General features: G+C 34.5%; 52 protein-coding genes and 1 tRNA gene (1 of these 53 running past the window's edge). 27 read left to right on the forward strand and 26 right to left on the reverse strand.

All coding sequences use genetic code 11. The features are described 5' to 3' along the window. The first annotated feature begins 428 nt into the window (after nt 1-428). Nucleotides 429-668 carry a hypothetical protein gene (locus AAC084_RS18645; protein ID WP_339841788.1) on the forward strand — a complete coding sequence of 80 codons (240 nt, stop codon included), beginning with the start codon at nt 429-431 and terminating at the stop codon, nt 666-668. Here the strand turns inward: AAC084_RS18645 and AAC084_RS18650 are convergent. Further along, a complete protein-coding gene (locus AAC084_RS18650; protein ID WP_339841789.1) occupies nt 665-1,405 on the reverse strand; it encodes an arylesterase in 741 nt (246 codons plus the stop codon). The genes AAC084_RS18645 and AAC084_RS18650 overlap by 4 nt on opposite strands. Nucleotides 1,406-1,467: 62 nt before the next feature. Between AAC084_RS18650 and AAC084_RS18655 the strand changes: the two genes are divergently transcribed. The 7 genes from AAC084_RS18655 (at nt 1,468) to AAC084_RS18685 (ending at nt 11,883) form a co-directional block, all read left to right on the forward strand. Beyond that, nucleotides 1,468-2,157: an ABC transporter ATP-binding protein gene (locus AAC084_RS18655; protein ID WP_339841790.1), complete on the forward strand. Its 690-nt coding sequence runs from the start codon at nt 1,468-1,470 to the stop codon at nt 2,155-2,157. 47 nt (nt 2,158-2,204) lie between these two features. Further along, nucleotides 2,205-4,706, forward strand: a complete 2,502-nt coding sequence (locus tag AAC084_RS18660; protein ID WP_339841863.1) for an FtsX-like permease family protein — start codon at nt 2,205-2,207, stop codon at nt 4,704-4,706. 33 nt (nt 4,707-4,739) lie between these two features. Beyond that, nucleotides 4,740-6,413 carry an amidohydrolase gene (locus AAC084_RS18665; RefSeq protein ID WP_339841791.1) on the forward strand — a complete coding sequence of 558 codons (1,674 nt, stop codon included), beginning with the start codon at nt 4,740-4,742 and terminating at the stop codon, nt 6,411-6,413. Between the two features lie 48 nt (nt 6,414-6,461). Then, nucleotides 6,462-7,922: an amidohydrolase family protein gene (locus tag AAC084_RS18670; protein ID WP_339841792.1), complete on the forward strand. Its 1,461-nt coding sequence runs from the start codon at nt 6,462-6,464 to the stop codon at nt 7,920-7,922. Between the two features lie 174 nt (nt 7,923-8,096). Continuing rightward, nucleotides 8,097-9,716, forward strand: coding sequence for a M28 family metallopeptidase (locus tag AAC084_RS18675; protein ID WP_339841793.1), 1,620 nt, complete (start codon nt 8,097-8,099; stop codon nt 9,714-9,716). A 247-nt stretch (nt 9,717-9,963) separates the two neighbouring features. Continuing rightward, nucleotides 9,964-11,316: a DEAD/DEAH box helicase gene (locus AAC084_RS18680; RefSeq protein ID WP_339841794.1), complete on the forward strand. Its 1,353-nt coding sequence runs from the start codon at nt 9,964-9,966 to the stop codon at nt 11,314-11,316. A gap of 309 nt (nt 11,317-11,625) precedes the next feature. Further along, nucleotides 11,626-11,883 carry a hypothetical protein gene (locus AAC084_RS18685; RefSeq protein WP_339841796.1) on the forward strand — a complete coding sequence of 86 codons (258 nt, stop codon included), beginning with the start codon at nt 11,626-11,628 and terminating at the stop codon, nt 11,881-11,883. A gap of 167 nt (nt 11,884-12,050) precedes the next feature. Here the strand turns inward: AAC084_RS18685 and AAC084_RS18690 are convergent, their stop codons facing one another. From AAC084_RS18690 to AAC084_RS18740, 11 genes are all read right to left on the reverse strand, one after another. Then, the gene (locus tag AAC084_RS18690; protein ID WP_339841797.1) at nt 12,051-13,640 is read right to left on the reverse strand and encodes an amidohydrolase family protein; all 1,590 of its coding nucleotides are present in this window, start codon (nt 13,638-13,640) and stop codon (nt 12,051-12,053) included. Nucleotides 13,641-13,753: 113 nt separating this feature from the next. Further along, nucleotides 13,754-14,671 (reverse strand): sensor histidine kinase, encoded by a 918-nt coding sequence (locus tag AAC084_RS18695; protein ID WP_339841798.1) that lies wholly within the window; start codon nt 14,669-14,671, stop codon nt 13,754-13,756. Between the two features lie 604 nt (nt 14,672-15,275). Next, nucleotides 15,276-18,638, reverse strand: a complete 3,363-nt coding sequence (gene secA, locus AAC084_RS18700; RefSeq protein ID WP_339841799.1) for a preprotein translocase subunit SecA — start codon at nt 18,636-18,638, stop codon at nt 15,276-15,278. Nucleotides 18,639-18,855: 217 nt separating this feature from the next. Further along, the gene (locus AAC084_RS18705) at nt 18,856-19,080 is read right to left on the reverse strand and encodes a DUF2795 domain-containing protein (protein WP_027064442.1); all 225 of its coding nucleotides are present in this window, start codon (nt 19,078-19,080) and stop codon (nt 18,856-18,858) included. A 135-nt stretch (nt 19,081-19,215) separates the two neighbouring features. After that, nucleotides 19,216-19,791 carry a cob(I)yrinic acid a,c-diamide adenosyltransferase gene (locus AAC084_RS18710; RefSeq protein WP_339841800.1) on the reverse strand — a complete coding sequence of 192 codons (576 nt, stop codon included), beginning with the start codon at nt 19,789-19,791 and terminating at the stop codon, nt 19,216-19,218. Between the two features lie 69 nt (nt 19,792-19,860). Further along, nucleotides 19,861-20,007, reverse strand: a complete 147-nt coding sequence (locus tag AAC084_RS18715; protein WP_339841801.1) for a hypothetical protein — start codon at nt 20,005-20,007, stop codon at nt 19,861-19,863. Nucleotides 20,008-20,037: 30 nt separating this feature from the next. Beyond that, nucleotides 20,038-20,418: a hypothetical protein gene (locus AAC084_RS18720; protein WP_339841802.1), complete on the reverse strand. Its 381-nt coding sequence runs from the start codon at nt 20,416-20,418 to the stop codon at nt 20,038-20,040. Between the two features lie 257 nt (nt 20,419-20,675). Continuing rightward, nucleotides 20,676-20,936 carry a hypothetical protein gene (locus AAC084_RS18725; RefSeq protein WP_339841803.1) on the reverse strand — a complete coding sequence of 87 codons (261 nt, stop codon included), beginning with the start codon at nt 20,934-20,936 and terminating at the stop codon, nt 20,676-20,678. A 326-nt stretch (nt 20,937-21,262) separates the two neighbouring features. After that, nucleotides 21,263-21,523, reverse strand: coding sequence for a hypothetical protein (locus AAC084_RS18730; RefSeq protein WP_339841804.1), 261 nt, complete (start codon nt 21,521-21,523; stop codon nt 21,263-21,265). Between the two features lie 163 nt (nt 21,524-21,686). Further along, nucleotides 21,687-23,552: an ABC-F family ATP-binding cassette domain-containing protein gene (locus AAC084_RS18735; protein WP_339841805.1), complete on the reverse strand. Its 1,866-nt coding sequence runs from the start codon at nt 23,550-23,552 to the stop codon at nt 21,687-21,689. A gap of 18 nt (nt 23,553-23,570) precedes the next feature. Then, the gene (locus AAC084_RS18740; protein WP_339841806.1) at nt 23,571-24,755 is read right to left on the reverse strand and encodes a DUF4105 domain-containing protein; all 1,185 of its coding nucleotides are present in this window, start codon (nt 24,753-24,755) and stop codon (nt 23,571-23,573) included. A 246-nt stretch (nt 24,756-25,001) separates the two neighbouring features. On the opposite strand from AAC084_RS18740, the gene AAC084_RS18745 reads away from it, so the two are divergent. From AAC084_RS18745 to AAC084_RS18790, 10 genes are all read left to right on the forward strand, one after another. Next, nucleotides 25,002-25,739, forward strand: coding sequence for a CDP-alcohol phosphatidyltransferase family protein (locus tag AAC084_RS18745; RefSeq protein WP_339841807.1), 738 nt, complete (start codon nt 25,002-25,004; stop codon nt 25,737-25,739). A 31-nt stretch (nt 25,740-25,770) separates the two neighbouring features. Further along, nucleotides 25,771-26,292: a DinB family protein gene (locus AAC084_RS18750; RefSeq protein ID WP_339841808.1), complete on the forward strand. Its 522-nt coding sequence runs from the start codon at nt 25,771-25,773 to the stop codon at nt 26,290-26,292. A gap of 21 nt (nt 26,293-26,313) precedes the next feature. Next, complete coding sequence (locus AAC084_RS18755) at nt 26,314-27,387, forward strand: FAD-dependent oxidoreductase (protein ID WP_339841809.1); 1,074 nt, start codon at nt 26,314-26,316, stop codon at nt 27,385-27,387. Nucleotides 27,388-27,394: 7 nt separating this feature from the next. Then, a complete protein-coding gene (locus tag AAC084_RS18760) occupies nt 27,395-28,339 on the forward strand; it encodes a tRNA-dihydrouridine synthase family protein (RefSeq protein ID WP_339841811.1) in 945 nt (314 codons plus the stop codon). Between the two features lie 45 nt (nt 28,340-28,384). Further along, the gene (locus tag AAC084_RS18765) at nt 28,385-29,461 is read left to right on the forward strand and encodes a serine hydrolase domain-containing protein (RefSeq protein ID WP_339841812.1); all 1,077 of its coding nucleotides are present in this window, start codon (nt 28,385-28,387) and stop codon (nt 29,459-29,461) included. 115 nt (nt 29,462-29,576) lie between these two features. Beyond that, a complete protein-coding gene (locus AAC084_RS18770; protein WP_339841813.1) occupies nt 29,577-31,757 on the forward strand; it encodes a B12-binding domain-containing radical SAM protein in 2,181 nt (726 codons plus the stop codon). A gap of 18 nt (nt 31,758-31,775) precedes the next feature. Beyond that, nucleotides 31,776-32,300 (forward strand): GNAT family N-acetyltransferase, encoded by a 525-nt coding sequence (locus AAC084_RS18775; RefSeq protein ID WP_339841814.1) that lies wholly within the window; start codon nt 31,776-31,778, stop codon nt 32,298-32,300. Then, nucleotides 32,297-32,779, forward strand: a complete 483-nt coding sequence (locus AAC084_RS18780) for a GyrI-like domain-containing protein (RefSeq protein ID WP_339841816.1) — start codon at nt 32,297-32,299, stop codon at nt 32,777-32,779. The genes AAC084_RS18775 and AAC084_RS18780 overlap by 4 nt, the downstream gene beginning before the upstream one ends. Continuing rightward, entirely contained in the window at nt 32,776-34,059 is a 1,284-nt protein-coding gene (locus AAC084_RS18785) for an MFS transporter (RefSeq protein WP_339841818.1), read from the forward strand. The genes AAC084_RS18780 and AAC084_RS18785 overlap by 4 nt, the downstream gene beginning before the upstream one ends. After that, nucleotides 34,022-34,414, forward strand: coding sequence for a DUF4345 domain-containing protein (locus tag AAC084_RS18790; protein WP_339841820.1), 393 nt, complete (start codon nt 34,022-34,024; stop codon nt 34,412-34,414). The genes AAC084_RS18785 and AAC084_RS18790 overlap by 38 nt, the downstream gene beginning before the upstream one ends. 29 nt (nt 34,415-34,443) lie before the next feature. Here the strand turns inward: AAC084_RS18790 and lptB are convergent, their stop codons facing one another. From lptB to AAC084_RS18810, 4 genes are read right to left on the reverse strand one after another with little or no spacing between them, the layout of a single operon-like run. Further along, the gene (gene lptB / locus AAC084_RS18795; RefSeq protein WP_339841822.1) at nt 34,444-35,184 is read right to left on the reverse strand and encodes an LPS export ABC transporter ATP-binding protein; all 741 of its coding nucleotides are present in this window, start codon (nt 35,182-35,184) and stop codon (nt 34,444-34,446) included. A gap of 51 nt (nt 35,185-35,235) precedes the next feature. Beyond that, nucleotides 35,236-35,586 (reverse strand): carboxymuconolactone decarboxylase family protein, encoded by a 351-nt coding sequence (locus AAC084_RS18800; protein ID WP_339841823.1) that lies wholly within the window; start codon nt 35,584-35,586, stop codon nt 35,236-35,238. Beyond that, nucleotides 35,570-36,421 carry a twin-arginine translocase subunit TatC gene (gene tatC / locus AAC084_RS18805; RefSeq protein ID WP_339841824.1) on the reverse strand — a complete coding sequence of 284 codons (852 nt, stop codon included), beginning with the start codon at nt 36,419-36,421 and terminating at the stop codon, nt 35,570-35,572. Before tatC ends, AAC084_RS18800 begins: the two co-directional genes overlap by 17 nt. Then, a complete protein-coding gene (locus tag AAC084_RS18810; RefSeq protein ID WP_339841826.1) occupies nt 36,421-37,398 on the reverse strand; it encodes a KpsF/GutQ family sugar-phosphate isomerase in 978 nt (325 codons plus the stop codon). The genes tatC and AAC084_RS18810 overlap by 1 nt, the downstream gene beginning before the upstream one ends. Before the next feature lie 173 nt (nt 37,399-37,571). Between AAC084_RS18810 and AAC084_RS18815 the strand changes: the two genes are divergently transcribed. Then, nucleotides 37,572-39,782 (forward strand): ATP-dependent DNA helicase RecQ, encoded by a 2,211-nt coding sequence (locus AAC084_RS18815; protein ID WP_339841827.1) that lies wholly within the window; start codon nt 37,572-37,574, stop codon nt 39,780-39,782. A 143-nt stretch (nt 39,783-39,925) separates the two neighbouring features. Here the strand turns inward: AAC084_RS18815 and AAC084_RS18820 are convergent, their stop codons facing one another. The 4 genes from AAC084_RS18820 to AAC084_RS18835 form a co-directional block, all read right to left on the reverse strand. After that, the gene (locus AAC084_RS18820) at nt 39,926-41,239 is read right to left on the reverse strand and encodes a carboxypeptidase-like regulatory domain-containing protein (protein WP_339841829.1); all 1,314 of its coding nucleotides are present in this window, start codon (nt 41,237-41,239) and stop codon (nt 39,926-39,928) included. Nucleotides 41,240-41,351: 112 nt separating this feature from the next. Continuing rightward, nucleotides 41,352-42,095 (reverse strand): 23S rRNA pseudouridine(2604) synthase RluF, encoded by a 744-nt coding sequence (gene rluF, locus AAC084_RS18825; protein ID WP_339841830.1) that lies wholly within the window; start codon nt 42,093-42,095, stop codon nt 41,352-41,354. 23 nt (nt 42,096-42,118) lie between these two features. Further along, a complete protein-coding gene (locus AAC084_RS18830) occupies nt 42,119-43,246 on the reverse strand; it encodes a serine hydrolase (protein ID WP_339841831.1) in 1,128 nt (375 codons plus the stop codon). A 15-nt stretch (nt 43,247-43,261) separates the two neighbouring features. Continuing rightward, nucleotides 43,262-43,501: a hypothetical protein gene (locus AAC084_RS18835; RefSeq protein ID WP_339841832.1), complete on the reverse strand. Its 240-nt coding sequence runs from the start codon at nt 43,499-43,501 to the stop codon at nt 43,262-43,264. A gap of 236 nt (nt 43,502-43,737) precedes the next feature. Between AAC084_RS18835 and AAC084_RS18840 the strand changes: the two genes are divergently transcribed. The 5 genes from AAC084_RS18840 to AAC084_RS18860 all read left to right on the forward strand — a co-directional run bounded on the left by AAC084_RS18840 (nt 43,738) and on the right by AAC084_RS18860 (nt 50,093). Then, nucleotides 43,738-44,610: a peptidyl-prolyl cis-trans isomerase gene (locus tag AAC084_RS18840; RefSeq protein ID WP_339841833.1), complete on the forward strand. Its 873-nt coding sequence runs from the start codon at nt 43,738-43,740 to the stop codon at nt 44,608-44,610. Between the two features lie 88 nt (nt 44,611-44,698). Further along, the gene (locus tag AAC084_RS18845) at nt 44,699-46,042 is read left to right on the forward strand and encodes a peptidylprolyl isomerase (protein ID WP_339841865.1); all 1,344 of its coding nucleotides are present in this window, start codon (nt 44,699-44,701) and stop codon (nt 46,040-46,042) included. 4 nt (nt 46,043-46,046) lie between these two features. Continuing rightward, a complete protein-coding gene (locus AAC084_RS18850; protein WP_339841834.1) occupies nt 46,047-47,000 on the forward strand; it encodes a MoxR family ATPase in 954 nt (317 codons plus the stop codon). Between the two features lie 186 nt (nt 47,001-47,186). Next, on the forward strand, nt 47,187-49,460 hold the full coding sequence (locus AAC084_RS18855) for an aconitate hydratase (protein WP_339841835.1): 2,274 nt from the start codon (nt 47,187-47,189) through the stop codon (nt 49,458-49,460). Nucleotides 49,461-49,538: 78 nt separating this feature from the next. Continuing rightward, nucleotides 49,539-50,093 carry a TlpA disulfide reductase family protein gene (locus tag AAC084_RS18860; RefSeq protein ID WP_339841837.1) on the forward strand — a complete coding sequence of 185 codons (555 nt, stop codon included), beginning with the start codon at nt 49,539-49,541 and terminating at the stop codon, nt 50,091-50,093. An 11-nt stretch (nt 50,094-50,104) separates the two neighbouring features. On the opposite strand, the gene AAC084_RS18865 is transcribed toward AAC084_RS18860, so the two are convergent. The 6 genes from AAC084_RS18865 to AAC084_RS18890 all read right to left on the reverse strand — a co-directional run bounded on the left by AAC084_RS18865 (nt 50,105) and on the right by AAC084_RS18890 (nt 54,895). Continuing rightward, complete coding sequence (locus AAC084_RS18865; protein WP_339841838.1) at nt 50,105-50,551, reverse strand: beta-carotene hydroxylase; 447 nt, start codon at nt 50,549-50,551, stop codon at nt 50,105-50,107. Further along, nucleotides 50,551-51,390, reverse strand: a complete 840-nt coding sequence (locus AAC084_RS18870) for a phytoene/squalene synthase family protein (RefSeq protein WP_339841839.1) — start codon at nt 51,388-51,390, stop codon at nt 50,551-50,553. The genes AAC084_RS18865 and AAC084_RS18870 overlap by 1 nt, the downstream gene beginning before the upstream one ends. Before the next feature lie 8 nt (nt 51,391-51,398). Beyond that, nucleotides 51,399-52,856 (reverse strand): phytoene desaturase family protein, encoded by a 1,458-nt coding sequence (gene crtI, locus AAC084_RS18875; RefSeq protein ID WP_339841840.1) that lies wholly within the window; start codon nt 52,854-52,856, stop codon nt 51,399-51,401. A gap of 14 nt (nt 52,857-52,870) precedes the next feature. Next, the gene (locus tag AAC084_RS18880; RefSeq protein ID WP_339841841.1) at nt 52,871-53,770 is read right to left on the reverse strand and encodes a MerR family transcriptional regulator; all 900 of its coding nucleotides are present in this window, start codon (nt 53,768-53,770) and stop codon (nt 52,871-52,873) included. Between the two features lie 109 nt (nt 53,771-53,879). Then, nucleotides 53,880-53,963, reverse strand: a tRNA-Leu gene (locus AAC084_RS18885). Between the two features lie 86 nt (nt 53,964-54,049). Next, entirely contained in the window at nt 54,050-54,895 is an 846-nt protein-coding gene (locus tag AAC084_RS18890; protein ID WP_339841842.1) for an AraC family transcriptional regulator, read from the reverse strand. A gap of 131 nt (nt 54,896-55,026) precedes the next feature. Between AAC084_RS18890 and AAC084_RS18895 the strand changes: the two genes are divergently transcribed. From AAC084_RS18895 to AAC084_RS18905, 3 genes are all read left to right on the forward strand, one after another. Next, nucleotides 55,027-55,944, forward strand: a complete 918-nt coding sequence (locus AAC084_RS18895) for a dihydrodipicolinate synthase family protein (protein WP_339841844.1) — start codon at nt 55,027-55,029, stop codon at nt 55,942-55,944. Between the two features lie 120 nt (nt 55,945-56,064). Then, entirely contained in the window at nt 56,065-57,639 is a 1,575-nt protein-coding gene (locus AAC084_RS18900) for an aldehyde dehydrogenase (NADP(+)) (protein WP_339841846.1), read from the forward strand. An 11-nt stretch (nt 57,640-57,650) separates the two neighbouring features. After that, nucleotides 57,651-57,671: the start of a DUF885 domain-containing protein gene (locus AAC084_RS18905; protein WP_339841847.1), read on the forward strand. Its footprint extends 1,716 nt past the window's final position; the window shows 21 of its 1,737 coding nt (coding positions 1-21); its start codon is at nt 57,651-57,653; its stop codon lies beyond the right edge, outside the window.

Consider the following 57,671-nt stretch of genomic DNA (forward strand, 5'->3'; position numbering starts at 1 on the left):
AGTTTTCAGTTTTCAGTTTTCAGTTTTCAGTTTTCAGTTTTCAGTTTTCAGTTTTTGACAATTCATTTCGAGTAGTATTTCGCTATAAACCACTTGCTAATTTTGTGTTACAGAAAGAATCTCGACAGCACTCGAACAGGCATCAGACTAATTTAATTTAGTAATTACTATTCTTTCTCATAAGTCAACAGTGTTGATGTAGTCAAGTTGAGAATCAAAAAATATTTGTAGGAAAAAGATTATTAACCCGATGAAATACATTGTTTGGGCTAAAAAAGGGTAAAAATCTTGTAGGAAAATGGACTACAAAAAAAGGTGATACATCGAATAGCTGTCATTTCATCGTAAAAACTGAACATCTTGTCGATTTCAAAATACGTTTACTTACACTGAGGCGGTTATCTACAAACCAAATTTACCTACTTATTATGCGTACAATCATTTTCTTATTCCTTGTTGTCTGTTTGGGAACCCAGTCCCAAGCTAAAGATAGGTTACCCGTTACCAAAGTGCAGACTATTGTTATGCCCATGGCAGATATAATAGACCAATCTGAAATTAATACTCAGGGTTACCAAACAGCGGCAAGGTTTTTTAAAGTGAAGAATGCTAGAATAAAACAAGCACTAAAATTTAGGCCAGGAACAAAAAAAACACTTTTCGCTTAATTCACTTCTTCAACTTTGGTATCCAGAACAACTTCTGAATCCAGTTCAGGTAGAACTACTAATTGTAAAATTTCCCAAACATTATTGGTTACTATTTTTTGTCCCTCAGCAGTAGGGTGAATACCATCTTCTAAATTCAATGTTGGTATTCCTGCTACACCTTCCAATAGAAAAGGTATTAATAGAATTTCATTCGACTCAGCTAATGCGGGGTACATTGCTTTAAATTGAGAAGTATAATCTGTACCCATATTCGGAGGTATTTGCATACCTGCTAAAATAATTTTGGTTTCGGGGTTTTTACCCTTGACCATATCTATCATGGACTGAAGATTATTCATCGATTCTGAAATAGGAATACCTCTAAGTCCATCATTGGCACCTAATTCCAATACAAAAATATCTACGGGTTGGTTTAAGACCCAATCAAGTCTGTTCAATCCACCAGATGTAGTTTCACCACTCAATCCGGAATTAATGACCTTATATTCTAATCCCAAAGAGTCTAAACGTTGTTGTATTCGATTCGGAAATCCTTCCTTTGTATCTAAACCATAAGCAGCCGTAAGACTATTGCCATAGAACAAGATGATTTTCTGGTCAGTATCAATCACCTCGTTTTGGGGTATACTAATTTCTTCTGTAGTGGCATCCTTCTGTTTTTTTTCAGGGAGTTCTCCACATCCAATAAGTAGGAATGCCAATAAAAAATAACGAAACTTTAATACTTTCAACATAGTCTTTGCTTATTAGAATCAAAATCATTTGCTTATTTTGTTAGCTTGTAGCAAAATGATTTATGGCAAAGATATTAAACGTACGTAACCTAAGGAAAACGTATACGAGTGGATCCAAAAATTTGACGATACTAGATGATATTTCATTTTCGATAGAAGAGGGGGATACTTTTGCAATCGTAGGCCCTTCCGGTAGTGGGAAAACAACGTTATTAGGATTATGTGCCGGATTGGATGAAATTGATGAAGGTGTAATAGAACTATGCGGTGAAGAATTAAGTACGTTAAATGAAGACCAGCGTGCGCTTTTAAGAAATGAAAAAGTCGGATTTATTTTTCAAGATTTTCAATTACTACCAACTTTGACTGCATTAGAGAATGTAAGTGTTCCTTTAGAATTACAAGGCGCGCCTAATGCAACAAAAGATGCTATGGAACTATTGATAAAAGTTGGTCTAGGAGATCGACACGATCACTATCCTTCTCAACTATCGGGTGGGGAACAACAGCGTGTAGCATTAGCAAGAGCATTTTCAAACAAACCTTCAATTCTTTTTGCTGATGAACCAACGGGAAATTTAGATGAAGAAACTGGAGAAAAGGTGATAAAATTACTATTCGATTTAAATACGGAAATGGGAACTACATTGGTTATTGTCACCCATGATTTAGAACTGGCCAAACTGAACCAACATGTGTTGCGACTTAAAGGTGGTAAAATAGTAATCAATGAAACCTCTGCAATATCTTGAGTAAACCAACACGAACTTCAAAAGCAGACTTTAATTGGTTGTTGAAAATGGCTTGGCGCGATGGCAAGGCAAGTGGTAAGCGCTTACTCTTGTTTATGGCTTCCATTATATTGGGTATAGCCGCAGTCGTTTCTATTCAGTCTTTTAGTGATAACCTTAAAGATAACATCGGTTTACAGTCAAAAGCCCTTATGGGAGCCGATTTTCTTATCGATAGTAATCAGCCAGCAAATGAACGGGTAATTCAGTTGATGGATTCCCTTGGTGGAGCCGATGCAAGAGAAGTGAATTTTGCTTCAATGGCAGCTTTTACAAAAAATGGAGCCACAAAATTAGTTCAGGTGCGTGGTATTGAAGGGGGTTTTCCTTTTTATGGGGAATTAGAAACCGAGCCCGCAAATGCAGCTATTGAATTTCAAGAAAAAGGTGGTGCTTTAGTTGACGCTACCGCCATGTTACAGTTTAATTTAAAACCGGGCGATAGCGTAAAATTAGGTACAAGTACCTTTCCTATTATTGGTTCATTAATAACCGCACCTGGTAGTACAGGTATTGGCGCAACGGCAGCACCACCTATTATTGTGCCATTTCGGTTTATGGAAGAAAGCGGACTTCTTCAAAGGGGAAGCCGTTTAGGGTATAATTATTATTTTAAAAATCCCAATATAGATTTAAAGGCACTTAACAAAAAGGTGGATCCTTTATTAGATGCTGAAAATGCCGATTTAGATACTCATACAGATACCAGTCAGCGACTAGGACGACGGTATGAAAATGTTGGGCGATTTTTAAATCTTGTAGCATTTATAGCACTTTTGTTAGGGTGCGTAGGAATCGCTAGCTCTGTTCATATTTATATTAAAGAGAAATTAAAATCGGTCGCTGTTCTCAAATGTTTAGGAGCGACTCGTAAGCAGACCTTTTTAATCTATTTGCTTCAAATTGCCGGTATGGGATTGTTGGGCGGCTTTATTGGCACTGTAATAGGTCTAGTTTTACAGCAGACTTTCCCGTTAATTCTACAAGAATTTCTGCCGTTTCAAGTAGAAATATCTACTTCGTATCAATCAATTTTTGTGGGTCTGTTATTAGGGGTGAGTATGTCAGTTTTGTTTGCACTTTCTCCTTTAATTAATACGTGGTTTGTTTCACCTTTGCAAGTTTTGCGCGTTCAGGAAGATACCAGCAAAAAATCGCGTCCTTATCAAATATGGGTAATGGTGTCTATAGTCCTTTTCGTATTCCTTTTTGCATATTGGTTATTAGGTAGATGGTCGTTTGCAGCAAGTTTTGTGGCAGGTATCTTAGTTACATTCTCCATATTAGCAGGAGTTTCCATTCTTTTTATGCGATTGATAAAACGATATTTTCCTAAATCGTGGAGTTTTGCAGCACGACAAAGTTTATTGAATTTATATCGGCCTAATAACCAAACCGTAGTGTTGATATTGGCAATAGGAATCGGAACTTTTCTAATAAGTACATTATACTTCACTAAAGATTTTCTACTTGCTAAAACATCTTTCGAATCAAGTGCTGAAAGTCCGAATTTGATACTTTTTGACGTACAGACTGAACAGCGAGAAGCAGTGGCAAATACAATAATACCTAAAGGTTTACCAGTAATAAATAATATTCCAATTGTTACTATGCGAATGGAACGTATAAAAGACCGTAGTGTTAACGATATTCGATTAGACAGTACCACACGGGTCAATAAATGGATCTTAAGCCATGAGTTTAGAACTACTTATAGAGATTCTATGATTGGGTCTGAAAAGTTATTAGAAGGGGAGTGGATACCTAGTGTAACCCCTAATGCTAAGGTTATACCAATTTCTTTAGCAGATAATGTAGCTAATGATGCTCTTGTAACTCTAGGAGATACAATTTTATTTAATGTTCAGGGAAAATTGATGACCACCGTAGTTGGTAATATTCGACAAGTAGATTGGGCACGTATGCAGCTCAATTTTTCAATTGTATTTCCAAAAGGAGTGTTAGAGAATGCACCACAGTTTCATGTTTTGACAACAAACGCACCAGACAAAAAATCCTCAGCCAATTTGCAACGTGAACTGGTAAAAAAGTTTCCTAATGTCTCCATTATTGATTTACGACAGGTGGTGACACTCATTGAAAATATTTTGGATAAGATTTCATGGGTAATAACGTTTATGGCATTTTTTAGTATTCTTACGGGTATTATTGTTTTAATAGGCTCTGTACGTAATAGCAAATACCAGCGTATACGTGAAAGTGTATTGTTACGTACCCTGGGAGCTCAAAGCAAACAGATTCTAAAAATAAATGCTTTGGAATATCTGTTTTTAGGTGCTTTAGGTAGTGGGGTAGGTGTACTTCTTTCCTTAGTAAGTAGCTTTTTACTTGCCTATTTTATTTTTGACACACCATTTATACCATCATGGGTACCATTTTTAGTGGTCTTACCAGGAATTACTCTTTTAGTACTTTCTATAGGATTATTAAATAGTAGAGGGGTATTAAATAGTCCACCATTACAAGTATTAAGAAAAGAAGGAAAATAAAAGGGTAATTGTTTTTTTAATTTTCAACTGAAGATGATATACTCATTATCTTTATGCATGATCTTGATAAAACGACTAATTTTTACTTTTGCTATTACGATTCTTCTAACTTCATGTGAAACTGATAGCGTAAAAGCAGACCTCATTATTACCAATGCGAATATTTGGACAGGAAATTCTGATAGTCAAAAAGCAGAAGCTATGGCAATTAAAGAGGATACCATTCTTGCCATTGGTTCAGCCATAGATATTCAAAAGTTTCAAGGGCAATCTACAGAAGTAATTGATGTTCAAAATAAATTTATCACCCCGGGTTTTATTGATACTCACGTACATTTACTAATGGGTGGAAACAGTCTCTTAAGTGTGCAACTTAGAGATGCCAAAACTAAAGAAGAGTTCATTAATAGAATTGCTGTATTCGCAAAAGATATAAAACCTGACCAATGGATAGTTGAGGGAAATTGGGACCATACACTTTGGGGTGGAGAACTGCCTAGAAAAGAATGGATTGATGAATTTACCGGTGAAAATCCTGTTGCAATTTATAGAATGGATGGGCATATGATTTTAGCCAATTCAGCAGCTTTGAAAATTGCAGGTATAGATAAGAATACTGCCAATGTAGAAAATGGTGAAATTGTTAAAAACTCTGATGGCACTCCTACTGGCATTTTAAAAAGCGAGGCTATGTATTTGGTTTTGAATAAAATACCATCCCTTACTAATGTTCAAAAGGAAGTAGCAATAAATGCTGCTCAAGATTATTTAATTTCTCAAGGAGTTACGTCTATTCATGATGTAGATAGTTTAGGAGGCTATGAAGTTTTAAAAACAATGAACTCTGCTAAGAAATTAAAAATCAGAGTTTATTCTGCCGACCCCTTAAAAAACTGGAAATCTAAACCTAAAACTACCAATGAACCAAAATGGTTGAAAAATGGCTTGATGAAAGGTTTTGTAGACGGCTCATTAGGTTCACATACTGCAGCATTCAATGAGCCTTATTTAGATAAATTGGAAGATAAAGGTCTCTTTATAGTTGATGTAGATAGTTTGTATCAATGGGTTTCAAATGCAGATAACAATGAATTACAAGTTACAGTTCATGCCATTGGTGACAGAGCGAATAATACCATATTGAACACTTTCGAACGGGTTATTGAAGAAAACGGTAATAGAGACAGACGATTTAGAATTGAGCATGCACAGCATTTAGCTATTGATGATATCAATCGATTTTCTAAACTTAATATTATTGCAAGTATGCAGCCTTATCATGCTATCGATGATGGTAGGTGGGCAGAAGAACTTATTGGTAAGGAACGTATTAAAACTACCTATGCTTTTAAATCTTTATTAGATGCAAATACAACGTTAGTTTTTAGTAGTGATTGGCCTGTTGCACCTGCCTCTCCAATTTATGGGATTTATGCAGCTGCTACTCGTCAAACTACAGATGGTAAAAACCCTGATGGCTGGGTTCCGGAGCAAAAAATTACCGTGTCAGAAGCTTTAATGGCATACACAAATAATGTAGCATATAGCTCATTCGATGAAAATATAAAAGGAACTTTAGAACCAGGTAAATTGGCTGATTTTGTTATTCTTAGTGAAGATTTATTCACCATTGAACCGAATGAAATTAAAGATGTACATGTGTTAAAAACGTATATTGGTGGCAATAATGTATTTGGTGAAAACTAGAGTAAAACACAGTATCCTGACCAATTAAACAAAACCAAAACCTCTTCTATGAAAAGAAAATTATTATCCTCAATTTTAATAATCGGGTTACTAGTATTATCCTGCACTTCCGGAAAAAAGGCCTCCAATAAATTATCTGCCGAAGCTATATTGGTGTACAACGGTAATATAATCAATGTCATTAATGGTGAAACTCTAAAGGACAAGGCTATACTTATTGACAGCGGAATGATAAAATCCATCGGAGATTATGAGGTTCTAAAATCAGCGGTCAATACTAATCATCAATTCGATGCAACCAATAAATTCATAATTCCAGGTCTGTGGGATATGCATGTTCATATTGAAGGTGAAGATTTGATAGAGGATAACTTGGTGTTACTTCCAGTGTTTATTGCTTATGGTGTAACTACGGTTCGTGATATGGCGAGTGATTTGGGAGAACAGGTTCTTGCTTGGCGAGATGAGATAGAACAAAACAAGATTCTAGGTCCTCAGATTTTTACAGCGGGGAGAAAACTAGAAGGTATTAATTCTATATGGAAAGGAGATTTAGAAATTGCCAATGAAGAAGAATTAGGCCAAATGCTAGATAAATTAGAGGACTATAAAGTTGATTTGGTGAAAATCACAGAAAATACCTTACCCGGACCTTTATTTTTAAAGAGTGTTCAAGAAGCTAAAAAACGAGGTTTCATGGTTTCTGGTCACATTCCGATAGATCTTACAATACAAGAAGTGGTCGATGAAGGTTTCACTAGTATAGAACATGCCAGTTATGCATTGCGATTAGGTAGTGATGAGAAGAATATTGTTGAGAAATTGAAATCAGGAAAGATTACAAAAGAACTTGCTAATGAAATGTATGCATCTGGTTTTAATCAAGATACAGCAAACCTAGCTTACCAAAAATTGGGTGAAATCAATGTAGCAATTACCCCAACATTAATTGGAGGTAAACAACTCGCTTATTTAGATGAAGATAATCATGAAAATGATGAGTTTTTAACCTTTTTGACGAATCGTTTTACATCAAAATACGAATGGAGAATTGGTAGAATGGCGAACGACACCCCAGAGGAGAAGCAGACGCGAAAAGACCGTTTTCAATTAATAGCAAAGCAATTACCATATATTCAAAAAGCAGGTATTAAAATATTAGCAGGTAGTGATGCTGCTGCTTTAAATACTTATGTGTATCCAGCACAATCGCTACATGAAGAATTGGTATTGTTTCAAGAAGCAGGTTTGACTCCGCTACAGATATTGCAAAGTGCAACTATTAACGGAGCAGAATTAATGGGGAAGACAAACACTATGGCTTCTATAGAATCAGGTAAGCAAGCAGATATAGTGATTTTGAACACTAATCCTTTGGTCAATATTGAATCAACACAAGATATATATGCCGTTATCAATAACGGAAAATATTTCGATAGAGGTGATTTAGATTTGTTACTTCAAAGAGCTGAGGATAAAAAAGAACAACTTGATAAGGAACGTGATTAAGTTAGGTGTCAGTTTAACCTAACCATGTTTTCGAGTAGTGACTAATTGAATCTATTTGATGGGAGAAAATGAAACGATCAAAATCAAAATGTATCAATTAAAATATGTTGCCATTAATCTTTCTTTCATTTGTATTCTATCTACCTTAACGAACACATATTTAAAATTTCAATTATGAATAATTTTTTTAAATTTTTACTAATCATATCTTTTATTGGTTGTGAAACCGACAATAAGCCAACTACAGAAGTAGTTGAAGTTGAGAAAACAACGATTGGTAATCATATTGAACGTCTTGCCTCAGATGAGTTTCTTGGTAGAAAACCATTTACTGAAGGTGAAGTTTTAACGGTTAACTATCTAAAAGATGAATTTGAAAAATTAGGACTTTCACCTGGTAACGGTGATAGCTACTTTCAAGATGTTCCCATGGTAGAAATTACAGGTGCGCCTTCAGAACATATGGTGATTTCCGGAAAAAATGAAAAGTTCAATTTAGACTACTTAAAAGATTTTGTGGCTACTACAAATAAAGCAGTCACAGATGTTGGTCTTGAAAATTCAGAACTTGTATTTGCAGGTTATGGTGTAGTGGCTCCAGAATATGGCTGGAATGATTATGAAGGAATAGATTGGAAAGGTAAAACAGCGGTAGTGCTAATAAATGACCCAGGTTTTAAATCTGGGGATTCAACATTGTTTAAAGGGAACGAAATGACCTATTATGGACGATGGACCTACAAATATGAAGAAGCTGCACGACAAGGTGCTGCGGGAGTTATCATACTACATGATACCGAGCCGGCTTCGTATGGTTGGAATGTTATAGAATCTAGTTGGACAGGTGCTAGATTAACCATTGCGAGCGATCTGCCCAAGTTAGAAGTAGAGTCTTGGATAAGTAGCGAGAGCGCTCAAAAAATGTTTGAGGCTTCGGCTATGAAAGGTCAAGATTACAAAGCTCTTTCTAGAACTAAAGACTTTAAACCAACTCCATTAGGCTTAAATGTTTCCGTTTCTGTTAAAAATGAAATTAAAAAAGACGTCTCTAAAAATGTAGTAGCAATGATACCAGGTACAGACAGGAAAGATGAAGTACTAATTTATTCAGCACATTGGGATCATTTAGGGGTTGGTAAACCCATTGAAGGTGACTCAATATATAATGGAGCTATTGATAATGCTTCTGGCACTGCAGGGTTATTGGCTATTGCAGAAGCATTCAAGAAAAGTGATAATACAAAACGGTCTATTGTTTTTATAGCGCTTACGGGAGAAGAACAAGGGTTGTTAGGGTCGGCCTTTTACGCAGAAAATCCAATTTTTGACCCAAAAAAATCAGTTGCGAATATTAATATGGATGCATTGGCTAGTCCGGGGAAAATGAAAGATTTAACCATTACGGGTTATGGGCATTCAGAAATGGATGAATATGCCGAAGCGGAGGCACTTAAACAAAACAGATATATCATACCAGATCCCGAAGCTGAAAAAGGATATTTCTTTAGATCCGACCATTTTAATTTTGCGAAAATTGGTATTCCTGCTTTATACGCAAGTGGTACTTATGAAGGTTTCGATAAAAGTATAGAAGAAGTAAAAGAACTGAGTACTTATTATAATATCAATAATTATCATCAAGTTTCTGACGAGTACAATGCCGAAACTACTGAATTAAGTGGGGTTCAATTAGACCTTCAATTATTTTATACCATTGGATTAAAATTAGCGAATGAAGATTATTTCCCGAAATGGTATGATGGTAGCGAATTCAAAGCGGCTAGGAAGAAGTAGAAGCTATAAATATTTTGCAAGGCATACAAAACTTTATTATTTCCCTTAAAATCAGTTAATTAAAGAGTTTAATATATAAAAAATAGCATTTGATTTGTTGATTTAGATACAATCAAAATAAGTTCATATCCTATTTATTGGTCTTCTATATTATAATATAGTAGGTTAAAATCGATAATTAGCTTAGATAACGTGATTTGTCAACAAATCCGCATAGCTTTGCATTTGAAATACAAAAGTGATTCTTATGGCGTTGTTTACCGATTTAAAGATTTCTAAAAACTTAGAGAAAGCCTTGGCCGATTTAGGTTTTGAAAATACTACGCCTATTCAAGAGAAAGCTTTTCCAATTGTAATGAGTGGTAGTGATATTGTCGGTATCGCGCAGACGGGTACAGGAAAAACATTTGCGTATTTACTTCCTATTTTAAATACATTATCTTTTTCTAAAGAGATTCATCCTAAGGTGGTGATTCTGGTTCCTACACGAGAGTTGGTTGTACAAGTAGTTGAGGAAGCTGAAAAACTGGCTAAATATTCTGGTATTCGCGTATTGGGAGTTTTCGGTGGTAAAAGTATGTTGCGCCAAAAAGACGCATTGGCTTTAGGTACCGATATTTTGGTTGCTACACCGGCAAGGTTATACGACTTAATTTTAACTAAGGCAGTTCAATTAAAATCAGTTAAAAAACTTGTAATCGATGAGGTCGATGTCATGTTAGACCTTGGGTTTCGGTTTCAATTGGTTAATATTTTTGAATTGTTACCGATTAGAAGACAGAATATCATGTTTTCTGCCACTATGACTGATGATATCGAACTATTTATAACAGACTTCTTTACGGGGGTACAAAAAATATCTATCGCCGTAAGTGGTACTCCTTTAGAGAATATTACCCAATTCGGTTATGCTATTCCTAATTTTTACACAAAGGTAAATTTGTTAGTGAATTTACTTCAGAAAGAAGAGGAATACCATAAGGTCTTGGTATTTGTGTCTAGCAAACGAAGTGCAGACTTATTGTTTAAAGAGCTAGCAGAATTTTTTAGTGAAGAGATTTGTATCATTCATTCTAATAAAACTCAAAATTATAGGTTACGTTCTATTAATCAGTTTGATGAGGGTAAGAACCGTATTTTGGTCACTACAGATGTAATGGCTCGTGGATTAGATCTTCAAGAAATTTCTCATGTCATCAATTTTGACACCCCTATTTATCCCGAAAACTATATGCACCGTATCGGAAGAACTGGTAGGGCAGAGAAAGAGGGGACTTCTATTTTATTATTCACGCCTAATGAAGAGGAAGCAAAATATGCCATCGAAGATTTGATGTTACAGCAAGTTAATTTATTGGACTTACCAAGCGATGTGGAAGTAGCAACAAAATTGACTTTCGACGAGCAACCTAAACATAGAGAACGTGAAAATCCTTTAAATATAGATGAGGATGAGCGTGGAGCTAGTTTTCATGAGAAATCAGAAAAGAATAGGAAAGAAAATCAGGGAGGGTCTTATCAACGCATTATTAAAAAGAAATATTCTAAACCAAAAACTCGTGGTGATAAGAACTACGGAAAAAGAGGTAGGAACAAATAATATATTTTCTTTTCAGAGTTTATTTTCAGCCCTATTGTTTCATAGGCAACTATATTCCAATTTAATCAGACTATATTTTAGAACACCACATATAATGGTTCTTTAATGTCGTACCAGAAGTTTTTTTAAAAAATATCGACAAACTACATATCATATCGGTGTGTTGTTTTTAGACCAGAAACCATTCATCGATACTTTTTATCGGTTCATCATAAAAATCTACACTAGCCGAAAATTATAGTAGTTCAGCGAGGTTGAAAGCCTTAATTACTAGGCTGCGGGTATCTTTATATTGTTCAACATTCAGATATGAAAGCAATATTTACCATACTTATAATAATTTTCGCCGGAGCATTAGCAATGGCACAAACTCCTCAAACAGATGATAAAGTTGACACTATTGAAATGGGTATTGTTATGGTTGATGGCTTTAATAGTACTGAGTATAAGAAAACGTTTACAATCAATACTGAAACTTCAGTAGCTCGTTTGTATAGATATAAAAATTCTAGAGTAAATAGAGAATTAGCTTTCATTACCAAAAAGAGTTATGGTAAGTTGGCATAATCTTTGCAATATTAAAAAAGGTGCACTGAAGCACCTTTTAAATTTAGAATTATGATGTTACTAACACTTTTAATACCTGTTCTAATTGTACTTGTAGCTATTTCTTTTACTTCAAAAGACAAAAAGCAACTTCGTGCAATTAAAGTACCAGTAAACAAAAGGAAGTATTAATTTTTAATTCCAGGCTGCTTAATTGTATAATTTGATTTGGCCTTGGCCTCATCAACTTGACGTTTTACGTCTGCCAATAGGGCTTTGGAGTCATACACGATTCCGTCTTTAATAGTATATTTTACACCACCAATACGAACCACCTCATTATCATCGGTCAGTTTTATAGCTCCCGTACCATACAATACTTTTAAATTTTGAAGCGGATTTTCTTCTACTACAACAAAGTCTGCTAATTTACCAATAGTCACTGTTCCTAGTTTATCATCTAAGCCTAAGGCTTCTGCTCCGTTTAATGTCGCAGATTGAATAATTTCTAATGGATGAAAGCCCGCTTCACGCATTAACTCGAGTTCACGTATATAGGCAAAACCATAGAGTTGAAATATAAATCCGGAATCGGAGCCTGTGGTTACGCGACCACCTCTATTTTTGTATTCATTGATAAAGGTCATCCAAAGGTCGTAGTTCTTTCTCCATTGAACTTCTTGCTCAGTCCCCCAATCATGCCAGTAAGAGCCATGAGATACTTTGCTAGGTTGATAAAACTCCCAAAGAGAAGGTAATGTATAGTCTTCATGCCACTCGGCACGTCTTGCACGTTGTAAATCCCTACTTGCTTCATAAATATTAAATGTAGGATCCATGGTAAAATCCAATGCCAATAATTCATTCATCACATTGTTCCAATGTTCGGAGTATGGTTCTGCCGCCTGAGCCCATAATTTACCAGCATTTTCAAAACGATGTTGTTCGTTTTGGTAATTATAGTCAAGAGGAAAATCTTGTACTGTTCGATCATCAAATAATGCCTCTGGCAATCCATACCAATGCTCCATAGAAGTTAGCCCTGCTCTTGCCGAATGAAGTACATTCCATCTAGCAACGCTCATTTGTGCGTGATGGCAAGCAGACCCAAGTCCTAATTTTTTATTTTCATCAAGTGCTGCAGCCATAATATCTGGTTCTGCACCAAAAAATTTAATTCCGTCTGCTCCTTTTTTTGCATTCGCTCGTACCCATTCACGAGCTTGATCTGTAGTAGAAATTGGAAGATCGTTCAACGGATTAAAAGACTTGCTTGTTTGCCCAAAAGCGGTATAGGAAATTATACGTGGTGCGATAATTTCATTTCTCTCGCTTTTTCGTTTTAAATCTAGCGTTACATCAATACCTCTTCCGGCAACTTCTCTTACGGTGGTTACCCCATGTGCCATCCAAAGTTTAAAAACATAATCTGGATCGGCACCTTGCGCATCACCTCCAATATGAGTATGCATATCAATAAAGCCTGGCATTAAGTACATGCCTGTACAATCTAGCTCTTTGCCGCCTAATTTTAGTTGAGGTCGTTTAGAATCATCGATGGCTACGCCTGGATATCCCACTACTTTAATATCTTTTATAATATTATTTTCAACGACAATATCAATAGGACCTTGTGGTGGAGCCCCATTCCCGTTAATAAGCATTACCCCTCTAATTATTAATTGAGAGTGTGGGCCATCTCCTTCAAATGATTGGGCATTAATAGTTAGTAAGCCTACGAATGTAATTACCGTAACTAATATTATTTGTTTAAACATAAGGTGGTGGTTTTAGTCAGTTCTTTAAATATAGAGAATATGAAAGTAATGGCGCATGTCATGCGTTAACTTTATTAAAAAAATAATGGACTAGATATTATAGGGATTGGTAATTAAGCAATAGGAGATAGTTGTTGCTTAATTTCTTGGAATTTGATAATGTAATTGGTTCCTTTTTTTAAGGTGTCGCGTTCAATAGTGCCTCTTAATTGGCGAGTAAGATTATGTATTAGTTTTAAACCTAATGATTTTGTGTTTTTATAATTGACAGTTTCAGGAAAACCTATACCATTATCACCTATTTCTAGTATATAACAATTATCGTTTTCAGAATCTTTTTGTAATTTGATGTTGATTTCTCCTTCTTCGTCACCCACTATTCCATATTTTAGAGCATTAGTTAATGACTCATTAATTAATAAACCTAATGGAATGGCTGTGTCTATACCTAATTTAATATCTGGGATATCAATTTTTAAATTAACGTTATTATCGATACCTTTTATCGAGCGAATTAAGTATTCGCTCAATTCTTGGACATAGGATTCATATTCAATGTGGCTAATATCTTTTCGCATGTAGAGCATTTCATGAACCATAGCCATGGCGATAACTCTATTCTGTGTGCCTTTCAAGAGGCCCTTCAGAGGCCCACTTTCAATATTGCGTGACTGAAGACTTAATAAACTTGATACTGTTTGTAAATTATTTTTTACCCTATGGTGTACTTCTTTCAATAAATTTTCTTTTTCATGAACTTGGATAGCCATGGCTTTTTTTGAAGTATAGAGTGCGTTGTATGTTTTTAATAAACTTTTTCCTAATGTGTTTCCTAGAATAAAAACCGAAAATAAAATTGATACAAGGCTAAAGACAGCGCGCGAACTTTCTGGAACAACATTTTCGGTAATTTTTAACTCAGAGATGGTTTGTGTGAAAATTATTAAGACGAGTAAAATTATAATATTTAAATATACTTTACCATATCTACTACTATTGATAAACCCACCAAATGCAATAAGTGGAATCATAAAAATAAAAGGGCTTTGAATGCCGCCGCTATATAAAGTTATTGTAAATGAGGAGATTAAGCCTATAATTGATGAAAAATTGTAGGTGGGTAAAATCTTTTTATGAACCTTAAAGTACTGGAGGTTAATTAAATTTAAAATTCCAAAGCCAAAAAGAGCAAAGGGAATAATATTGGTAATATTTAAAAGAAAATAACATGCTACTCCAAAAAGAATGGAGATAATGCTAGTGGTATAATTTACCCTTAGAAAAAGTTTGGTTTTATCCTGAAGACGCTCCTGGTCAATGGTAAATCCGGGCATAGATATTATTTATGTACTAAAAAAACATACTAATTATGTATTGTAAATCTAATTATGTTTTTATCATTATGCTAGTAAATTTTGTTATTGTGTAACATATTACACTAATCTTTTCGTATTGCTTATATTTTATTTGTGTAATTGCTGTTAAAAAATGAATTGTACAACATTTTATTTTCTAAGGAATCAATTTCTTCGCGGATGTATTATTATCAGGAATTGGATTGATAATTCAACTATGAGGTATGAAAAAAGGCACTCCCTTGTAGGAGTGCCTTTTTAAATGCTGAATGTATTTATTTTAATCTTGGGTCATAACCCAAGTTCCACTTTGAATTAGAGGTTCTGCCTGTTTAAATTTCACAGTCTTACTTTCTCCACTCATTACATTTTTTATGGTAACACGTTCGTTACGACCAATTTTGGGTTGTTCTCTAGTGATCGTTTCTGTGATGGCAGGGCGTTGTCCTTGAGTTTGACCCACGGCTCTACTTTGGGCTGCCATTTCATCACTATTAGGAATTTCCTCTTTGCTCATTTGTAAATTTTCTTTCGAACGGCGAATATTCTTTTCCTCTTGAATGGCATTTGTATTTTCAGAAGGCAATTCTCCTTTGAACAAGAATGAAATTACTTCTTTGTTCACTTTCTCTATCATTGATTTAAAAAGTTCAAAAGCTTCGAACTTATAAATTAATAAAGGGTCTTTTTGTTCGTGAACTGCTAATTGTACCGATTGTTTCAACTCATCCATCTTACGAAGATGCGTTTTCCACGAGTCATCAATAATAGCTAGTGAAATGTTTTTTTCAAAATCGGTAATTAATTGTTTACCATTTGTATCATAAGCTTCTTGAAGATTGGTTACAACATTCAAGCTTTTAATTCCGTCGGTAAATGGTACTACAATACGCTCAAAATTGTTCGCATTATCTTCATGTACTTTTTTAATTACAGGAAAGGCAGATGCGGCATTACGTTCCATTTTATTATTATAATGGTCGTAAGCAGCTTTGTAAATTTTACCTGTTATTTCTTGAGCACCCAATTTTCCAAAATCAGCTTCATCAACTGGCGATGTCATAGAGAAATATTTAATCAGCTCAAATTCCAGATTCTTATAATCACTGGCAGCTTTATTACCTTCTACGATAACTTCACAAGTATCATAGATCATATTGGCAATATCAAGTTTTAAACGCTCACCTTGTAATGCATGACGCCTTCTTTTATAGACTACCTCACGCTGTGCGTTCATAACATCATCATATTCTAATAATCGCTTACGTACACCAAAGTTATTTTCCTCAACTTTTTTCTGAGCACGTTCAATAGACTTGGTCATCATACTATGTTGAATAACCTCACCATCTTCTAAGCCCATCTTATCCATCATTTTAGCAACTCTATCAGAACCGAATAAACGCATAAGGTTATCTTCTAAAGAAACATAGAATTGTGAGCTCCCTGGATCTCCTTGTCGCCCTGAACGTCCACGTAGCTGTCTGTCTACACGTCTAGAGTCATGTCGTTCTGTACCGATTATGGCAAGTCCACCCGCTTTTTTAACAGCATCAGACAATTTAATATCCGTACCACGACCTGCCATGTTGGTGGCGATAGTCACAATACCGGCATTACCTGCTTCTGCAACAACATCAGCTTCTTTCTTGTGAAGCTTTGCGTTCAATACATTATGAGGAACTTTACGAACACTCAATAATTTGGATAATAACTCAGATATTTCTACCGAAGTGGTACCGATAAGTACTGGTCTGCCAGATTTACTTATTTTGGTTACCTCTTCAATAATTGCATTGTACTTTTCTCTTTTTGTCTTGTAAATTAAATCGTTACGGTCATCTCTGGCAATAGGTCTATTGGTTGGAATTTCCATTACATCTAATTTATAGATTTCCCAAAATTCACCAGCCTCTGTAACAGCGGTACCTGTCATACCTGACAGTTTGCTGTACATTCTAAAATAGTTTTGTAATGTAACTGTAGCAAAAGTTTGTGTCAACGCTTCAATTTTCACGTTTTCTTTAGCCTCAATTGCTTGATGTAAGCCATCTGAATACCTACGGCCATCCATTATACGACCAGTTTGCTCGTCAACAATCATCACCTTATTATCCATAACCACATATTCAGTGTCTTTTTCAAAAAGGGTATATGCCTTTAATAATTGACTCATTGTATGAATACGCTCACTCTTAATGGTAAAGTCTTTAAAAAGTTCTTCCTTAAGTTCTGCTTCTTTTTCAATTTCAAGATTTTGGTTTTCAATCTTCGCGATTTCACCACCAATATCTGGCATTACAAAGAAGTCTCTGTTTTCTTCGCCAGAAATATAATCAACACCTTTATCTGTCAATTCAATCTGGTTATTCTTTTCATCGATTACGAATAATAGGTCTTCATCTACCTTTGGCATTTCCCTATTATTATCCTGCATATAAAAATTCTCGGTTTTCTGAAGTAGTTGCTTAACTCCTTCTTCACTCAAAAATTTGATTAGTGCTTTATTTTTAGGTAACCCTCTGAAAACACGTAGTAAAAGAAAACCACCCTCTTTAGTATCGCCTTCTGCAATAAGCTTTTTAGCTTCAGCTAAAATTCCTGTTAAGTGTTGACGTTGTTTTTGAACAATTTCACCAACCTTAGGTTTTAGCTCATTAAATTCATGACGATCACCTTCTGGTACAGGGCCAGAAATAATTAAAGGTGTACGGGCATCATCAACCAAAACAGAATCGACCTCATCGACAATCGCATAGTTTTGCGGGCGTTGCACTAAGTCTTTAGGTGTGTGCGCCATATTATCCCTTAGGTAATCGAAACCAAATTCATTATTGGTACCATAAGTAATATCTGCATTGTAAGCAGCACGTCTACCATCAGAATTGGGTCTGTGATGATCAATACAGTCTACAGAAAGGCCATGAAATTGAAATATTGGAGCCATCCAAGCGCTATCTCTTTTTGCTAGGTAATCATTAACGGTAACCAAGTGAGCTCCATTTCCGCTTAATGCATTTAAATACAGGGCTAGTGTAGCAACAAGAGTTTTACCTTCACCAGTATGCATTTCAGCAATTTTGCCTTGGTGCATGGCAATACCACCTATAAGTTGTACATCATAATGTACCATATCCCAAGTAACTTCCTTACCGGCAGCGTTCCAGGAATTTTTCCATATAGCATCGGCGCCTTCTAATGTGACATAATCATTAAAACCTGACAATGTTCTGTCATATTCTGATGCTGTCACCTTTAAAGTTTCATTGTTTGCAAAGCGCTTGGCAGTTTCTTTAACAACGGCAAATGCTTCTGGTAATAGTTCATTTAAGGTTACTTCTGAGATGGTGTAAGCTTCCTCTTTAAGTTTGTCTATTTCCGTATAAATATCTTCGTTCTTATCAATATCGGTAGAGTTTTTAACTTCTTCCTCTAAGGTATTTATTTGGTCAGTTATATCTTTATAAGAATCTTGAATTATTTTCTTAAATTCTATGGTTTTCTGCCTAAGTTCATCATGGCTAAGGCTTTCAAGCTGCGATTCGAATGACTTTATCTGATCTACTAAAGGCTGTAATTCCTTTACATCTTTTTGTGATTTATCACCAACGAATGCCTTTAGGATGGAATTAATGAAACTCATATATTTTAAACTATTAGAATTGAAATCTACTTTGCCTGTAAAATAGGTAAAGGTGATTTTCAAAATATTATAGAGACGACAAATATGGCCGACGCTGTAAAAGAGCAAAAGGTATTCCAGTCTTGCTTTTTGAGCTGTTTAACCTAATAACCTGCCAAAATTACATAAAAAAAAAGCCCCCGAGGAGACTTTTAAGTAGTTATTGTGATATCGAATATTAATATTCGTCCTCGTTCCAGAGGTAGTCTTCTTCCGTTGGGTAGTCAGGCCAAATCTCTTCTATAGATTCATATATCTCGCCACCTTCTTCTTCCATAGATTGTAAATTTTCTACGACTTCTAGAGGGGCTCCAGTTCTGATGGAGTAATCTATTAACTCATCTTTACTTGCCGGCCAAGGTGCATCACTTAAATAAGACGCTAATTCTAATGTCCAATACATAGTAATTGTTTGATTTTAAATTTTTTGCAAAAGTAATTTTTAAATCGAGACAGCCAAGAAATTATTAATAAATTTTAATTTTATCTCTAATTTTTTTTGCATTTGTTAATTGATAACGAATAAATAATGGATTTATTAGTCCTTTTTTTTAGGAACCCATTTTATTTCATTCGCCTTTAAATTATACGACAATTTCCGTGCCAACACAAATAAATAATCAGAAAGCCTATTTAAAAAGGAAAGTACATTACTATCGAAAGGTTCGTTTTCAAATAATAATGTTGATATACGTTCTGCCCTTCTACAAACTGTTCTAGCTATATGACAGTATGACACTGTGGTATGACCGCCAGGTAAAATAAAATTGGTCATTTGTGGTAATTGGCTGTCCATTTCGTCTATGGAAATTTCTAAAAAGTTGATTTCTTCAGTACCTACTTTTGTAATTTTTAAGCGTTGCTTGCCATTTTTAAGAACTTCTTTTTCTGGGTCTGTAGCTAATATGGCGCCAACAGTAAACAAATGTTTTTGTATGGTTATTAGTTGCTGCTTGCTATTTTGGTCAACATTTTGGTCTCGAATAAGGCCTAACCAAGAATTTAACTCATCTACTGTACCATAGCTATCTATGCGAATGTGATGCTTTGGTACCCGAGTTCCACCAAAAAGGCCTGTTGTACCATCATCTCCTGTTTTGGTATATATTTTCATTCTGTGAATTAAAGAAAATTGTGAAGTAGATTAAATTTTATTTATAAAAGATTAGAATTTTCTATTCGATTAATTGTCCTTTTTTTCTTTTCGCTCATAATCACCCATGAACTTTCTTGATTTTCGGTCATTAGATTTACCTCGACTGGTAATACGAATAGCTAAATAAATAGCAAATACGACTCCCAGAATTATATATATGGTATTACTGTTCATTAAAAATTACTTTAGTTTAAAATTACTGGTTTATATCCGTATTTTAAAATGTTCCTTCACTTGTTCTTTCCTGAAAAATAATACACCGCAATAAAACAAATCTATAGTAACTCGAACATGTTCTGATTTCTTTAGTCTTTTCCAATTATCGGCGCAAACTCCATCTCTATATATACCATCTAACAACACCATAGTGTCATTTTGTAGTTGGTTAGTATTGATTTCTTCGGATAAAAAATCAGAGATACTGCCAAATATAATATCAGCATTTAAATTGGTAGCCGAAATTTCTGGACAATTAGAACTAAGAACGCGTTCAAGAGCTTTATACGGTCTTAATAGTCGTATTGATTTATACTTAAAATAGTTGATGCTTTTAACCAGTATTCTTATGGTTATGGGTAGTTTCAAATAATCCTTTTTATAAAGACATTTGGTCACATAATTATAGACAAATGGCGAATGAACCCCATGTTGATTGGTAGCTGATAAATAGAATTTGATTAAGGATATAAAGCGAAACACGAATTACTTTTTCAATTTTTGTCAAAAGTAATGATAGTGTTGCAACTTAGAATTGTAACGGTAAAGATTAATACTTGAAAAGTAGTAGGTAATGGAAAGAAATTGGGTAGGTAAAAGATTAGGGTGAAAAGGATTTTGTATAATTATGAAAGTTTAGCGCTGTTCAATTTGGTGGTGAATTCTAAAGCTTTAATTACTCTGTTGTTTTTGTTCTTGTATAATCTAGCAACCTTTATTGTATTTTTAGTTTCTAAGGTAGGTGTGATAGTATTGGTAGTTTCAACTGTTTGGCTCATTTCAACTGGTGCAGCTTCAATCTCCAAAGAAACGTTCTCATTGTTTGCTTGCGCTTGAGCTAAGAAAGTAGTGAAGAAAAGAACAGTTAAAAGGATAATTGATTTCATAACATTTGTTTTACACTGCTAAAGTACAGGCATAAACAAACATAATTTGGTGTATATAGTTGGGCAGCATTTTACTGTAGACGAATGGTGAAAATCGTACGACTACTACTTTTTGTAATTGCCGTAGATAACTAAGTATTAGGGGATGAAATGATGCTCAGGTCTTATATTTACTTATGATGTTTATCGTTGAGACTTAGTGTTGTAATTATTTAGATGCTATTTAATTTATTGTTGAGTTTTGGTAGCAAAAGAAATTTAAAAGTAAGTTATGGTAAGATATTGGGGGTAGGTTTAATTTGGGGCGAAAGGGAATTAAGTTATTACTAAGAAAGTTTAGCGCTATTCAATTTAGTTGAGAATTTTAAAGCTTTAATTATTCTGTTATTTTTGTTCTTGTATAATCTAGCAACTTCCATTGTGTTTTGAATTTCTAAGGTAGGTGTGATAGTATTGGTAGTTTCAATTGTTTGAACCATTTCAACTGGTGCAGCTTCAATCTCCATAGAAACGTTCTCATTGTTAGCTTGCGCTTGCGCTAAGAAAGTAGTGAAGAAAAGAACAGTTAAAAGGATAATTGATTTCATAACATTTGTTTTACACTGCTAAAGTACAGGCATAAACAAACATAATTTGGTGTATATAGTTGGGCAGCATTTTACTGTAGACGAATGGTAAATTTCACTCGTCTACTATTTTTTGGAAGTAGTAAAATGTGTTGTGAAGTCTAAGTTTTAATGGTGTATAGTCCTACATAATTGCTGAAAGCTCGAACCAGCGTTCAGTTTTACCTTCAATTGAATCGGTTAGTTCTTTTAATTCAATAGACAACGCTTTAATGTCATCGCCACTCAATGAACCATCTGTGAATTTCTCTTGGAGAGTTACTTTTTGTTTTTCCAATTTCTGAATTTCACGTTCTAGTTTTTTATACTCCTGTTGCTCTGCATAGGAGACTTTTGGAGTAGTATCCGGCTCTTTCCAATTAGTCTTCGTAGAACTTTGAATTTCTTTTTGTTCTCTTTTTTCTTGAATTTGGCTGTCTTCGTAAGCTCTGTAATCTGAATAGTTACCCGGGAAATCTTCTACAACTGCATCTCCTCTAAATACAAATAAGTGATCTACGATTTTATCCATAAAGTAACGGTCGTGAGAAACTACCAAAAGACATCCTTGAAAATCCATCAAGAAACTTTCTAATACATTAAGCGTTACAATATCTAAATCATTTGTAGGTTCATCTAAAATTAAGAAGTTAGGATTTTGTATTAATATGGTGCATAAATAAAGACGCTTACGTTCACCACCACTCAATTTATCGACAAAGTCGTATTGTTTCTTTCTGTCGAACAGAAAACGCTCTAGAAGTTGTTGTGCCGATATCTGCTTACCCTTCATTAAAGGAATGTATTCGCCAAACTCACGAATAACGTCAATAACTTTTTGACCAGCTTTTATTTCAATTCCCTTTTGTGTGTAATAACCAAATTTGATGGTGTCGCCAACAATTACTTTTCCACTATCTGGTTGATCACGGCCACTTAGAATATTTAGAAAGGTAGATTTACCAGTTCCGTTCTTGCCAATAATACCTATTCTTTCCCCTTTTTGAAAAACATATTCGAATTTATCTAGAATTGGCTTGCCAGGATATGATTTTGATATTTTATGAAGTTCAAGAATTTTGCTGCCCACACGTTCCATATTAAGTTCTAATTGAACTTGATGGTCTTTTCTTCGTTGACTTGCCTTGTCTTTTATAACTGCAAAGTCATCTATTCTTGACTTAGATTTGGTAGTACGGGCCTTGGGTTGCCTTCTCATCCAATCTAATTCTTTCTTAAATAGTAATTCTGTTTTATGTTGCTCGGTTGCCTCTTGTTCAATACGGGCTTCCTTTTTTTCTAAGTAGTAAGAATAATTTCCTTTATAAGGATATAACTTACCGTTTTCCAATTCTATAATCTCATTACAAACACGCTCTAAAAAGTAACGGTCATGTGTTACCATAAAGAGAGTCATATTTTCTCTAGCAAAAAATTCCTCTAACCATTCAATCATTTCTAAATCTAAATGGTTGGTAGGTTCATCTAAAATTAAAAGATCTGGTTTGTTTATCAAGGCATTTGCCAAAGCCAAACGTTTTTTTTGTCCACCAGAAAGTTTATCTACTTTGGCGTGCAAATCATCAAGTTTTAACTTTGATAGAATCTGCTTGTATTGGGTTTCAAAATCCCAAGCTTCAAAACGGTCCATAGCTTCAAAAGCTTTCTGATATGCGTCTGCATCCTCAGGATTTAGCAATGCTTTTTCGTAATTCGCTAAAACCTGTAAAATCTCATTATCTGAAGCGAAAATAGTTTCTTCAACTGTTAAATTGGGGTCCATAACAGGTTCCTGCGCCAAAAAGGAAACACGTGTAGATTTTCGATAATTTACTTGTCCAGTATCAGGAGTGTCAGCTCCAGAAAGGATATTTAGAATGGAAGTTTTTCCAGTACCGTTTTTAGCGATTAAGGCAATTTTTTGGTCTTTATTGATACCAAAAGATAGGTTTTCAAAAAGCACCAATTCGCCATAGGATTTAGAAATATTTTCAACGGTAAGTAGATTCATGTATGGTTGATTGATTTTTTATTTTTTAGTTAGATATTTACTTTTAAAGTAATATATCAGAAATAAGTAACGAATAGTTAATGCTATAATTACTAAGATTAATAATATGGAAAACACCTGAATTTTAAACATCCAAAGAATAGAAGTGACACCTAATAATATGGTAAGAAATATGATGTAAGTGATAATCCACTCAGGAATCTCTTTTTTCATCACCATATATGCTATAATTAAGTTTGGCGCAAAAGCCCACAGCGAATTAAAATTTGCTTTGGTAGCTAAATGGTCTGTACCAAACCAAAGAAATAAGATTAAAATACCGGACAAACCTGTTAGAAGAAATAATGAAAAATCTAACCATTTATTTCGTCGAAAATTTTTATAATCGGTGTAGGTAATATAAGCCACCAAACATAAAAGAAGTACTAACCAAAAGGCAGGTGTAAGAAAAATGATACTATGGTCTTCCTGTTCAGGAATATCTAATAATAAAGTTTCTTTTTTAACTATTGGTTTACCATTTAAAGTCGTGTGCTTCATTTGCCGATACACATAAATAGGTAAGAATAAATGTTCGTAAGGCGTTGCTTTTCTATCAATTACTGAGCCTAGAGCAAGGTCGATACCAAAATTAGACCATGTATTTGGGTTTAATTTTAGTCGAATTAATTCGCGAAATGTTAATTGGTTTTCTAAATAATTATAATCGAATTCAAAGCCGTTGCCTAAAGTTTTCTCAAAGACCATAGGTATTCTAGTGGCACAATTATCGAACAAAAAATCATATTTATATCTCTTGTTTTCTGGTAATAAGTTGTGTTCTAAAAAAGCAACAATCTGTGTTCGTTGTTGCAGGTTTAAATCTAATTGCTGCTCTCTTATCCAACGTTTTTCTTGTTGGTAAGAGTAATCGAAGTATTTGAATGGAATTCTCGAAATGGTATATGCTAGCTTACCTCTGGTGAAATTCAGATAAAAATTAGGGTCTTCAAAATCATAAGTGCCATACCCATATACTTCATCAATGCCTAATGTGGGATCTTGTAGTCTTATTGCACTATGCCCAAACTTAGCAGCTAAATCTTCTCCCGTGCCAACGGTCAATAAACTGATTTTCGATAATGGAGAGAGTTCTGCATTTTGAGAATGTCCCAAAAATGCAGTAAAAAGTAGAATTAAAAAAAAAATGGTTTTTTTGAACATACCTTTACCAACTCATAGCAGCTGCAAAGATGCGAATAATAAGATATTTAATTCCAAAAGCTTTTATAATTTACTGGTTGAACCAGATGTTGATTAAGTCTTTCACTTAAAACTAGTTTTAGTTTATTGGTTTAAAACCTAGAACCAATAGAATTATCTTATTTTTATAGCAGATTATATATTAGAGATTTCTTTTATTTCTCTAATCAAGAACAAAACAATTGTTTCGTCCAAAGTCAGATTCTTATGAAAAAACATATTCCTAATTTTATTACGCTGTTGAATGTTTTCTGTGGCTGTGTAGCTACTTTATTTGCAGTTTTAAATCGATTAGAAATCGCGGCTATCTTTGTTGCTCTGGGAATTTTCTTTGATTTTTTTGATGGACTTGCAGCTAGGGTGTTAGATGTTAAAAGCGAATTGGGACTACAGTTAGATTCTTTAGCAGATATGATTACAAGTGGTTTGGTTCCAGGGATTGTGATGTTTCAATTATTAGCAATGTCACAGACAGATGGTTGGGGAGATGGCTCACACTTTTTTATGAATTCGGGTGAATTTAAGTTAATGCACCTTTTACCCTTTTTTGGATTTATAATTACCATGGCATCGGGATATCGATTAGCCAAATTTAATATTGATGAAAATCAAACATCATCCTTTATTGGATTGCCAACACCGGCAAATGCCCTTTTAATTCTTTCATTGCCACTCATTTTATTGTATCAAAACAATGATGTATTGAACAGTCTTATTCTTAATCAATGGTTTCTAATTGGTCTTACTATAATCAGTGCTTATCTTTTAAATTGTAGTATACCTTTATTTGCTTTAAAGTTTAAGAATACCAGCTTTAAGGATAATGCCATGCGTTATATCTTTTTAATTATTAGTGTAGTACTGATAGTTACCATGAAATTTATGGCTATACCACTAATTATTCTTTTCTACATAATAAGTTCTTTTGTACAAGAGAGACTTTAATACAGGTTTATAATAAAAAAAACGAAGTACTATGGATAGCGTAGATGACGATTTAGAGTTTTGGTTAAGCGGACCAATACCCAACATACCTGCTGTATTACAGCCAGCCGCCCATGCTTTGCTACAATCTGAGCGGGAGTTGAAAAAGTATACTGCAGATTTTCCAAAAGAACTTTTATGGGCTAAAGTGGCAGGTAGGGCTTCGGTTGGTTTTCATATGAATCATATAACCGGAGTTTTAGATAGAATGTTGACTTATGCCAAGGGTGATTCTTTATCTGTAGAGCAGTTCAATTTTCTTAAACAGGAGGGGACGTTTAATTTAGAAACGGAAGTTGAACAATTATGTAAGCAGTTCTCATTAAAAGTGGCAGAGGCTTTACGCTATTTCGAAACAATATCAGAAAACAGTCTTACTGAAAAAAGAACAGTAGGTAGAAAGCAATTACCTTCAACCGTTATCGGTCTACTGTTTCATGCTGCAGAACATAGTCAACGCCATATTGGTCAGTTGCTAGTTTCAGTGAGTGTTTTGCAATCTAAGATTTCTTAATCGGTAGTTAATTAGAATTATTTGGAGATAATAAATAAAACGATTTTAATTGTGGGTGCTGGTTTAACCGGACTTTTAACTGCATATCGGTTACAACAACTAGGGTATATTGTTACGATTGTTGAAGCTCGAGACCGAATAGGAGGTAGAATTCACACATTACAATCAGGTAATGCAAAAATTGAAATGGGCGCAACTTGGTTCAATGATAGTCATTACTATTTAAAAGAGATTATTGAAGAATTTAGGGTTTCCTTTTTTGAACAATTTTTAACTGGTATTTCTTATTTTCAAACATTTTCTAATGTGCCTCCTCAAGAAATTGCAGTTCCGAACGATAGCCCTAGTTATAGATTTAAGAACGGGACAATAGATTTGTTAGAGGTGATTTATAATAAGTTAGAACCAAATACGGTTAGCTTAAATGAACCTATTTTGAGAATCGATTTTCAAAAAGATAAGGTGCAAGTCACTACGACAATACGAAATTTAGAAGCAGATATTATAATTACTACTTTGCCACCTGCTGCATTAATAGACCAAATAGAATTTTCACCAGCTTTGCCGAATGAGTTAGTTTCATTGGCCGAGCAAACCCACACGTGGATGCAAGATTCTTTAAAAGTTGCGATAACATATGATAGGCCATTTTGGCGAGAACAAGGTAAATCGGGAACCATATTTAGTAATGTTGGTCCGCTTACAGAATTTTACGACCAATCGAATTTGGAAAATGAATCTTATGCACTTGTAGGTTTTGCATCTGGTAGTTGTGCGCGTTTTACAAAAGAACAGCGTATAGAGAAAATAGAAGCACAATTGAAAATGGTTTTTGGGGAAGAGGCGTTGCAGTATGAATCTTACCAAGAAACTGCTTGGCATCAAGAAGAGTTTACCAAATCCAACAGACAGGCTGATAATTTATTTCCGCATCAAAACGGCGGAAATTCACTTTATCAAGAACCTTTGTTTGGTGATAAATTATTTATTTCAGGTTCAGAAACCTCAAAACATCACTCTGGTTACATGGAAGGCGCTATTTTTGCAGCTGAATCTGTTGTTGCAAAACTTAAGAACTTGCAACTAACGCAGTAATACATACATGTCAGTTACCTTATTATCATCCCCATTACAGGGTTTTACCGATTTTAGATTTCGAAATGCATTCCATAAATATTTTGGAGGTATTGATACGTTCTATGCGCCATACATTCGATTGAATGGTAAAATGGTCATCAAGAATTCTTATCAAAAAGATTTACAGCCAGAAAATAATACCACTTTAGAAGTTATACCACAGGTAATGACTGGTGATGCCGATGAATTTTTATTCGTAGTAAAGTATATTCAAAGTTTAGGGTATACTGAACTGAACTGGAATTTAGGTTGCCCTTACCCTATGGTGACTAAACAAGGTATGGGTAGCGGACTAATTTGTAATCCAGAGAAAATTGACCATATTTTAAAACGTGCTCATGAAGAAACTGATGTAACGGTTTCTATGAAAATGAGAATGGGCTATGAAAATGCTGAGGAAATTTTAGATGTATTTCCTATTTTGGATAAATATCCTTTAAAGAATATTGCCATTCATGCCCGTATTGGAAAGCAGTTATATAAAGGGGGCGTAGATTTAGATGCTTTTCAGCGCTGTGTTGAAAATACCAAACATACGTTATACTATAATGGTGACATTACTTCGGTCGGTAAGTATAAAGAAATGAAAGAGCGATTTCCTACTATTGACCATTTTATGATGGGTAGAGGTCTGATTGCAGACCCATTTTTGCCTAGTATGATTAAAAATAATACAACCGAATACCCAAATGACCGTTGGAAGATTTTCTCTGAATTTCATGATACTATTTATCAGCAGTATGACGAAGCATTATCAGGACCAACACCTATTAAAATGAAAATGCAGGGATTTTGGGAATATTTTTCCCAGTCGTTTTCGAATCCACACAAAGCTTTTAAGAAAATTAAGAAAGCTAATAACCCTAGAGCGTATCAGCAAGCGGTACGTGAGATTTTGAATGCTAAATAGTTTAGATTAACCTTATCTTAGGTGAGATCATCTCAATTAAAAATAATGAATTCAAAAATATACTTTGCAATAATTTTTTTATTTATCGGTAGTTTAATTTTCGGTCAATCTAAAGACAGCCAAATAGAAACGTTTCTTGATAGTTTAGATACAACTGGTTTTTCTGGAGCAATTTTGGTTGCACATGATAATAAAATAATTGACAAAAGAGCTTTTGGTCTGGCAAGTATCGAGTATAACATTAAAAACAAGGTTGATACTAAATTCAATCTAGCGTCTATTACAAAAATGTTTACTGCAGTTTCTACATTACAGTTATATGAAAAAGGATTGGTAGACTTGAATATTCCAATTGGGAAATATCTACCAGATTATCCTAATAAACTGGTAAGAGATTCTGTCACAATTCATCAGCTTTTGACACATACTTCAGGACATAATAATAAGGTGAGTTTGTTGGATACAAACAGTTTGAATTTTAAGAGTGTTACCGATTTTGCTAAATTATTTATTAATGATACTTTGCTGTCTAAGCCAGGAACAAAGTATGATTATAGCGGTTCAGGATTTGTTATACTAGGCCTAATCATTGAAAAAGTTAGCAAACAGAATTACTATGATTACGTGAAGGAAAATATATTCAAACCGGCAGATATGACAAACGCTACGGAGTTAGAAATTGATTCGGTAGTTCAAAATAAGGCAAGTGGTTATACAACGTTTTTTGGTGAGAACGTTATTCCTAAAAGGAATGATTATTATCTTTCAAAAGCTTCACCGGCAGGATTTCACTACGCCACAGTTGAAGATTTATTCAAGTTCTCGAAAGCGCTAAGAAATGGAATATTGTTAAAAAGAACAACAACAGAATTAATGTTTGAGCCAAAAGTAATGGGTTACAATACAAATTTGGGATATGGAATCGATATAGACTTGAGATATAATCAAACCATTCAAGGACATAGCGGGGGTTGGTATGGGATACATAATGAACTTATGGATTTTATGGAGGATAAGTATACTGTTGTTATTTTATCTAATATGGATGATAATGGTAAGACGGGAGCTTCAATGGTAGCAGATTTTTTTAGAGTTTTAATTGCTGAAAAGAAGATAGATTAATAAACAGATAAAATTATGGTTTCCCATTAGACTACTATGTGGAAAGTGATATTTTGAATGCTAAATAATCAATAAGGTATCCTTTATCTTTACATCATCCTTATAAAACAGCCTTGTGAAAGACCTCTTATTGATTACGCCTCCTTTTACGCAGTTAAATACACCATATCCGGCTACTGCCTATATTAAAGGTTTTTTAAATACTAAGGATGTTTCATCGTATCAATCAGATTTAGGGATTGAAGTTATTTTAGCCTTATTCAATAAAAATACATTTCAGATAATATTTGAAATGGCTTTTGAAGAAAATTCAATTGTTTCAGAAAATTGCCAACGTATTTATGCACTACGACATGACTACCTAAAAACCTTAGATGCGGTAATTCTTTTTTTGCAAGGGAAAAACGATACACTCGCAAGACAATTATGTACTGATAATTTTTTACCTAGAGCATCGCGTTTTCAACAATTAGATGATTTGGAATGGGCCTTTGGTAATATGGGTATGCAAGATAAAGCCAAGCATTTGGCTACGTTGTATTTAGAAGATTTATCTGATTTTATAGTAGAATGTATCGACCCCAATTTTGGTTTTAGCAGATATGCAGAACGGTTGGGGCGTAGTGCAAATTCATTTGATGAATTATATGATCATATTAACAGCGAACCTACTTTTATCGATGAATTGACGTTAGGTTTATTAACGGAACAATTGAAAGATACTAATCCTAAATTAGTCTGTTTTTCAGTTCCATTTCCTGGTAATCTGTACAGTGCTTTTCGTTGTGCTCAATTTATAAAATCGAAATATCCATCAATTAAAATTGCCATGGGTGGTGGCTTCCCGAATACCGAGTTACGTAGTTTAACCGATGTGCGTGTTTTTGAATTCTTTGATTTTATTTCGTTGGATGATGGGGAACTTCCGCTCGAACTTGTTCATCAGTTTGTGATGAATGGAGAAGGGCAATTAAAACGGACATTTATTTTAGAGGATAACATGGTCGTTTATAAAAACGATAGTCCACGACAAGATTATAAGCAGCAAGAAGTTGGTACTCCTGATTATTCCGATTTATTATTGGATAAATACATTTCTGTCATAGAAATTGCCAACCCCATGCATAGTTTATGGAGCGATGGTCGCTGGAATAAACTGACTATGGCGCACGGTTGTTATTGGGGTAAATGTACCTTTTGTGATATATCATTAGACTACATAAAAATATACGAGCCTGTTGCAGCAAGTCTTTTAGTAGACCGAGTTGAAACCTTGATAGCACAAACTGGTGAATCAGGTTTTCATTTTGTTGACGAAGCGGCTCCACCATCATTAATGAAGGCTTTTGCTTTAGAGGTTTTGAAAAGAAATCTGACCATAACATGGTGGACGAATATTCGTTTTGAAAAGAACTTTACACAAGACCTGTGCTTTTTGTTGAAAGCATCTGGTTGCATTGCAATTTCTGGCGGGTTGGAAGTGGCCTCAGACCGTTTGCTGAAACTCATTGATAAAGGTGTTACTGTGGAGCAAGTAGCACGAGTGACGCGAAATTTAACCGAAGCGAATATCATGGTGCATTCGTATTTAATGTACGGCTACCCAACCCAAACGGTTCAAGAAACGGTAGATAGCTTAGAAATGGTTCGGCAGTTGTTTGAATTGGAAATTATACAATCGGGTTTTTGGCATCAATTTGCTTTAACAGCACATAGTCCGGTTGGGTTGCACCCTGAGGAGTATGGGGTTTCGCCAGATATAAAGAAAATCAGCTTTGCTAATAATGATATTGATTTTCAGGATAAAACAGGTATCGATCATAGTAAATTTAGTTTTGGACTTAAAAAATCACTCTTTAACTTTATGCACGGTATTGGGTTTGATATGACTTTGCAAGAGTGGTTCGATTTTAAGATTCCTTCTACGACTATTACTGCTGATTATATTTATAGTTGTCTACAACAAGAATCGTTGTTAAATACAAAATCATCTGCTAAAATTGTGTGGTTAGGCACCATGCCAATAGCTAATGAACGGATTAAAAAGAAGAAAGGTGCTACTTGGGAACAGTTAAACCTACGCTTTCATACTACGTCTGATATATATAACGTAGTAGTTGATAAAGATAAAGGGAAATGGCTGTTAGCTTCGTTAGACAAAATGAGACCTGAATATAAGTTGATGACTTTTGGCCAGTTAAAGGCCGATTTTGAATTACAATTTGAGGATTTTGAACTTTTTTGGTATTCTAAACAAATAGCTGGTTTACGAGAGCATGGACTTTTGATTTTATAATTTCAAATTAATAAGAAAATGAACGTATATAATTCTACTACAAAGGATATAGATGAGATATTCAAGTTATATGGTATAGCGTCAGATTTTCAACGAAGCAAGAAAACAGTTGTGGTTTGGCCAGATTTTGATCGCAGTATGGTATCCGATGAGATTAATGAAAATAGGCAGTTTAAATTGCTCATTGACAATAAAATTGCCTGTGTTTGGGCCATCACTTTTTCAGATGAACAGATATGGAGAAAACGAAATGACGACTCTGCCATTTATATTCATCGTATTGCCACCAACCCAGATTTTAGAGGACATAATTTTGTGGGTTCAATTGTAGATTGGGCTAAATCTTATGCTAAAATCCAACAAAAAAGATATGTTAGGTTAGATACTATTGGAGAGAATAAAGGGTTAATAAGGCATTATACCAATGCCGGATTTGATTTTTTAGGTATGTTTGATTTACAGAATGTAGATACTTTGCCACCACATTATAAGGAAGGTCCTGCCTGTTTATTTGAAATTGACTTGAACAAAAGTGATAAATGAATAGGATTCCTAGAATCGTTGAATTGAAACCTAAATACTTGATTGGTATATCCCAACAAATGAGTTTGGTCGATAATACGACATTTGAGCTTTGGAAGAGTTTTAGGAAACGAAGTACCGAAATTACAAACCGATTATCTGACGATTTTATCTCGTTACAATACTATCCAGAGGAATATTTTAAGGATTTTAATCCTTCAACAAAATTCATTAAATGGGCTTGCGTTGAGGTTGATGAAGCTGAAAATATTCCGGTAAGCATGAATAGTTTACTTCTTGTAGGTGGTTTATTTGCTGTTTTTGACCACAAAGGTTCTAGTTCAGCCCAAGATATTTTTCAATATATTTATGGAGAATGGATTCCAAGCTCCAAATATCAACTAGACGACGGTCCACATTTTGAAGTTTTGGGAGCCAAGTATAAGAATAATGATCCTACCTCAGAAGAGGAAATTTGGATTCCGATTAGATTTAAATGAGAGACCCCGAAAAAGCACCCTGGTATTATTTATTTCTATTGATTTTAGCAGGAGAGAGTGTTTTTATCTTACCCTTTGTTTTACAACGTGTTTTTAGGCCTACAGTCTTAAAAGTATTCGAACTGGATAATGTAGATTTAGGTTTGTGTTTTTCGGTATATGGGTTTGTGGCACTAGTATCTTATCTGTTAGGAGGACCGTTAGCAGATAAATATCAGCCTAGAAAACTTATTGCTATTGCCCTTTGGATGACTGCTTTAGGTGGATTAGTCTTCGCTACTTTTCCGGAATATGCAACACTTCAAATACTTTATGGTTTTTGGGGGTTCACCACAATTTTTCTTTTTTGGTCACCCATGATAAAAGCCACGCGCGTTTGGGGCGGTGAAAAAGCACAAGGCAAGGCATTTGGTTTGTTAGATGGAGGTAGGGGACTTGTAGGTGCTCTTTTTGGTACCATGGGTGTATTGGTATTCTCCTATTTTATGACAGGAGATATAGAAGTTGCAACCTTAGAAGAAAGTAGGTTTGCCTTTCGTTATGTTATATTAACTTCTTCGGCAATTGTGGCAATGGTAGGACTGTTGGTTTGGTTATTTATGAAATTGCCAGAGGAGCTAGAAAGAGAAATCGTTGTTGATAAAATAACAGTTTCTCAAATTAAAGAAGTAATTAACTTGCCTTCGGTATTATTGTTAATGGTCATTATACTCTGCGCTTATGTAGGTTATAAGATTACCGACGTTTTCTCATTATATGCTCAAGATGTCATGTTGTTTGATGAAGTTGGTTCAGCAGAAGTTGGTACTTTCTTATTGTTTGTTCGTCCGGTAGTTGGCGTTTTAATTGGTGTGTTGGCAGACCATTCTAGGCCTAGTTTATGGTTGTTTATTAGTTTTATCATCGCTTTTTTAGGTGCAGTGATTTTTGCAACAGGTATGGTTGACAATACCTCGTACTTCTTTTTCTTGTTTTCTATTTTGGTAGTAGCTATAGGTGTCTATGCCGCCCGTTCATTATACTTTGCTGTAATGCAAAGTGGTAAAATACCTTTAGTTTTAACAGGCACAGCAGTGGGGTTGATTTCTTTGGTAGGATATACCCCTGATATTTTCGCAGGTCCGGCAATGGGGTATTTGCTAGATGCTTCACCAGGTTTGGAAGGGCATCAGCATGTATTTTGGATGCTGGCTATATTTTCATTCATTGGTGGACTAGCAGCATTTAGATATTTTCAACTTTATGGTAAACGAAAAAAGGGGCATCCCAAAAAATCTTAATTTATTACTTTCTGGTTTAATTGTGATAGTAGCTGGTGTGGTCTATGGTGGCCACCCTACTTATCTAATGCCAGAACTTTTAAATTTTAATGTGGAAGCCTTAGAATTAAAGAATATGCTACGTGCCGTTATGGGTATTTATATCGGTATTGGATCGTATTGGTTGTTAGGAGCTTTCAAACCTAATCTTTGGTCTGGTGCTACATTAAGCAATGTGCTATTTATGGGAGGTATTTCTTTTGGTAGAATTGTAAGTACAGTGTTCGACGGTGTCTCAATGTTATTGACGCCCGCTTTATTTTTAGAACTCTTATTCTTTGGTTGGGGATTATACAATATCAAAAAATACAAGTAATTGGTTGTAGTAATCGAAAATTACATTCTTTAAAAATCCAACTTTTTCTTACGTAGTTCAAAATTTTGACCTAAATACACTTTGCGAACCATTTCATCTGCAGCCAAATCTTCTGGCACACCAGATTTTAAAATACCACCTTCGAACATTAGATAAGATCTTTCTGTAATAGCGAGGGTTTCCTGCACGTTGTGATCCGTAATAAGTATACCAATGTTTTTGTCCTTTAGTTGGGCTACAATACGTTGTATGTCTTCTACAGCTACGGGATCTACACCGGCAAATGGTTCATCTAATAAAATAAACTTTGGGTCTGTAGCTAATGCACGTGCAATTTCAGTTCTTCTGCGTTCTCCACCAGAGAGTAAGTCTCCTCGACTTTTGCGAATATGTCCTAAACCAAATTCTTCTATTAGCGACTCCATTTTCATGTGCTGCTCTTTCTTACTCAATTTGGTTAACTGAAGTACGCTCAATATATTTTTTTCAATACTTAGCTTTCTAAAAACAGATGCTTCTTGCGCTAAATAACCGATACCATTTTGAGCGCGTTTATACATAGGAAATTTGGTAATTTCCATATCGTCTAACCAAATGCTACCTCCATTGGGTTTGATAAGTCCAACAATCATGTAGAATGAAGTTGTTTTACCAGCACCATTGGGTCCTAAAAGGCCAACGATTTCTCCTTGGTTTACTTCTAAAGAAATCCCTTTAACCACCCTACGACCTCTGTAAGATTTCATAATATTATCGGCACGTAACTTCATGTTTTCAAATCTATTGGTTATTCACCTGTTAGAAAAGTAATTAGGGATTATTTAACCTTGTTGGTTTTCTAATTCTTCCCAATACTCGTACGCTCTTCTTAAATGCGGTATAACAATGGTACCGCCTACTAAGGTGGCGATTGCTAAAGTTTCCATGACCTCTTCTTTCGAAACACCTTCTTTGTAAGAACTTTCTAAATGATATTTTACACAATCGTCGCAACGAAGAACGGTAGAGGCAACAAGACCTAATAACTCTTTGGTCTTGACATCTAATGCTCCGGCAGCAAAAGCATTGGTATCTAAATTAAATATTCTTTTAACTATCTTATTGTTGTCGGCCAATAGCTTGTCGTTCATCTTAGCACGATAAGCATTAAATTCTTCAATTTGGTTTGACATTCCTTTTTTCTTTTTCAGCTTTTTTTCTTTCTTTTCTAAGTACCATGGCAGAAATATATATACTTACTTGGTATAATATTAATACAGGTATTGCAACAATAATCTGACTTGCTACATCTGGTGGCGTAATAACCGCAGATAAAATAAGTACGATTACAAGTGCAATTTTTCGATATTTCTTCATAATCTCAGGAGTGACAAGACCCACTTTTGTTAAGAAGAATATAATTATAGGTAATTCAAATAAGATACCACAGGCAATAACAGAAGCTCTTACGGTAGATATATAGGATGCTAAATCAAATTCGTTGGTTACTTCAGCACTTACTTGATAGGTTCCTAAAAAGTTAATAGATAATGGAGCAACTACGTAATAACCGAATAATACACCCATAAAAAACAACATCGAAGCAATTAATATGAAGCCTCTTGAACTTTTACGTTCTTTTTCATAAAGTCCTGGGCTAATGAATTTCCACATTTCGTACAAAACGTATGGGAATCCGATGATGAAACCTGCCCAAATGGAAGTCCAAATGTGTGCCGAAAATTGCCCTGACATTAATCTACTTTGTATGGTAAATGGTAATTTATCTGCACAGAAAGCAGAATCAAAACCGAAATAGGTAGCAATGTCACAAAACATTCTATAGGTTGGGAAATCCATTTTTTTAGGGCCGAATATGACCGTATCAAAAATGAAATCTTTCATTAAAAAGGCTACAGAGCCTATGATAACGATTGCCAGGGTAGACCGAATTAAATGCCATCTTAATTCTTCTAAATGGTCGAGAAATGACATCTCGTTGTGAGGCTTAGTAGCTTTTGAACTCATTATAAAATACCTTCGTTAATTAAATTATGTAAATGAATAACACCAACATATGTGTCATTGTCCATGGCAAGTAATTGTGAAATTCCTTTTTTCTGCATATGCTCCAAAGCTTTAATGGCTAGGGTATCGGCAGGTATTGTTTTCGGGTTGCTTGTCATGATATCTTCTGCGATAAGACCTTTAATATTATCATGCTTGTTAAGCATACGTCTAATGTCGCCATCGGTTATGATACCAACAATTTTTTCACCATCGAGAACAGCAGTAACGCCTAACATTTTTTTAGATATCTCTACGATAACTTTTTTAACCTCAGCATTTTTTTGAACTTTTGGAATTTGATTTTTGCTTACTAAATCTGCAACTCTCAAATAAAGTCGTTTTCCTAATGAACCACCTGGGTGATATTTTGCGAAATCTGTACTGCTAAATCCTTTTATTTCTAAAAGAACTATGGCCAAGGCATCGCCCATGACCAATTGTGCTGTGGTACTTGTGGTGGGGGCCAATCCGTTAGGGCAGGCTTCTTTTTCTACAAAAGTGTTCAGAATATAATCTGCTTGTTTTGCTAAAAAAGATTGGGTATTACCTGTCATGGCAATCAATTTATTAGTACCCCTTTTAATAAGAGGAACCAACATTTTAATTTCTGGAGTATTACCACTGTTAGAAATGCAAATCACTACATCATTGTCTTGAACCGTGCCTAAATCACCATGAATTGCGTCACCGGCATGCATGAAAATTGCAGGTGTTCCTGTAGAATTTAAGGTAGCTACTATCTTCGTAGCAATGATGGCGCTTTTTCCAATACCAGAAATAATTACGCGCCCTTTGGATTCAATTATGCAATTAACAACATTGGCAAAATCGTCAGTTAAAAGAGTTGAGAGATGTGCTATTGCATCACGCTCAGTTTCAATGGTTTTTTTCGCCAAGTCAATAATGGTGTCCGTAGCTATCAATCTATTATTCAAATTATGGATTGTATTCCTAAAAGAATGTGTTATCTTTAAGATGACAAAATTAAACAAACTTAATTTTATATGCTGATTATCGCATAAGAATTTAGCGTAGCTAAGCTAGGTATTTAATATTTTTGTTCGCTTATTAGTTTTAATATAAGTAGTGCCCCCCTTAAATGTAAAATGTGACATACAGTAAAGATTTCGATAATATAGATTTACATTCCTCATTAAAAAAACATTTCGGTTTTTCTCAATTCAAAGGACTTCAAGAAGAAGTAATCAGAAATGTTTTACAAAGGAATAATACGTTTGTGATTATGCCCACAGGCGGTGGTAAATCACTTTGCTATCAATTACCTGCTCTTATGCAAGAGGGTACGGCGATAATAGTATCACCTTTAATCGCTTTGATGAAAAATCAGGTAGATGCCATTCGTGGTGTTTCTTCTGAACATGGCATTGCACATGTATTAAATTCCTCATTGAACAAAGGAGAGATAAAACAAGTTAAACAAGATATAACCGACGGTATTACCAAACTGTTATATGTTGCTCCTGAGTCATTGACAAAAGAGGAAAATGTTGAATTTTTGCGATCAGTGATTGTATCTTTTGTTGCGGTCGATGAAGCGCATTGTATTTCTGAATGGGGACATGATTTTAGACCTGAGTATCGCAATCTTAAATCGATTGTGGAGCGCTTAGGTGATAATATTCCAATTATAGGTCTTACCGCTACGGCAACACCTAAAGTACAAGAAGATATTATAAAGAATTTAGGAATTGGTGGGGCGAAATTATTCAAGGCCTCTTTTAACAGACCTAATCTTTTCTATGAGGTACGTACCAAGACTGAGAATATAGAAGCTGATATTATAAGATTTGTAAAGCAAAATTCAGGAAAGTCTGGAATTATATATTGCCTTAGCCGTAAGAAGGTCGAAGCATTAGCTCAGGTTTTACAAGTCAACGGTATTAGTGCCGTTCCATACCACGCAGGTTTTGATGCAAAAACGAGGTCTAAATATCAAGATATGTTCTTGATGGAAGATGTCGATGTTGTAGTTGCCACGATTGCATTTGGTATGGGAATAGATAAGCCAGATGTTCGTTTTGTCATTCATCATGATATCCCCAAAAGTATTGAAAGTTACTATCAAGAAACAGGTAGAGCTGGCCGTGATGGGGGTGAAGGCCATTGTTTAGCATATTACTCATATAAGGATATTGAAAAGCTAGAGAAGTTTATGTCTGGTAAACCGGTAGCTGAACAAGAAATAGGGAATGCATTGCTTCAAGAAGTTGTAGCTTATGCTGAAACGTCTATGTCTAGACGTAAATTTATGTTGCATTATTTTGGTGAGGAGTTTGATGATGTAAGTGGCGATGGTGCTGAAATGGATGATAACACCAAAAACCCGAAAGAGAAAGAAGAAGCGCAGGACAATGTTTTAAAACTACTTAAAGTTGTTCAGGGAACAAGCGAAAAGTTCAAATCAAAAGAAGTAGTAAATACGATACGAGGAAAGACCAATGCTATTATCTCATCGCATAAGACCAATGAAAAGGATTTCTTTGGTATTGGTTCAGATAAAGATAAAAGTTACTGGATGGCATTGGTGCGTCAAACCTTGGTTGCTGGACTATTGCGAAAAGAGATTGAGCAATATGGAGTTATGCATCTAACAGAAAATGGAAAAAATTTCTTGAAGAAGCCAGTTTCATTTATGATGACTAAAGATCATGTCTACAATGCCGAAAATGACAATGCAATTGTAGGTGCTGCAAAAGTTGGAGGCATCGCAGATGAGCGTCTTTTGAAACAATTAAAGGATTTGAGAAAAGCTCAGTCCAAAAAGTTAGGAGTACCGCCATTTGTGGTTTTTCAAGATCCATCATTAGAGGATATGGCTTTGAAATATCCTATTTCTCATGAAGAATTATTAAATATACATGGTGTAGGTGAGGGGAAAGCGAAAAAATATGGTAAACCATTTATTGCTTTTATAAATGACTATGTTACGGAAAATGAAATTATTCGACCAGATGATTTAGTTGTGAAAAGTACGGGTGCTAATTCTGCTTTAAAACTGTATGTAATTCAGAATGTAGATAGAAAGTTACCCTTATCGGATATAGCTTCTTCTAAAGGATTGCAGATTCCGGAACTGATTAAAGAGATGGAGCAAATAGTTTTTAGTGGTACCAAACTTAACCTTAACTACTGGATCGATGAAATTTTAGATGAAGATCAGCAAGAAGAGATTCATGATTACTTTTTAGAAGCCGATACCGATGATTTGGAAGAAGCTATGGCCGAATTTGATGGAGAGTATGAGGAAGAAGAACTTCGTCTTTATAGGTTGAAATTTATTAGTGAAGTTGCTAACTAATAAGCTAATTTTGCCTTTTGTTTTACGTTTTTAAAATTCCTTTTGCTAACTCTTGAATATAGAATTAGTAAAAGGAATTTTTAGCTTTCATATAATTTTCAGTATTGTTGTAAAACATTCAATTATGCTTTACCCCAATGAAATTAGGGATTAGATGTACCGTCTGTATTTGATTTATCTCTGCGCAATTGTCTTTGAATTTTTTTAATTGCAGATTCGATAGATTTTTCAGGTTCTATAATATTATATTCTCCCCAGAAATTAGGATCAGCAAAACCTATTGCTTCATCACTTAAAATTATGGACGATTTAATTCTATCTTTTGACCTTGGTATAACGTTATCAATATTCTTTTCCCAATCCGTTATGGCCATTTCAGAGCTCATAGTATATACTGAATTAAACAAACGCTTATCCCAATTAATTTTGAATTCTAAAAGCACATTACTATAGCCATAATACCATTTTCCATTCTTCTCGCGATAATCTACTCTATAAGATACTTCAGTGGGCCAAACTTCTGCATTTCTCGGTTTTTTACGGACAAACATTTGAGAAGCTAATCTTCTGTCTGTTATGTTCAAAGAGTATACTGCCCTAGTTAAAATTTTATTTTCTGCATCTATATATAATTTACCAGTATATAAAGGATCAATGATTTCAGGTTTTTGTTTAAAATCGATAACATAGATTAATTGGTCGTTTACCCTTGTAGAGGTGTCAAAAGAAAAATCATAGTAGGAAAAAGTTTCCGGAGTAAAAATATAATTAGGATACTTAACCATATCTACAAATAAGGTGTTGAAGGGCCCACCTTGTAGTTTTAAAACAACAGTATCTAATTTTGTATAATTCGTGCTCTTTCTTGCCTTATATAATTCTAACGCATCACTTTTATTTGATGAATATGGGGCTTTGTAAATATTAACAACAGCTTCTGAAAGACTGACATTTGTTCTTCTCTTCTTAATGGTTTCCCTATAAAAAGCTGTCATTACAGTACTTTCATTCAGATAATTAACTCCTTTTTTATCTAAGATCTCTTTTACCAAAGCTTCAGCATCATTTGGTGCATCTATTCTAGCTTCTGATAATGCCATAACAAATTCATCCATCAATATTTTACTGCCCTCTTTGTCTAATTGAGCTAGTGGTATCAATTTTGTTTTATATCCTAAGTAAGCGATTAATAGATTTTCACTCACTTTATCATTAGGCACTTTAAGAGAAAATTCTCCTTCTGAATTAGTAATGGTACTAAGATTAGAGTTCTCGATAGTTAAGGTGGCAAAAACTAAAGGTTTATTGCTATTAGAATCGAGTACTTCACCAGTGTATTCTACAAAAATAGAACTTTGGGCAAAAATAAAATTTGCTCCAGTAACTATAAATAGGAAAATGAATAGGAGAAGCTTAGGTTCAGACTTTCTTGAAATGATATTATGTGCTGTTTTCATTACCTTTCTTTTTTTTATAATAAGGTAGTGATTTTTAGTAGATTATCCTCTAATTATAGGCGGTATTTTAGCACTAATGTATCTTAATAAAATGGAATCGGCCTAATCTTAATTACCTGTTGTCATTGAAAGTTTTAGAAGAGGAACTTACTAGTCTGTTAATTTCTTGCAGTTCTTCTTCCGTTAGGTCTCTATAGGTACCGACGGGTATATCTAGCTGTACGTTCATAATTCTAATACGTTTTAACTTTTTTACTCTATAATCTAAATACTCACACATACGACGTATTTGTCTATTGAGGCCTTGAGTCAGAATAATACGGAATTGATATGTGCTTACTTCAAATACCTCACATTCTTTAGTTATCGTATCTAAAATGGGAATTCCTTTACGCATTCGTTTAAGAAAATCTATAGTAATCGGTTTGTCTACTGTTACAAGATATTCTTTCTCATGATTGTTACGAGCTCTCAGAATCTTATTTACAATATCACCATCATCAGTTAAAAAAATAAGTCCTTCACTAGGCTTATCTAATCTTCCAATAGGAAAAATTCGTTTGTGATAATTGATATAATCGATGATATTATCTTTCTCAACACCAGTGTCTGTAGTACAAACGATACCTACAGGTTTATTGAACGCCAAATACGTTGATTTTCCTTTTGGTTCTTTAATTAGTTCTCCATCGACTTTTACAACATCATTTGTTGAAATTTTAGTGCCCATTTCGGGTACTTCTCCATTGATGGTTACCCTACCTTGCTCAATAAGTTTGTCTGCCGCCCTACGAGAACAATAGCCAGCTTCGCTTAGGTATTTGTTGATTCTTGTTTTATTAGAATTGTCTTGCATAATTCTTATTGAGGTTTCAGGTATTATTTACGTTTTAGTTCCTGTTGATATATTTCTCTACCTAACTGCGCTAGAAATGGTAATCCGATTTCGTCATATTCGTAAGCATCATCATTGAATATACCATCTTTGTTTACTGAAATAGTAGCGGTTAGCATAAAATCGATATTCTCTTTAGTGTCTTTTATATAAGCACAATCGGTTAATGTGCCATAGGCAAATCCTACTTTGTTATATATTTCTAAATGATCGGGAATATTTTCTTTGGTGTCACCGAACATGAAAAATTTACAGTAACCGTCGTAATATGTTTTTGAATCATACCCAACCTTACGCGGAACAGTGTGCATGGCTGATAATAAATATTGGTGTTGTTCGGCACTTATATCAAAACGTTCTTTGGTTTCAAAGTTTTGAGGAAAAATCACCCTTTTTAAGAGGTTGTGTTGTGATGAAATTGGGTAATAATTTTTACTACTGAAATCAAATGATTCATGAATCAATATGTCATCCTCATAATAGCCCGAACCTTTAGTAATATTTAAAAGTTTGAGTTTTATAGGTGTCTTATTTAAAATAGGTTGAGTAATACCAGTTGTAGAATCATTCAAATAAATGATTAAAGGTTTGGTTTTTAATTCTTCTGAATGGTATCCTAACCTATGCGTAATTCGAACAGGAGTAATTCCTTTTTTTTCTAAGTTGTCATTAATAGTTTCAAACCCTAAGAGCTCAACCAATCTATTGTTGGCTAAGTTATCGCTTACCGAGAAAATTTCAGATACATCTTGTTTAAAAGTACTTTCAATAGTATCACCTTCTATATAGTATTTCGAGTCTATAGTTAAGGTGTCGGTTTTATTCAATCTTTCTAATGCCAAAACTGCCGTTGGAAATTTAACCGTACTTGCCGGATAAAAATACATGCTATCATTAACCTGAAAATCATAGTCAGTGAATATTACACTATCATTTCTTCTGTCTATTTGCGTGTATCTTATTTGAACCTGATAATTGTCAATACTATCCATTACCCTTTTTATTTTTGGATTTTTAGAGGATAAAGCAGTCTCAAGAAAATTTAAATTTTGGTCTTGTGGAGCGCACGAGACTACAAAAGAATAGCATATTATCAGTATAAGATGTTTCATGATTAGGAGGTTTTGTTATGGTGTATATACCTCACCACGATGTGGCTTTAGCATATCCCTAACCGTAATCATTTCTTTTTCTTCTACCACCATAAATGCTATGCTATACATGTCATTTAGTTCTTTGAAACCTGTAATGTTGAGTGCAGTGTTTTCTAGGGCAATAAATTCCTTTAAATGCTTTTCATGGTGCTCAGCTGTTTTTTTTGCAGCAGGGCCTTTAAAATCCCAAATTAATTTTATTTGTCTGCTCAAGTAATTGTTGGTTTTAAATTAATGATTTTAACTAGGCAAATTTACCAAAAAATCATCGGTTCATGTACCGATTCGTAATAGTTTACAGCTTACAATAGTTGACTTTTTAAACAATAATTATGTTTTTATTCTGTAATGTAGTATCAAAAATTGTGTTAAGTAAATCAATAAGCATTTGCATACGAAGTGGTTATTGCTATTTTTGCTCGATGTTTTTTAATAAATCAAAATTTTTAATGAAAAAAGTATATTCTATTTTACTGGTAGGATTGCTTTCTGTTGTGGTAATTTCTTGTGATGGTCTTTTTAAAAAGGAAGAACTGAAGAACCCAATTGCTAGGGTAGGCGATGCTTATTTGTTTCAGGAAGATCTAGCACCTTTAATTACCGAGAACATGACCAAAGGAGATAGTGCCTCTTTTGCTATTAACTATATTAATAATTGGGCTTCAAAACAATTATTGTTATCCAAGGCAAAAATAAATCTGTCAGAAGATAAATTGGCAGAGTACAATGCATTGGTAGACGATTATAGGACTGATTTATATACACGTGTATATAAAGAAGCCTTAGTATCACAAACTACAGATACTGTTATTACAAATGCCCAATTAGAAGCGTTCTACGAAAAAGGTAAGGAAAACTTTAAACTCAAAGAAAGAATAGCCAGAATAAGATTTGTCTCTTTGCCAAAAGGGTTTATGAATAAAGATGAGGTAGCTAAACGGTTAAAAAAGTTTAAAAAAGAAGATGTTCGTTATTTAGATTCCATTGGCGTGCAATTCAATAAATTAAATTTTAATGATTCTATTTGGGTACGTTACACTAGAATTTTTGAAGAAATACCACCAATTACCATTGACAATGCCGATAAGTACTTAAAAAATTCACAATTTTTTGAATTGGAGGATTCAATCGGGGTATATTTGGGGAAAATAGAAGAAATAAAGGATGTTAATGAAATTGCGCCTTTGTCTTTTATTAAACCTACCATAGAACAAGTTTTATTAAGCCGCAGAAAAATGGACTACCTGCGTAAATTAGAAACTGAATTATTAGATGAAGCAATCAAGGATAAAGAATTTGAAGTTTTCGAAAGTAAAAAATAGTATATATATCGGTTCGGTGCTACTGTTTTCTAGTGTTGTTACAGCACAAGATTCCATCCCTACAGTACCTGATAATCAAGTTGAGCCTATGGAGGCTGTTGCAGAAGCAGCGGTTTCAAAGAGAGACTCGTCAATTAATTTTAAGAGAATTAAATTAGATGGCATTGCCGCAGTTGTTGGTGATTATGTAATACTTGACTCCGATATTGAAAAAACCTTAATCGATTTAAAAAGTCAAGGGGCTTCAACAGAAGATATTACCCACTGTGGTCTTTTAGGTAAGTTGATGGAAGACCGTTTGTATGCTAACCAAGCTGTTCAGGATAGTATATTGGTTTCTGATGACGAGGTAAACGCTACAGGTGATCGTCAATTACAATCTTTAGTACAGCAAATAGGCTCTATGGATAAGGTCTTAAAGTATTACAAGAAAGAAGATGAAGCTACTTTTAGAGAAGAACTATACAAGATCAATAAACTACGTATGCTGTCTGAGCGTATGCAACAAGATATAATTAAAGAGATTGAAATTACACCTGAAGAGGTTCGTCAATTCTTTAATAAGATACCTGAAGATGAACGACCAGTATTCGGAGCTGAATTAGAAATTGCACAAATTACCAAAGAACCTAAGCCATCTGAAGAAGAGAAACAAAAAGTAATAGATAAGCTTAATCAGATTAAAGCGGATGTTGATGATAACGATGCCAGTTTTAGTGTTAAAGCGATTCTGTATTCTCAGGATCCAGGGTCTAAATCTAAAGGCGGTTTTTATAGTATTACTAAAGATACTGGATTTGATAAAACCTTTAAAGATGTAGCGTTTAGTTTAAAAGAAGGTGAGGTTTCTGAACCTTTTGAAACTACATTCGGTTATCACATAATATTTATTGAGAAAATTAGAGGTCAAGAATTAGATTTGAGACATATTCTTGTTCAACCGGAAATATCTCAAAATGTGCTTGATGAAGCAAAATCTGAATTAGATAGTATTCGTAAAAAAATCATCAATAAGGAATTTACCTTTGCTGAAGCTGCACTTAATTTTTCTGATGAAAAGGAAACCAAATTCGACGGTGGACTACTAAGAAATCCTCAAGATTTTAGTTCTCGTTTCGAATTAACTAAGATGGATCCTACCTTATACAACCAGGTACAGAATTTAAAAGATAACGAAGTTACTTACCCTGTTTTAGAACAAGATCCACGCGGCGGGCCTCCAAAATACAAGATTCTTAAGATTACAAATAGGTTTGATGAGCATGTAGCTGATTTCTCGAAAGATTATACCAAGATTCAAGATTTAGCTCTTACCGAAAAGAAATATAATGCCATCAAGAAATGGATGGATGAGCATATCGAAGAAACCTATATAAGTGTAAACGACGAGAATAGAGATTGTGACTTCGCTAACAACTGGGTAAAGGAATAGAGATATGTCAGACGTTGCCGCTATAGAACGCCTAGTTATAAAACATGCTGAGCTTAAAAAGGAAATAGCTAAGGTAATTGTTGGTCAAGAAGATGTGATTGAACAGATTTTGCTTTCAATTTATACAGGTGGTCACTCATTATTGATTGGTGTACCTGGGTTGGCAAAAACGTTAATGGTGAATACCATTGCCCAAGCTTTAGGGCTTGATTTTAAAAGAATACAATTTACTCCAGATTTAATGCCGAGCGATATACTTGGCAGTGAGGTTTTAGATCAAAACAGAAATTTTAAGTTTCTAAAAGGGCCTATTTTTTCAAACATCATTTTAGCTGATGAAATTAATAGAACGCCACCAAAAACACAGGCGGCACTTTTAGAGGCAATGCAAGAAAGAGCTGTAACTATTGCAGGTCATCAGCATAAATTAGAATTGCCATATTTTGTTTTGGCAACACAGAATCCAATTGAACAAGAAGGAACTTATCCTTTACCAGAAGCTCAATTAGACCGTTTTATGTTTGCGATAGAATTGAAATACCCTTCTATTGCAGAAGAAATTCAAGTGGTTAAGAATACCACGGCTGATATAAAACAAACTATAAATCCACTTTTCAATGCCCAAGATATAATTGCAATTCAAGATTTAGTCCGAAGAATTCCTGTTGCGGATAATGTGGTAGAATATGCCGTAAAATTAGTAAACAGTACTAGACCAAATTTAGATACAGCTTCAGAATATGTAAAGCAATATTTAGATTGGGGTGCTGGCCCAAGGGCATCACAGAACCTTATTTTAGGTGCTAAGGCGAATGCTGCCATCAATGGTAAATTTTCTCCGGATATAGAAGATGTTCATGTGGTAGTAAAAGGGATACTTCGTCATCGTATCATTAAAAATTATAAAGCAGAAGCAGAAGGTATCAGCGAAGAGGATATCATTGATAAATTGCTTTAATACACTTCCTTATTTTTTAGCTTTTTAAGAGTGAAAGGTAATAATAGACACATTCTTTAGAATGTAGTACTACTTCCTATTTTACACTATTTGAGAAAAAGCGAACAATCATACTTATTTAATTTTAATTGCGTTGTAGATTTTCTTAAATTTACGGAATTGCGCTAACTTAAAATTAGATAAAGAATGGCATTTGATATTGATATGATAAAAGGAGTTTACGCCAATATGGCTAAACGTGTTGATGAGGCAAGGAATATTGTAGGAAAACCACTTACTCTTTCAGAGAAAATTTTGTATTCACATCTATGGGATGGTACGCCAACTAAAGCCTTTACAAGAGGTAAAGATTATGTTGATTTTGCACCGGATCGTATCGCTTGTCAGGATGCCACCGCACAAATGGCATTATTGCAGTTTATGCAGGCAGGTAAGCCAAAGGTAGCAGTGCCAACTACGGTTCACTGTGATCACTTAATTCAAGCAAAAAATGGTGCTACTGCCGATTTAAAATCTGCAAATACAACTAGTGCTGAAGTTTTTGACTTTTTAGAATCAGTTTCTAATAAATACGGAATTGGTTTTTGGAAACCAGGAGCAGGTATTATTCACCAAGTTGTATTAGAAAATTATGCATTCCCAGGGGGTATGATGATTGGTACAGATTCGCATACAGTAAATGCCGGTGGTTTAGGTATGGTTGCTATTGGTGTTGGTGGTGCAGATGCTGTTGATGTTATGGCAGGCATGGCGTGGGAATTAAAATTTCCAAAATTAATCGGTGTTAAGTTAACTGGAACAATTTCTGGTTGGACAGCGCCTAAGGATGTAATACTTAAAGTTGCCGAAATTCTTACTGTAAAAGGTGGAACAGGAGCAATCGTAGAATATTTTGGTTCTGGTGCTTTATCATTATCATGTACTGGTAAAGGAACTATTTGTAACATGGGTGCTGAAATAGGCGCGACTACTTCTACATTTGGCTATGATGATTCTATGGAGCGTTATTTAAGAGCTACCGATAGAGCTGATATTGCTGATGCAGCTAATGAAGTTAGAGAGCATTTAACTGCCGATGCTGAGGTATATGCAAATCCAGAACAATATTTTGATGAAGTTATTGAGATTAACTTATCAGAATTAACGCCATTATTGAATGGCCCGTTTACGCCAGATTTGTCGACTAAAGTTGGTCATGATATGACAGAAAAGGCTACGGCACACGAATGGCCATTGGCTGTTGAGTGGGGATTAATTGGTTCTTGTACAAACTCTTCATACGAAGATTTGTCTAGAGCATCTTCAATCGCACAACAAGCTATAGATAAAGGACTAAAAATGAAAGCTGAATTAGGAATTAATCCTGGTTCTGAGCAAGTACGTTATACAGCTGCCCGTGATGGAATTCTTGGAATATTTGAGAAATTAGATGCTAAGATATTTACGAATGCATGCGGTCCTTGTATCGGCCAATGGGCTCGTTACAGTGATCCTAAGAATGCGCCAAAAAATAGTATTGTGCATTCTTTCAATAGAAACTTTGCGAAACGTGCCGATGGTAATCCAAATACGCACGCTTTTGTAGCTTCACCAGAAATAACTGCAGCTATTGCAATTGCAGGTAGATTAGATTTTAATCCTATGAAGGATACTTTAATCAATGAAAATGGAGAGGAAGTTATGTTTGACGAACCAACAGGATGGGAATTACCTCCTAAAGGTTTTGAAGTAGAAGATGCAGGTTATTTAGCTCCAGATAAAGATGGTTCTGGTGTTTCTGTTAAAGTAGCTACAGATTCTGAAAGATTACAATTATTAGTACCGTTTACACCTATAGAGGACGAAAGTTTAATGGGGGCTAAATTGTTGATTAAGGCATTTGGTAAATGTACAACGGATCACATTTCTATGGCAGGACCCTGGTTGCGTTTCCGTGGACATTTAGATAATATTTCTAACAACTGTTTAATTGGTGCTGTTAACGCATTTGGTCATAAGACTAACTTGGTTAAAAATCAATTAACTGGAGAATTTGGTGGTGTTCCTGATACGGCACGTGATTATAAAGCTGCGGGTGTTAGTAGTATTGTAGTTGGTGACCATAACTACGGTGAAGGTTCTTCTCGTGAGCACGCTGCAATGGAGCCACGTCATTTAGGTGTTGCTGCTGTTATAGTAAAGTCCTTTGCACGTATACATGAAACAAATCTTAAAAAACAAGGTATGTTAGGGTTGACTTTTGCTAATGAAAGTGATTATGACCTTATTCAAGAAGATGACACTTTTAACTTTCTTGATATTTCAGAATTTGCACCGGACAAGCAATTAACAATCGAGGTTGTTCATGCTGATGGTAGTAAGGATGTGATTAAGGTAAATCATACGTATAATGCTGCCCAAATAGGATGGTATAGAGAAGGTTCTGCTCTTAATGTTATTAAGAGAGAAAACGCTTCTTAATTTAACAGCTTAAAATAAGTGAGGAAAACTCCTGATTATGATCAGGAGTTTTTTAGTTTTGAATCCTATTAAATTTCAATGAAGAGACAAACGGTTTTTACCTTAATGATAATTGCATTGGTGCTTTCATTTTTTGTTACGCCTTTAGGCGATTACAGTAAAATACTGCTCAATAGGTTCTTTGCAACTTCACCAACCATCATAAAGGTTGAGAAAAGGGGAAAGATATCTGATTATGATTGGAAACTTAAAGATGAAAATTGGAAATTCATTAATTTTTCTGAGGCTAAAGGTAAAGTAGTATTCATAACCTTTTGGACTTCTTGGCATATGCCATCACAAGCACAATTAAAGGATATTCAATACTTATACGAAACTTATGGAGATAAGTTGAAGTTCTATGTAATAACTAATGAAGAAAGAGCTCCTGTTGAGCTTTTTATGGAAGAGCAGGGATACACATTTCCTGTAACTTATCAGATTATAGGAGAACCAAGTCCTATTTCATTATTAAATCCACCAGGTTCTTATTTAATTGATAAGTCAGGTTCAATCGTTATTCATCAAAATGCTATTGCCGACTGGGATAATGATAAGGTTGACAAACTTCTAAATCAACTAATCTCAGAATAGTTTAGAGATATCTATTTCTTAAAGTATTTAAAAGGCACGAAGAGCATACCAAAACATTCTCCATCCCCTTTTCCTAAATGCTTATGATGCATTTTATGAGCTCTTCTAACACCTCTGCTGTACCAATTGTTAGCGTTTCTAAAGAGTTTAAAACGTTGGTGAATAAATATGTCATGTACCAAGAAATACGCTATTCCATACGCTAATATTCCGAAACCTAGCGGATAGCCATACCAAAAACCAATGGTGCCCGAATAGAATAATGACATACTTACGATCGCATAAAAGATGAAGAAAGTATCATTTCTTTCAAACCATGAGTCATGATCCTTTTTGTGATGATCACTATGTAACGACCATAGAAAGCCATGCATTATGTATTTATGGGTAAACCACGCCATAAATTCCATGAACAAAAAAGTTCCTAAAAAAATTAATATCCAAAATACTGTATTCATTATACTAAGTTCATTTTATATTTAACATACGAACGTGCCAAAAGACCAAATTTCTGATAATTCGGAACTCTTATCCGCGCATTTTTGATTTCTAGAGACGGTGTATTCTGCAGTTTTTTTAATAATTTGTAATAATACTTATAGGCAGTGTAAACTCCGAATTTGGCCTCTGTTGGTAAACCAATGATTCCTTTATAACCTAACTTGAAGTCTGCCTTAATTTCCTCAACAATTCTTTTCTTTGAGGTTTCATCTAGCTCTTTCAGGTTGGTGTTTGGAAAATATGATCTATTTAATTCCTCAAAATCGGCTTTAACATCCCTCAGAAAATTTACTTTTTGAAATGCAGAGCCTAATGCCATTGCAGATTCTTTCAATCTATCGTATGCATCAATATCACCCTTCACAAATACTTTAAGACACATTAAACCTACAACATCTGCAGAGCCATAAATGTACTCTTTGAATTCAGCATCTGTTCGATATACACTTTTAATTAGGTCCATTCGCATACTCTTCATAAATGAATCTACCAGATGTTTTGGAATATTATAGGTGTGATAGGTATGTTGAAAGGAATTTAAAATCGGATTAAGACTTATTTTATCTATTAAAGAGGCTTCAAGTTCCTGTTCAAATTTATCGAATAGGGCAACTTTATCATAGTCATGAAATGTATCTACAATTTCATCAGCAAAGCGAACGAAACCGTAAATATTATATATATGGCCACGAATAGACGAGTGAAGCATCTTTGTTGCTAAGGCAAACGAAGTGCTATATCGTTCAGTAACGACTTTACTACATTGGTACGAGACTTGGTCAAAAGTTCCTTTCATGCGTTAAACTAATTATCTTTTATAATTAATTCTGACACTAATTTACCAGAGATCAATGCAGGAGGAACTCCGGGGCCAGGTACAGTCAGTTGCCCTGTAAAATATAAATCATTTACTTTTTTACTTCTTAGATTAGGTCTTAAAAATGCCGTTTGCGTTAACGTGTTTGCCATACCATAAGCATTTCCTTTATACGAGTTGTATCGTTCTACGAAATCTTTAACACAAAATGTCTCCTTGAATATAATATTATTTCTGACATCTTGACCAGTTCTTAATTCGAATCTATCCATAATTAATTCAAAATACTGATTTCTTAATTCTTCGGTATCATCAAGGGCAGTAGCTATTGGTACCAAGAAAAATCCAGTTTCCGAATCCTTAGGTGCCATACTCGAATCTGTAATAGATGGGAAATTTGCATAAAATAATGGATTAGTTGGCCATTTTGGATTATCGTATATTTCTGTAGCGTGCAGCTCAAAGTCTGTATCAAAAAAGAGGTTATGATGCTCTACATTCTTCAATTTAGTATCAAAACCGATATAAAATAGTAAGGAAGAGGGGGCAAATACTTTTTTGTCCCAATAAGCCTCTGAATATTGTCTGTATTTTAAGTCTAACAAGCTTTCTGAATGGTGATAGTCAGCACCGCTCAAGATTACATCTGCATTAAATATTTCTCCACCAGATGATACTCCTGTTGCTTTTCCGTTCGTTACTAATATTTTATCAATCGGTTTCGATGTATGTATAATAACTCCTAATTCAATAGCAAGATTTCGCATAGCCTTTATGACTTCATACATGCCCCCTTGAGGATGCCACGTGCCTAAACCGAAATCGGCAAAATTCATAAAACTGTAAAATGACGGAGTATTGCTGGGTTTTGCACCTAAAAACAATACAGGAAATTCTAAAGTAGAAATCAATTTTGGATTTTTAAAACGCTTTCGTACTTGTGAGCTAATAGTTTTAAAAAATTGGTCAACTTTTAAAATTGTTTCTTTTGTTACCAACTCTAAGGGAGAAAGACCAGGTCTTAAAACAATTTTATTGATAGCAATCTCGTAATTTATCTGTGCCTCTAGAATAAACTTTTTTAATTCTTTTGAACTACCAGGTTCAATTCTTTCGAATTCTAAACAAATTTTATCCATCGAATCACCTATAGTTATAATGTCGTTAGAAAAGAAAATTTTATATGCAGGACTTAATTTATCCAGTTGATAATAATCGGAAGTCTTCTTATTAAAATCAGCAAAAAATTTATCGAAGATATCTGGCATCCAATACCAGCTAGGTCCCATATCAAAGGTGAATCCGTTTTTAATAAATTGCGAAGCGCGCCCTCCTACAGAGTCGTTTTTTTCATAAATGGAAACGTTCCAGCCATCTTTTGCCAAGTAGCATGCTGCTGATAAAGATGCGAAACCCGAACCTATTACGATGCAATTTTTCTTCATTCTTTAACTCTCAATTAAAGGTTACTCACCAAATTATCTATAGAATTAAATGTTCTACAGTAATTAGGCTTTATTTTTTCGTCAATAAAATCGGTTTGTCTTCCTAATATCCAAAAATTTGGATTATTGTATTTTGATACCATTTCACTAAAATCTTCTAGGTACTTATTTATACGGTCTTTCTCAGGAAAAACTGTGAAGTACGATACAAAATAAATATCATCGAAATACTTTAAAACATCTTCTAGATTTTCCATTGGAATGGTAGGTCCGAGGTAAATACATTTATATCCTTTTAATATAATTTCATAATTAATATAAAGAAGACCTATATCATGTATCTCATTTTCTGGTAAAAACGCAACAAAAACCTTATCCTTTTTTGTTGGTTCTAGATGCTGTAGTTTTTCAGTATTTAGTAATATTTTTTGTTTGATTAAACTGCTGATGAAATGCTCATGTGCAGGACTAATAGTATCCGTCTGCCATAAGAGGCCCAATTCGTTTAACAACGGCACAAATGTTTCTTTAAATATCTCACGAAAAGAATTCTCCCCTAACAAGGCGTTATAGGTATTAAAAAACATAGTTTGGTCAAAATTTACCATCGCTAGTTTAAAAGCATTTATCGCCTGACTTTTATGACTATGTTTCGCTGCTATTTCACGAACTACATAAGGTATATCATGATCTGATATTTTTGCTATTTTGGAAATCTTATGGCCATTATTATACAACAGAGTAACATTTAGTAACTTCTGTAAGCTTGCAAGGCTATACGTTCTAATATTAGTATCTGTTCTTTCTGGCGATAATAAATTATACCTTTTTTCCCAAATTCGAATAGTATGTGCTTTAATACCAGATAGATTTTCTAAGTCTCTAATACTAAATTGTTTTTTTACATTGTTCATGTTTTCTGGAAAAGGATTAAACAAATCTACAATTAATTGATTTGGATAGTACTACAGGAAAGTTAAATTTATCAAAATAAAAAAGGCTAGATATATATCTAGCCTTTTGTGCCCACGACTAGATTCGAACTAGCACGTCCTTACGAACACTACCCCCTCAAGGTAGCATGTCTACCAATTTCACCACGTGGGCAATTGTTTTCTTATAGAAAGCGCAAATATAGAAACCTATCCTTCATTATAAAATATTTGATCGTAATAAATAAGAAACCTTTTATTCTATAGAAATATAGATTGTTGGTATTGGGTAGGGGTTACCCCTTTTATTTTTTTAAATTTTTTGTTGAAGTTCGAAATTGAATTGAAACCAGATAGATCAGAAATAAGATTAATGTTCAGTTCCTTTTTAGAACTGAGTAATTGACAAGCGTGTTCTAACCTAAGCTCAATCAAAAATTGAAAAAATGTCTTATTAGTCCGTTGTTTAAAAAAACGGCAAAAAGCATTCGGAGTCATGAAAGCCATTTTTGAGATTTCTTCTAATGCAATGTGTTTTTGAAAATTTTTAAAAACAAAATCAAATATTACCTGTAAGCGTTCCCCTTCATTAGACGTTAAGGTTTTGGAATAAATGAATTTACTTAATGGTTCTATGGTAACGTTGCCCAAGAGCTCTAGTAGTTGTAAAAAAGTGATAAAACGTTGCATTTTTTCTTGGGAGGCTAATTTTAAAATTGTTTTGGATATATTTTTTATGTTTGAAATTACTTTGAATCCAGAATTTGAATTAAGGAAAAATGATTGTAATTCTTTGAAGTATGGTAAGTTGAAAAAATTTTCTCCGAATGTGTGTTCTGTGAAAAATACGGTTGCCATATGCGCGTCGTATTCACCCGGTATACTTTTGAAAATATGTGGAAGATTACTGCCTATTACATAAATATCACCTTTTGAAAATTGATGTATACTATCCCCTACCAATAATTTACCTGTACCATTTATAATATAGCTGATCTGAATTTCTTCATGTTGGTGTAGGCGATTATAGAAGATAGGCTCCTTGTCAATTTGAACAATTAAATGCTCATCTACAGGTTTGGGTATTTTAAAAGGATACACTTTCATATGCATCTAATTTATCATTTAATATTATATAAAATATAATAACAGGGTAAAATAGTCTTATGTATGGTTAATATGAAGACATAGTATTTAGAGTGTTACTATTAATTTTGATTATCACTAAAATTTATAATATGAGTTTATCATGGAAAGGCGTTATGCCAGCAGTTACAACAAAGTTTACCAATAAGGATGAATTAGATTTAGATATGTTTTCAGTTAACATTAAGGCGCAATTAGACGCTGGTGTAAGCGGAATAATACTTGGCGGTACTTTAGGGGAGGCTAGTACACTTACCTATGATGAGAAAAAAGTTCTAATGAAGGAAACCGTAAAGCTTGTTAAGGGCGAGGTTCCTGTAATTATTAATATAGCTGAACAGACTACAAAAGGTGCTATTCACGCCGCAGCGGTTGCAGAAGAATGTGGTGCAGAAGGTTTAATGATGTTACCACCTATGCGTTATAAGGCAAATGATTATGAAACAGTAACTTACTTTAAAGAAACAGCCAAAAGTACAACCTTGCCAATTATGATTTATAATAACCCTATAGATTATGGTATTTTGGTGACTTTAGATATGTTCGATGAGCTAATGGAGTGTGACAATATACAAGCAGTTAAAGAATCTACAAGAGACATTTCTAACATAACGCGTATAAAATCAAGATTCGGCAGTCGTTTAAAAGTCTTAACGGGTGTAGATACTTTAGGATTAGAAAGTGTTTTGATGGGAGCTGATGGTTGGGTTGCTGGTCTTGTTTGTGCTTTTCCTGCAGAAACCTGTGCCATTTTTGAACTTGCAAAGGCCGGAAGAATTGAGGAAGCCTTAGAAATTTATAGATGGTTCTTACCATTATTAGAATTGGATATTAGTCCACAATTAGTGCAAAATATTAAAATGGCAGAAGTAGCAACCGGTATTGGAACTGAAAATGTACGTGCACCGAGATTACCTTTAATTGGTGCGGAAAGAGAAAGAGCAGCTACCGTTATTAAAGAAGGTATGGCTTCTAGACCAAAATTACCTAATTATAAGGGAATCAACTAAATGTTGGGTAGATAGTTATGATGTAATTTGGGTTTTCAATAAGAATGTAAAGTAAAGATAGAATCAGAATTTGTTACAGGTTCTTTCTTTACTTTTGAGTATCACTACTAAAAATAGAAAATGATAAGCGGAAAAAATACGATAGGGAACAAGTTATCAAATCAAGGAGATGTAACCTACAAAACGTTCAATCCTAAAACGAATAAAGAAACTGAATGGACTTTCTTTGAAGCAACTAAGTTTGAAATAAACGAAGCTGTAGAACTGGCTACTAAAGCTTATAAAGTTTACAAAGATGTTTCTGGTGATAAAAAGGCTCAGTTTTTAGAGACCATTGCGCTTGAAATTGAGGCTTTGGGAGATGAATTGATAGATACCTATTGTAAAGAATCGGGTTTGCCAGAAGGTAGAGCTCGTGGTGAGCGTGGCCGTACTATGGGGCAATTACGGGCATTTGCTGCGCTCTTGAAAGATGGCTCATGGGTAGAGGCTGTAATTGAAAAAGGACAACCAGACCGAGAGCCAATGCCTAAAGCAGATATTAGAAAAATGTTGTTTCCTTTGGGTCCGGTTGTAGTTTTTGGAGCCAGTAATTTTCCTTTGGCATTTTCAACAGCAGGTGGAGATACAGCAAGTGCTTTGGCTGCTGGTTGCCCTGTAATTGTTAAAAGTCACCCAATGCACTCAGGAACTGGAGAATTAGTTTCTTCGGCAATTATAAAAGCTGCCGAAAAAACGGGTATGCCAAATGGCGTATTTTCTAATTTAAATAGTAGTGGAATAGAAGTGGGGCAACAATTGGTAAAGCATCCAAAAATTAAGGCTGTTGGTTTTACAGGCAGTATAAATGGTGGCACGGCACTTTATAAATTGGCAAGTGAGCGTGATGAGCCCATACCGGTTTTTGCAGAAATGGGTAGTATCAACCCTGTTGTAGTTCTTCCTTCGGCTCTTGATATTGATGGAGATGCTTGGGCAACCAAATATGCTTCATCTATTAATTTAGGTGCAGGACAATTTTGTACGAACCCTGGTCTGGTTTTGGGTATACAAGGAAATAAATTAGATTCTTTTATCAACACCTTATCCGAAGAAATACTTAAGCTAGAACCTACTTGCATGTTGCATCCAAATATTTATACCAAATATAATGAGGGTAAAAAAGAATTATCAGGGCAAGATGGTGTTATAATAATGGCGGATTATGCAAAAGAAACTAGTGATAATGTAGCAAGGCCAACCATACTTAAAGTAAGTGGCGCTAGCTTTTTATTGAATACAAAACTTCACAAAGAGGTTTTTGGTCCTTTTTCGGTAGTAGTGAGTTGTGAAAATTCTGTACAGCTAGAAGAAATATTAAATCATTTAGAAGGTCAATTAACTGGAACTGTCTTAGGTTCTGAAAGTGATTTGAATACGTACGATAATGTTATTGATGCACTTCAAAGTAGAGTAGGCCGTATTTTATTTAATGGGGTACCTACCGGTGTAGAAGTTTGTTCTTCAATGGTTCATGGTGGTCCTTTTCCTGCATCTACAGATGCACGCTTTACCTCGGTGGGTACGTCGGCTATAAAAAGATGGGTACGCCCAGTTTCTTTTCAAGATTGGCCGAATAAATTTCTTCCTAAGGCATTACAAAATGCAAATCCTTTAGGGATTGTAAGATTGGAAGAAGGCAGATATACCAACTAAAATAGGAACTTATGAAAAGCTTGAGATTTAAA

Origin of the sequence: uncultured Maribacter sp., assembly GCF_963977385.1 — a bacterium.
In the GTDB taxonomy this organism is placed as follows: domain Bacteria; phylum Bacteroidota; class Bacteroidia; order Flavobacteriales; family Flavobacteriaceae; genus Maribacter.

Excerpts from the sequence above, each read along its gene's own strand:
- AAC084_RS18645 (WP_339841788.1), top strand. The coding sequence starts at position 429 with ATGCGTACAATCATTTTCTTATTCCTTGTTGTCTGTTTGGGAACCCAG.
- AAC084_RS18650 (WP_339841789.1), bottom strand. The coding sequence starts at position 1,405 with ATGTTGAAAGTATTAAAGTTTCGTTATTTTTTATTGGCATTCCTACTT.
- AAC084_RS18655 (WP_339841790.1), top strand. The coding sequence starts at position 1,468 with ATGGCAAAGATATTAAACGTACGTAACCTAAGGAAAACGTATACGAGT.
- AAC084_RS18660 (WP_339841863.1), top strand. The coding sequence starts at position 2,205 with ATGGCTTGGCGCGATGGCAAGGCAAGTGGTAAGCGCTTACTCTTGTTT.
- AAC084_RS18665 (WP_339841791.1), top strand. The coding sequence starts at position 4,740 with ATGATATACTCATTATCTTTATGCATGATCTTGATAAAACGACTAATT.
- AAC084_RS18670 (WP_339841792.1), top strand. The coding sequence starts at position 6,462 with ATGAAAAGAAAATTATTATCCTCAATTTTAATAATCGGGTTACTAGTA.
- AAC084_RS18675 (WP_339841793.1), top strand. The coding sequence starts at position 8,097 with ATGAATAATTTTTTTAAATTTTTACTAATCATATCTTTTATTGGTTGT.
- AAC084_RS18680 (WP_339841794.1), top strand. The coding sequence starts at position 9,964 with ATGGCGTTGTTTACCGATTTAAAGATTTCTAAAAACTTAGAGAAAGCC.
- AAC084_RS18685 (WP_339841796.1), top strand. The coding sequence starts at position 11,626 with ATGAAAGCAATATTTACCATACTTATAATAATTTTCGCCGGAGCATTA.
- AAC084_RS18690 (WP_339841797.1), bottom strand. The coding sequence starts at position 13,640 with ATGTTTAAACAAATAATATTAGTTACGGTAATTACATTCGTAGGCTTA.
- AAC084_RS18695 (WP_339841798.1), bottom strand. The coding sequence starts at position 14,671 with ATGATTCCACTTATTGCATTTGGTGGGTTTATCAATAGTAGTAGATAT.
- secA (WP_339841799.1), bottom strand. The coding sequence starts at position 18,638 with ATGAGTTTCATTAATTCCATCCTAAAGGCATTCGTTGGTGATAAATCA.
- AAC084_RS18705 (WP_027064442.1), bottom strand. The coding sequence starts at position 19,080 with ATGTATTGGACATTAGAATTAGCGTCTTATTTAAGTGATGCACCTTGG.
- AAC084_RS18710 (WP_339841800.1), bottom strand. The coding sequence starts at position 19,791 with ATGAAAATATATACCAAAACAGGAGATGATGGTACAACAGGCCTTTTT.
- AAC084_RS18715 (WP_339841801.1), bottom strand. The coding sequence starts at position 20,007 with ATGAACAGTAATACCATATATATAATTCTGGGAGTCGTATTTGCTATT.
- AAC084_RS18725 (WP_339841803.1), bottom strand. The coding sequence starts at position 20,936 with ATGAAATCAATTATCCTTTTAACTGTTCTTTTCTTCACTACTTTCTTA.
- AAC084_RS18730 (WP_339841804.1), bottom strand. The coding sequence starts at position 21,523 with ATGAAATCAATTATCCTTTTAACTGTTCTTTTCTTCACTACTTTCTTA.
- AAC084_RS18735 (WP_339841805.1), bottom strand. The coding sequence starts at position 23,552 with ATGAATCTACTTACCGTTGAAAATATTTCTAAATCCTATGGCGAATTG.
- AAC084_RS18740 (WP_339841806.1), bottom strand. The coding sequence starts at position 24,755 with ATGTTCAAAAAAACCATTTTTTTTTTAATTCTACTTTTTACTGCATTT.
- AAC084_RS18745 (WP_339841807.1), top strand. The coding sequence starts at position 25,002 with ATGAAAAAACATATTCCTAATTTTATTACGCTGTTGAATGTTTTCTGT.
- AAC084_RS18750 (WP_339841808.1), top strand. The coding sequence starts at position 25,771 with ATGGATAGCGTAGATGACGATTTAGAGTTTTGGTTAAGCGGACCAATA.
- AAC084_RS18760 (WP_339841811.1), top strand. The coding sequence starts at position 27,395 with ATGTCAGTTACCTTATTATCATCCCCATTACAGGGTTTTACCGATTTT.
- AAC084_RS18765 (WP_339841812.1), top strand. The coding sequence starts at position 28,385 with ATGAATTCAAAAATATACTTTGCAATAATTTTTTTATTTATCGGTAGT.
- AAC084_RS18775 (WP_339841814.1), top strand. The coding sequence starts at position 31,776 with ATGAACGTATATAATTCTACTACAAAGGATATAGATGAGATATTCAAG.
- AAC084_RS18780 (WP_339841816.1), top strand. The coding sequence starts at position 32,297 with ATGAATAGGATTCCTAGAATCGTTGAATTGAAACCTAAATACTTGATT.
- AAC084_RS18785 (WP_339841818.1), top strand. The coding sequence starts at position 32,776 with ATGAGAGACCCCGAAAAAGCACCCTGGTATTATTTATTTCTATTGATT.
- AAC084_RS18790 (WP_339841820.1), top strand. The coding sequence starts at position 34,022 with ATGGTAAACGAAAAAAGGGGCATCCCAAAAAATCTTAATTTATTACTT.
- lptB (WP_339841822.1), bottom strand. The coding sequence starts at position 35,184 with ATGAAGTTACGTGCCGATAATATTATGAAATCTTACAGAGGTCGTAGG.
- AAC084_RS18800 (WP_339841823.1), bottom strand. The coding sequence starts at position 35,586 with ATGTCAAACCAAATTGAAGAATTTAATGCTTATCGTGCTAAGATGAAC.
- tatC (WP_339841824.1), bottom strand. The coding sequence starts at position 36,421 with ATGAGTTCAAAAGCTACTAAGCCTCACAACGAGATGTCATTTCTCGAC.
- AAC084_RS18820 (WP_339841829.1), bottom strand. The coding sequence starts at position 41,239 with ATGAAAACAGCACATAATATCATTTCAAGAAAGTCTGAACCTAAGCTT.
- rluF (WP_339841830.1), bottom strand. The coding sequence starts at position 42,095 with ATGCAAGACAATTCTAATAAAACAAGAATCAACAAATACCTAAGCGAA.
- AAC084_RS18830 (WP_339841831.1), bottom strand. The coding sequence starts at position 43,246 with ATGAAACATCTTATACTGATAATATGCTATTCTTTTGTAGTCTCGTGC.
- AAC084_RS18840 (WP_339841833.1), top strand. The coding sequence starts at position 43,738 with ATGAAAAAAGTATATTCTATTTTACTGGTAGGATTGCTTTCTGTTGTG.
- AAC084_RS18845 (WP_339841865.1), top strand. The coding sequence starts at position 44,699 with ATGGAGGCTGTTGCAGAAGCAGCGGTTTCAAAGAGAGACTCGTCAATT.
- AAC084_RS18850 (WP_339841834.1), top strand. The coding sequence starts at position 46,047 with ATGTCAGACGTTGCCGCTATAGAACGCCTAGTTATAAAACATGCTGAG.
- AAC084_RS18855 (WP_339841835.1), top strand. The coding sequence starts at position 47,187 with ATGGCATTTGATATTGATATGATAAAAGGAGTTTACGCCAATATGGCT.
- AAC084_RS18860 (WP_339841837.1), top strand. The coding sequence starts at position 49,539 with ATGAAGAGACAAACGGTTTTTACCTTAATGATAATTGCATTGGTGCTT.
- AAC084_RS18865 (WP_339841838.1), bottom strand. The coding sequence starts at position 50,551 with ATGAATACAGTATTTTGGATATTAATTTTTTTAGGAACTTTTTTGTTC.
- AAC084_RS18870 (WP_339841839.1), bottom strand. The coding sequence starts at position 51,390 with ATGAAAGGAACTTTTGACCAAGTCTCGTACCAATGTAGTAAAGTCGTT.
- crtI (WP_339841840.1), bottom strand. The coding sequence starts at position 52,856 with ATGAAGAAAAATTGCATCGTAATAGGTTCGGGTTTCGCATCTTTATCA.
- AAC084_RS18880 (WP_339841841.1), bottom strand. The coding sequence starts at position 53,770 with ATGAACAATGTAAAAAAACAATTTAGTATTAGAGACTTAGAAAATCTA.
- AAC084_RS18890 (WP_339841842.1), bottom strand. The coding sequence starts at position 54,895 with ATGAAAGTGTATCCTTTTAAAATACCCAAACCTGTAGATGAGCATTTA.
- AAC084_RS18895 (WP_339841844.1), top strand. The coding sequence starts at position 55,027 with ATGAGTTTATCATGGAAAGGCGTTATGCCAGCAGTTACAACAAAGTTT.
- AAC084_RS18900 (WP_339841846.1), top strand. The coding sequence starts at position 56,065 with ATGATAAGCGGAAAAAATACGATAGGGAACAAGTTATCAAATCAAGGA.